The organism is Mesorhizobium helmanticense (genome assembly GCF_003034915.1).
Classification (GTDB): domain Bacteria; phylum Pseudomonadota; class Alphaproteobacteria; order Rhizobiales; family Rhizobiaceae; genus Mesorhizobium; species Mesorhizobium helmanticense.
Genome location: NZ_PZJX01000041.1, coordinates 1 through 55,000, shown reverse-complemented (window position 1 = coordinate 55,000; position 55,000 = coordinate 1). Strand labels below are relative to the sequence as shown.

The 55,000-nt window shown below is 62.5% G+C and carries 45 protein-coding genes, 1 tRNA gene, 2 rRNA genes and 1 pseudogene; 24 read left to right on the top strand and 25 right to left on the bottom strand.

Features of this window, described 5'->3' with window-relative positions; all coding sequences use genetic code 11:
* Positions 1-4 precede the first annotated feature (4 nt).
* From C9427_RS22600 to C9427_RS22590, 3 genes are all read left to right on the top strand, one after another.
* Positions 5-2,802 (top strand): 23S ribosomal RNA (locus tag C9427_RS22600).
* A 99-nt stretch (positions 2,803-2,901) separates the two neighbouring features.
* Positions 2,902-3,016 (top strand): 5S ribosomal RNA (rrf, locus tag C9427_RS22595).
* Positions 3,017-3,147: 131 nt separating this feature from the next.
* A tRNA-Met gene (locus C9427_RS22590) sits at positions 3,148-3,224 on the top strand.
* Between the two features lie 365 nt (positions 3,225-3,589).
* Here the strand turns inward: C9427_RS22590 and C9427_RS35435 are convergent.
* Together C9427_RS35435 and C9427_RS22580 are read right to left on the bottom strand one after the other, a co-directional pair.
* On the bottom strand, positions 3,590-3,784 hold the full coding sequence (locus C9427_RS35435; protein ID WP_167434446.1) for an SEC-C metal-binding domain-containing protein: 195 nt from the start codon (positions 3,782-3,784) through the stop codon (positions 3,590-3,592).
* Positions 3,785-3,921: 137 nt separating this feature from the next.
* A complete protein-coding gene (locus C9427_RS22580; protein WP_107651309.1) occupies positions 3,922-4,545 on the bottom strand; it encodes an MBL fold metallo-hydrolase in 624 nt (207 codons plus the stop codon).
* 241 nt (positions 4,546-4,786) lie between these two features.
* Here C9427_RS22580 and C9427_RS34860 point away from each other — a divergent pair, with 241 nt between their 5' ends.
* The 3 genes and pseudogenes from C9427_RS34860 to C9427_RS22570 form a co-directional block, all read left to right on the top strand.
* Positions 4,787-4,885, top strand: a complete 99-nt coding sequence (locus C9427_RS34860; protein ID WP_245437146.1) for a hypothetical protein — start codon at positions 4,787-4,789, stop codon at positions 4,883-4,885.
* Positions 4,886-4,888: 3 nt separating this feature from the next.
* Positions 4,889-5,068, top strand: coding sequence for a hypothetical protein (locus tag C9427_RS34855; RefSeq protein WP_245437141.1), 180 nt, complete (start codon positions 4,889-4,891; stop codon positions 5,066-5,068).
* Positions 5,069-5,311: 243 nt separating this feature from the next.
* A pseudogene (locus tag C9427_RS22570) lies at positions 5,312-5,578 on the top strand (RidA family protein); the annotation flags it as partial.
* 158 nt (positions 5,579-5,736) lie between these two features.
* On the opposite strand, the gene C9427_RS22565 reads toward C9427_RS22570, so the two are convergent.
* From C9427_RS22565 to C9427_RS22525, 9 genes are all read right to left on the bottom strand, one after another.
* On the bottom strand, positions 5,737-7,857 hold the full coding sequence (locus C9427_RS22565) for a putative bifunctional diguanylate cyclase/phosphodiesterase (protein WP_107651308.1): 2,121 nt from the start codon (positions 7,855-7,857) through the stop codon (positions 5,737-5,739).
* 500 nt (positions 7,858-8,357) lie between these two features.
* Positions 8,358-9,320, bottom strand: a complete 963-nt coding sequence (locus C9427_RS22560; protein ID WP_097575950.1) for a sugar-binding transcriptional regulator — start codon at positions 9,318-9,320, stop codon at positions 8,358-8,360.
* 56 nt (positions 9,321-9,376) lie between these two features.
* Positions 9,377-10,096, bottom strand: a complete 720-nt coding sequence (locus tag C9427_RS22555) for an amidohydrolase family protein (protein ID WP_107651307.1) — start codon at positions 10,094-10,096, stop codon at positions 9,377-9,379.
* A gap of 11 nt (positions 10,097-10,107) precedes the next feature.
* On the bottom strand, positions 10,108-11,094 hold the full coding sequence (locus C9427_RS22550) for an ABC transporter permease (protein ID WP_107651306.1): 987 nt from the start codon (positions 11,092-11,094) through the stop codon (positions 10,108-10,110).
* Between the two features lie 12 nt (positions 11,095-11,106).
* Positions 11,107-13,638 (bottom strand): ATP-binding cassette domain-containing protein, encoded by a 2,532-nt coding sequence (locus tag C9427_RS22545; protein WP_167434445.1) that lies wholly within the window; start codon positions 13,636-13,638, stop codon positions 11,107-11,109.
* Between the two features lie 60 nt (positions 13,639-13,698).
* A complete protein-coding gene (locus tag C9427_RS22540) occupies positions 13,699-14,748 on the bottom strand; it encodes a substrate-binding domain-containing protein (protein ID WP_167434444.1) in 1,050 nt (349 codons plus the stop codon).
* Positions 14,749-15,100: 352 nt separating this feature from the next.
* Entirely contained in the window at positions 15,101-15,922 is an 822-nt protein-coding gene (locus tag C9427_RS22535) for a DeoR/GlpR family DNA-binding transcription regulator (protein ID WP_107651303.1), read from the bottom strand.
* A gap of 62 nt (positions 15,923-15,984) precedes the next feature.
* Complete coding sequence (locus C9427_RS22530; RefSeq protein ID WP_107651339.1) at positions 15,985-16,758, bottom strand: SDR family NAD(P)-dependent oxidoreductase; 774 nt, start codon at positions 16,756-16,758, stop codon at positions 15,985-15,987.
* Positions 16,759-16,769: 11 nt separating this feature from the next.
* On the bottom strand, positions 16,770-18,038 hold the full coding sequence (locus C9427_RS22525; RefSeq protein ID WP_107651302.1) for an ADP-dependent glucokinase/phosphofructokinase: 1,269 nt from the start codon (positions 18,036-18,038) through the stop codon (positions 16,770-16,772).
* Between the two features lie 407 nt (positions 18,039-18,445).
* On the opposite strand from C9427_RS22525, the gene C9427_RS22520 reads away from it, so the two are divergent.
* From C9427_RS22520 to C9427_RS22495, 6 genes are all read left to right on the top strand, one after another.
* The gene (locus C9427_RS22520) at positions 18,446-19,462 is read left to right on the top strand and encodes a hypothetical protein (protein ID WP_107651301.1); all 1,017 of its coding nucleotides are present in this window, start codon (positions 18,446-18,448) and stop codon (positions 19,460-19,462) included.
* 117 nt (positions 19,463-19,579) lie between these two features.
* Positions 19,580-20,866 carry an ABC transporter substrate-binding protein gene (locus tag C9427_RS22515; RefSeq protein ID WP_097577424.1) on the top strand — a complete coding sequence of 429 codons (1,287 nt, stop codon included), beginning with the start codon at positions 19,580-19,582 and terminating at the stop codon, positions 20,864-20,866.
* 64 nt (positions 20,867-20,930) lie between these two features.
* Positions 20,931-21,869, top strand: coding sequence for a carbohydrate ABC transporter permease (locus C9427_RS22510; protein ID WP_245437138.1), 939 nt, complete (start codon positions 20,931-20,933; stop codon positions 21,867-21,869).
* Complete coding sequence (locus C9427_RS22505) at positions 21,866-22,699, top strand: carbohydrate ABC transporter permease (protein WP_107651300.1); 834 nt, start codon at positions 21,866-21,868, stop codon at positions 22,697-22,699. Before C9427_RS22510 ends, C9427_RS22505 begins: the two co-directional genes overlap by 4 nt.
* Before the next feature lie 4 nt (positions 22,700-22,703).
* Entirely contained in the window at positions 22,704-23,834 is a 1,131-nt protein-coding gene (locus C9427_RS22500) for an ABC transporter ATP-binding protein (RefSeq protein ID WP_107651299.1), read from the top strand.
* A 29-nt stretch (positions 23,835-23,863) separates the two neighbouring features.
* Positions 23,864-24,592: an SDR family oxidoreductase gene (locus tag C9427_RS22495; protein WP_107651298.1), complete on the top strand. Its 729-nt coding sequence runs from the start codon at positions 23,864-23,866 to the stop codon at positions 24,590-24,592.
* Positions 24,593-24,656: 64 nt separating this feature from the next.
* On the opposite strand, the gene C9427_RS22490 is transcribed toward C9427_RS22495, so the two are convergent.
* The 6 genes from C9427_RS22490 to C9427_RS22465 all read right to left on the bottom strand — a co-directional run bounded on the left by C9427_RS22490 (position 24,657) and on the right by C9427_RS22465 (position 31,380).
* Positions 24,657-25,550 carry a sugar phosphate isomerase/epimerase family protein gene (locus tag C9427_RS22490; RefSeq protein WP_107651297.1) on the bottom strand — a complete coding sequence of 298 codons (894 nt, stop codon included), beginning with the start codon at positions 25,548-25,550 and terminating at the stop codon, positions 24,657-24,659.
* A gap of 113 nt (positions 25,551-25,663) precedes the next feature.
* A complete protein-coding gene (locus C9427_RS22485; RefSeq protein WP_107651296.1) occupies positions 25,664-26,602 on the bottom strand; it encodes an ABC transporter substrate-binding protein in 939 nt (312 codons plus the stop codon).
* An 80-nt stretch (positions 26,603-26,682) separates the two neighbouring features.
* On the bottom strand, positions 26,683-27,684 hold the full coding sequence (locus C9427_RS22480) for an ABC transporter permease subunit (RefSeq protein ID WP_107651295.1): 1,002 nt from the start codon (positions 27,682-27,684) through the stop codon (positions 26,683-26,685).
* Positions 27,681-29,225, bottom strand: a complete 1,545-nt coding sequence (locus C9427_RS22475) for a sugar ABC transporter ATP-binding protein (protein ID WP_107651294.1) — start codon at positions 29,223-29,225, stop codon at positions 27,681-27,683. The genes C9427_RS22480 and C9427_RS22475 overlap by 4 nt, the downstream gene beginning before the upstream one ends.
* Positions 29,222-30,601, bottom strand: coding sequence for an FGGY-family carbohydrate kinase (locus tag C9427_RS22470; protein WP_107651293.1), 1,380 nt, complete (start codon positions 30,599-30,601; stop codon positions 29,222-29,224). The genes C9427_RS22475 and C9427_RS22470 overlap by 4 nt, the downstream gene beginning before the upstream one ends.
* Positions 30,598-31,380, bottom strand: coding sequence for a DeoR/GlpR family DNA-binding transcription regulator (locus C9427_RS22465; protein ID WP_107651292.1), 783 nt, complete (start codon positions 31,378-31,380; stop codon positions 30,598-30,600). The genes C9427_RS22470 and C9427_RS22465 overlap by 4 nt, the downstream gene beginning before the upstream one ends.
* A gap of 200 nt (positions 31,381-31,580) precedes the next feature.
* On the opposite strand from C9427_RS22465, the gene C9427_RS22460 reads away from it, so the two are divergent.
* The 4 genes from C9427_RS22460 (at position 31,581) to C9427_RS22445 (ending at position 35,535) form a co-directional block, all read left to right on the top strand.
* Complete coding sequence (locus C9427_RS22460; protein WP_107651291.1) at positions 31,581-32,636, top strand: class II aldolase/adducin family protein; 1,056 nt, start codon at positions 31,581-31,583, stop codon at positions 32,634-32,636.
* Between the two features lie 144 nt (positions 32,637-32,780).
* Positions 32,781-33,998: an FGGY-family carbohydrate kinase gene (locus C9427_RS22455; RefSeq protein ID WP_245437145.1), complete on the top strand. Its 1,218-nt coding sequence runs from the start codon at positions 32,781-32,783 to the stop codon at positions 33,996-33,998.
* Positions 33,995-34,840, top strand: a complete 846-nt coding sequence (locus tag C9427_RS22450) for a TIGR01459 family HAD-type hydrolase (RefSeq protein WP_107651290.1) — start codon at positions 33,995-33,997, stop codon at positions 34,838-34,840. The genes C9427_RS22455 and C9427_RS22450 overlap by 4 nt, the downstream gene beginning before the upstream one ends.
* A 53-nt stretch (positions 34,841-34,893) precedes the next feature.
* Positions 34,894-35,535 (top strand): ThuA domain-containing protein, encoded by a 642-nt coding sequence (locus tag C9427_RS22445; protein WP_107651336.1) that lies wholly within the window; start codon positions 34,894-34,896, stop codon positions 35,533-35,535.
* A gap of 33 nt (positions 35,536-35,568) precedes the next feature.
* On the opposite strand, the gene C9427_RS22440 is transcribed toward C9427_RS22445, so the two are convergent.
* The gene (locus C9427_RS22440; RefSeq protein WP_107651289.1) at positions 35,569-38,235 is read right to left on the bottom strand and encodes a winged helix-turn-helix domain-containing protein; all 2,667 of its coding nucleotides are present in this window, start codon (positions 38,233-38,235) and stop codon (positions 35,569-35,571) included.
* Positions 38,236-38,381: 146 nt separating this feature from the next.
* On the opposite strand from C9427_RS22440, the gene C9427_RS22435 reads away from it, so the two are divergent.
* The 7 genes from C9427_RS22435 (at position 38,382) to ggt (ending at position 46,683) form a co-directional block, all read left to right on the top strand.
* On the top strand, positions 38,382-39,803 hold the full coding sequence (locus C9427_RS22435) for an amidase (RefSeq protein ID WP_107651288.1): 1,422 nt from the start codon (positions 38,382-38,384) through the stop codon (positions 39,801-39,803).
* Between the two features lie 32 nt (positions 39,804-39,835).
* A complete protein-coding gene (locus C9427_RS22430) occupies positions 39,836-41,395 on the top strand; it encodes an ABC transporter substrate-binding protein (RefSeq protein WP_107651335.1) in 1,560 nt (519 codons plus the stop codon).
* A 72-nt stretch (positions 41,396-41,467) separates the two neighbouring features.
* Positions 41,468-42,391: an ABC transporter permease gene (locus C9427_RS22425; protein ID WP_107651287.1), complete on the top strand. Its 924-nt coding sequence runs from the start codon at positions 41,468-41,470 to the stop codon at positions 42,389-42,391.
* Positions 42,388-43,242 (top strand): ABC transporter permease, encoded by an 855-nt coding sequence (locus tag C9427_RS22420; protein ID WP_245437137.1) that lies wholly within the window; start codon positions 42,388-42,390, stop codon positions 43,240-43,242. Before C9427_RS22425 ends, C9427_RS22420 begins: the two co-directional genes overlap by 4 nt.
* Complete coding sequence (locus tag C9427_RS22415; RefSeq protein ID WP_107651286.1) at positions 43,239-44,084, top strand: ABC transporter ATP-binding protein; 846 nt, start codon at positions 43,239-43,241, stop codon at positions 44,082-44,084. The genes C9427_RS22420 and C9427_RS22415 overlap by 4 nt, the downstream gene beginning before the upstream one ends.
* Positions 44,081-44,962, top strand: coding sequence for an ATP-binding cassette domain-containing protein (locus C9427_RS22410; RefSeq protein WP_107651285.1), 882 nt, complete (start codon positions 44,081-44,083; stop codon positions 44,960-44,962). Before C9427_RS22415 ends, C9427_RS22410 begins: the two co-directional genes overlap by 4 nt.
* Positions 44,963-45,096: 134 nt before the next feature.
* A complete protein-coding gene (gene ggt, locus C9427_RS22405; protein ID WP_107651284.1) occupies positions 45,097-46,683 on the top strand; it encodes a gamma-glutamyltransferase in 1,587 nt (528 codons plus the stop codon).
* Between the two features lie 155 nt (positions 46,684-46,838).
* Here ggt and C9427_RS22400 read toward each other — a convergent pair whose 3' ends face one another.
* The 5 genes from C9427_RS22400 to C9427_RS22375 all read right to left on the bottom strand — a co-directional run bounded on the left by C9427_RS22400 (position 46,839) and on the right by C9427_RS22375 (position 52,318).
* Entirely contained in the window at positions 46,839-47,621 is a 783-nt protein-coding gene (locus C9427_RS22400) for an ATP-binding cassette domain-containing protein (protein ID WP_107651283.1), read from the bottom strand.
* Entirely contained in the window at positions 47,618-48,637 is a 1,020-nt protein-coding gene (locus C9427_RS22395; RefSeq protein WP_167434443.1) for an ABC transporter ATP-binding protein, read from the bottom strand. The genes C9427_RS22400 and C9427_RS22395 overlap by 4 nt, the downstream gene beginning before the upstream one ends.
* Positions 48,634-49,464 (bottom strand): ABC transporter permease, encoded by an 831-nt coding sequence (locus C9427_RS22390; protein WP_107651282.1) that lies wholly within the window; start codon positions 49,462-49,464, stop codon positions 48,634-48,636. The genes C9427_RS22395 and C9427_RS22390 overlap by 4 nt, the downstream gene beginning before the upstream one ends.
* The gene (locus C9427_RS22385; RefSeq protein ID WP_107651281.1) at positions 49,461-50,447 is read right to left on the bottom strand and encodes an ABC transporter permease; all 987 of its coding nucleotides are present in this window, start codon (positions 50,445-50,447) and stop codon (positions 49,461-49,463) included. The genes C9427_RS22390 and C9427_RS22385 overlap by 4 nt, the downstream gene beginning before the upstream one ends.
* 260 nt (positions 50,448-50,707) lie before the next feature.
* Positions 50,708-52,318 (bottom strand): ABC transporter substrate-binding protein, encoded by a 1,611-nt coding sequence (locus C9427_RS22375; protein WP_107651280.1) that lies wholly within the window; start codon positions 52,316-52,318, stop codon positions 50,708-50,710.
* A 383-nt stretch (positions 52,319-52,701) separates the two neighbouring features.
* On the opposite strand from C9427_RS22375, the gene C9427_RS22370 reads away from it, so the two are divergent.
* Positions 52,702-53,892 carry a M24 family metallopeptidase gene (locus C9427_RS22370; protein ID WP_107651279.1) on the top strand — a complete coding sequence of 397 codons (1,191 nt, stop codon included), beginning with the start codon at positions 52,702-52,704 and terminating at the stop codon, positions 53,890-53,892.
* A 325-nt stretch (positions 53,893-54,217) separates the two neighbouring features.
* Here the strand turns inward: C9427_RS22370 and C9427_RS22360 are convergent, their stop codons facing one another.
* Both C9427_RS22360 and C9427_RS22355 read right to left on the bottom strand, forming a co-directional pair.
* Positions 54,218-54,463, bottom strand: a complete 246-nt coding sequence (locus C9427_RS22360; protein ID WP_107651277.1) for a hypothetical protein — start codon at positions 54,461-54,463, stop codon at positions 54,218-54,220.
* Between the two features lie 86 nt (positions 54,464-54,549).
* On the bottom strand, positions 54,550-55,000 hold a 451-nt coding region (locus tag C9427_RS22355; protein ID WP_146172580.1), incomplete at its 5' end, for a Crp/Fnr family transcriptional regulator.

Here is a 55,000-nt window from a genome sequence, read left to right as displayed (position 1 = left end):
GAACGATCAAGTGTCTTAAGGGCAATTGGTGGATGCCTTGGCATGCACAGGCGATGAAGGACGTGATACGCTGCGATAAGCTACGGGGAGGTGCGAATACCCTTTGATCCGTAGATTTCCGAATGGGGAAACCCACCTAAGGTACTTGGAAAATCACAGCAGCAGGGCAACTTGCTGCTGTGGTTTCCAAGTATCGATAATAGGTAACTTATCCTGAATACATAGGGATAAAGTGGCGAACGCGGGGAACTGAAACATCTAAGTACCCGTAGGAAAGGACATCAACCGAGACTCCGGAAGTAGTGGCGAGCGAACCCGGACCAGGCCAGTGGCGATGATGAGACAAGCGGAACCTTCTGGAAAGTAGGGCCATAGTGGGTGACAGCCCCGTACGCGTAATGCAAATCATCGTCCTCGAGTAAGGCGGGACACGTGAAATCCTGTCTGAAATTGGGGGGACCACCCTCCAAGCCTAAGTACTCGTGCATGACCGATAGCGAACTAGTACCGTGAGGGAAAGGTGAAAAGCACCCCGACAAGGGGAGTGAAAGAGTACCTGAAACCGATTGCCTACAAACAGTGGGAGCCCGCAAGGGTGACCACGTACCTTTTGTATAATGGGTCAGCGACTTAGTGTGACGAGCAAGCTTAAACCGATAGGTGTAGGCGCAGCGAAAGCGAGTCTGAATAGGGCATTCAGTTCGTCGCATTAGACCCGAAACCGAGTGATCTAGCCATGAGCAGGTTGAAGGTAAGGTAACACTTACTGGAGGACCGAACCCATAACTGTTGCAATAGTTCGGGATGACTTGTGGCTAGGGGTGAAAGGCCAATCAAACTCGGAAATAGCTGGTTCTCCGCGAAATCTATTTAGGTAGAGCGTCGACCGAATACCCCAGGGGGTAGAGCACTGGATGGGCTAGGGGTCCTCACCGGATTACCAAACCTAACCAAACTCCGAATACCTGGGAGTACTAGTCGGCAGACACACGGCGGGTGCTAACGTCCGTCGTGAAAAGGGAAACAACCCTGACCTACAGCTAAGGTCCCCAAGTTATGGCTAAGTGGGAAAGGATGTGAGGATCCCAAAACAACCAGGATGTTGGCTTAGAAGCAGCCATCATTTAAAGAAAGCGTAACAGCTCACTGGTCTAAATAAGGGTCTTTGCGCCGAAAATGTAACGGGGCTAAAGCCATACACCGAAGCTTAGGGTTCGTAGCAATACGAGCGGTAGCGGAGCGTTCTGTAAGCTGATGAAGCCATACCCGTGAGGGGTGGTGGAGGTATCAGAAGTGCGAATGCTGACATGAGTAACGTAAGGGGAGTGAGAGACTCCCCCGCCGAAAGACCAAGGGTTCCTGCTTAAAGCTAATCTGAGCAGGGTTAGCCGGCCCCTAAGACGAGGCGGAAACGCGTAGTCGATGGGAACCACGTTAATATTCGTGGGCTTGGAGGTAGTGACGGATCATTGAGGTAGTCCAATCTTATCGGATTGAACGGGCTGCTGCGTGGTTCCAGGAAATAGCTCCTCCTTATAAACCGTACCCGAAACCGACACTGGTGGTCTGGTAGAGTATACCAAGGCGCTTGAGAGAACTATGCTGAAGGAACTCGGCAAATTGCACGCGTAACTTCGGAAGAAGCGTGACCCTTTTCTGCGCAAGCAGAGGAGGGTGGCACAGACCAGGGGGTAGCGACTGTTTATCAAAAACACAGGGCTCTGCGAAGTCGCAAGACGACGTATAGGGTCTGACGCCTGCCCGGTGCTGGAAGGTTAAGAGGAGGGGTGCAAGCTCTGAATCGAAGCCCCAGTAAACGGCGGCCGTAACTATAACGGTCCTAAGGTAGCGAAATTCCTTGTCGGGTAAGTTCCGACCTGCACGAATGGCGTAACGACTTCCCCGCTGTCTCCAGCATAGACTCAGTGAAATTGAATTCCCCGTGAAGATGCGGGGTTCCTGCGGTTAGACGGAAAGACCCCGTGCACCTTTACTATAGCTTTACATTGGCATTCGTAGTGGCATGTGTAGGATAGGTGGTAGGCTTTGAAACCTGGGCGCCAGCTCAGGTGGAGCCACCCTTGAAATACCACCCTTATTACTATGGATGTCTAACCGCGGCCCGTTATCCGGGTCCGGGACAATGTATGGTGGGTAGTTTGACTGGGGCGGTCGCCTCCTAAAGAGTAACGGAGGCGCGCGATGGTGGGCTCAGAACGGTCGGAAATCGTTCGCTGAGTGCAATGGCATAAGCCTGCCTGACTGCGAGACTGACAAGTCGAGCAGAGACGAAAGTCGGTCATAGTGATCCGGTGGTCCCGCGTGGAAGGGCCATCGCTCAACGGATAAAAGGTACGCCGGGGATAACAGGCTGATGACCCCCAAGAGTCCATATCGACGGGGTTGTTTGGCACCTCGATGTCGACTCATCGCATCCTGGGGCTGGAGCAGGTCCCAAGGGTATGGCTGTTCGCCATTTAAAGCGGTACGTGAGTTGGGTTCAGAACGTCGTGAGACAGTTCGGTCCCTATCTGCCGTGGGTGTAGGAATATTGAAAGGATCTGTCCCTAGTACGAGAGGACCGGGATGGACGGATCTCTGGTGGACCTGTTGTGGCGCCAGCCGCATAGCAGGGTAGCTATATCCGGACGGGATAACCGCTGAAGGCATCTAAGCGGGAAACCCACCTTAAAACGAGTATTCCCTGAGAACCGTGGAAGACGACCACGTTGATAGGCCGGGTGTGGAAGAGCGGCAACGCTTGAAGCTTACCGGTACTAATAGTTCGATCGGCTTGATCGTTCTCATTCCTTATGCCCATTTCTGGCGACAATCCTTGGATTGCGCCGAGATGGATGGCACAAATAGACAGCTTCTCGATATAAACATGCGTTTTGCCGACCTGGTGGTTATGGCGGAGCGGCTGCACCCGATCCCATTCCGAACTCGGCCGTGAAACGCTCCAGCGCTGATGGTACTTCGTCTCAAGACGCGGGAGAGTAGGTCGCTGCCAGGTCTGCCAAACGCATGTTTAGAAAATCTTCTCCTCACGATAAGGCCCGCCAACGGGATTTCGGGCCGCGCAAGCGGCCCTTTCATTTGGCCAAGGCTTGAATCTGGTAAGTTTCGGCTTACTTCTAAGGTTGACGCGGGGTGGAGCAGCCCGGTAGCTCGTCAGGCTCATAACCTGAAGGTCACAGGTTCAAATCCTGTCCCCGCAACCAATTCTATCATAAATCAATAACCGTCCCGGTCTAACTGGGGCGGTTTTTGCGTTTTAAGGGCTATTCGACGTTCAGGATGGCTGAGGTACCGCCCGACCATCCCCGGGGCCTCGGCGTGATCGCGGCTCGATACTCTGGGTGGGTCGCGAGCAACAGGTTCGGGCGGGGTATGTCGATCGCCTAAGCCGCGTGACATAAACTGAACATCGCCCGCATTGTGTGCCTGTCTATGGATCCTCAAGTTGGCCCAAGGCTGCCGCTCGGCAATGCGCCTCATGCCGGACATCAGGATCAGATTTCTCACGCTAAGAAGCGGACACTTCGGCCGGGTTGGCGTTGCGCCTCCGAGAATCGCAATCATCTGATCAATCGAATGCTCGAGTACATACGGGAACTTGTCGCAGCTGCCGAACGCGATCGTCATGGCAATTCCGCAGGTTCTTACCGCTGCCGCATGGACACGGCCAGTGACCCTTTACTTTACCTTGGCCCAAGGCCAGCAGAAATGATTGATCAGATATCGGAAGAACGGCGATTCCGAAGAACCTCTGGCACTGCATCTTAGGTCTTAGTACCAGAGGGGCAGCCTGCAGATTTCTACACATTGAAGCGGCCCGGCGGCGGCAACCTTCTCCAACCGTCAGCGCGGCGCGAGCGTGGTCAAATTGAGCGTCTTTTAACGGGGAAGGCAGCTAACCTAGGTGGTGAGACGTTGCCATGGTTGATGCTCATGTGTGAGCCAAACTACTTCAGGATCCAAGGCGTGTACGCGCAACTGGCCCTCGGAACTGGGTTCGTCGAGCTCACCGAGCCAGACCGCCACGTCGCCACCAACAACAATCGGTCGCCCGGCGGTTTCAATGACGACGACCTGCATCCCGTCCGAATGCCCGGGTGCCGGAACGAGGCGGATTCCAGGAAGCAATTCGTACTCGCCATCGACTGGCACATATCGGACGCCTAGTGAATCGACCCATTCGCGAATGGTGTAGTCATCCTTGTTACGGGCGTCCTCAAGCTCTCGCCGCTGCACATAAATGGGCTTACCGGCAAAGAGATGATTGTTGCCGCAATGATCGAAGTGCAGGTGTGTGTTGATGACAATGTCGATGCTGGCAAAGTCGAAGTTCTGCTGGGTCAACGGATAGAGACGAGGTTCCATATCCGCGACTGCCGGATGCGCCTCTCGTATGCCGGTGTCGACCAAGATACGTGCGTCCGGATGATCGATGACATGCACGTTAACCGGCATGCGCACGCCATCGGCAAGCAGATCTGCGACTAGGTAAGGCGTTACGGTTACAGAGGGATAAGTGATCATTTGTGCTCCGTTACGAATCTTAGGCTTGCGTGCTTCCTAGGACGAACGAGGATTGGTTTCGCCGACAGTCGAGCGACAAATTTTTTTCGGATCTTTGGGAGCCGCGCACGGTCTGCCGGAGCACAGTCTGCGCTTGGCCGTAAGCCGGCAGTCGAAAGCGTGTTCAACCCGACGCTGCTCCATCTCGCCGACCGCGTTGCGTCGCCTGCGCGCGAAATCTCTCGCTGGTAGCACGGTCACGGTGAGAGTCCGGTTCGCAGACATTCGGGCCGTCACCAGATCGACGACGATGGATGCGCCGATTTCAGCCACGATGATGCTCGCTGAGATCGCCGAGTAACTGGTGCGCGCCGCACTTGCCGGCTATGCCGGAGAGCGGACAATCACGCTATTGGCGTTGTCGGTTTCGCATCTGAAAAAGCAGCCGGAGATCCAACGCGATCTGCCGTTCGGCCTCCCAACGAAAACCGCAGACCTGGTGCCGGAAAAGGCGTTGCCCGCTGAACCTCTGGTCGCCTCATAGACGCTATTCCCGACCGTTATGGACGTGACGCGATGGGCTGTGCGGCTACGTCGCTTGATGGCCCGCGATCGGTCCAGACGGATTCCGCAAGCTTGCGGAAAAGGACCTGTAGCGGACTAAGGGTAATTCTCGATCGAGCACGATTCACAGGCTATCCCTGTTTGATCCAGTCGTGCCGAAAGCGGTCGCGGATGAAACTGTTGAAATAACTGCCCTTGGAAAACTTAGACTGGTAATGATCCGTCGACTGGGCAACTCGTGAAGGGTCCGGTTCAGGCCCAGGTCGCACAATGCCTTCGCAACATCTCCGCTATTCTGGAGGCTGCGGGTAGCAGTTTGGAAAAGGCGGTCAGTGCAACGCTGATTGTAGCTGACGAGGAAGACTTCGCGGGTGCCAATGAGGAGTGGCTTAAGTGGTTTCCCAGCGACCCACCCGCCCGACAGGGGGCGAAGATGCCGGCCCGCATTCCGGATATGAAAGTCTCGATAGCAATGATCGCCCAGGCGTGAGTCCTCTTCGCGCCCTCCTTCCAGCCGTCAGGCAACCAAGAAAAGCTGCTAGTCTTCTAAGCTGGGGGCAAGGTCACGCCGTCTCGCCGCGGCCATGGCGTGCAACGATCTGCTCTCGACTGTAAAGGCAGGTGCGGGCTTCTAGCGCTCCGAACCTGTCAGGCGACCAGCAGCTTTGCTTTACCGCGGGATTTGCAAACGAATTGTGAGGCCTCTATGGCGGGCATTGCTTTGCCGAAATGGTAACCCTGACCGATCTCGCAGCCGGCCTTGTTCAAGCGATCCAGGATTTCGGAATCTTCAATCCCTTCGGCGGTGGTGGGGAGGGCGAGGCTCTTAGCCAAGCCAAGGATGCCGTACACGATCTTTGCGCTTTCAGGATTGTCCTTCATTGATTGGATGAAGCTGCGATCAATCTTGATCTTGTCGAGCTTAAGTTCGCGCAGGTGATAGAGGCTGGAGTAGCCAGTGCCGAAATCGTCGAGCGCGATCTTGATACCGACATTCTGTAGCGACTGAAGAATCGTCTTCGCCGTCTCCAGGTCCGCAACGAGAGCGTTCTCCGTGATTTCAATCTCAAGCCGATTCGGTGTGAAGCCTTGTTCAGAAAGCACGGCAAGCAGACGTATCGGGAAAAGCAGATCTGACAGTTCACGCGGAGAGACGTTGAGTGAGAGCCTGAGATCGGCCGGCCACTCCTTCGCATCGATGCAAGCTCGCCGCAGCATGGCAAGACTGAATTCCGACATCAGCCCGAGGCGCTCGATGATGGGGATGAACACATCGGGCGCGATCATGCCCTTTTCCGGATGATGCCATCGAGCGAGGATTTCAAATCCGAGCAAGCGTCCGTCGGATAGCTCGATCAACGGCTGATAGTGCGGCTCGATCTCATTGGCCGCCACGGCACGCTGGATATCGGCCTCCAACGCTGCCAGCGCCTTCAGTTCCGTGTCCATGCTCTCTTCATAGAAGCGGAAGGTTCCGCGGCCTGCCTGCTTCGCGCGATACATGGCGATGTCGGCCGCATGCATGAGCGCGTCCCCATTCATTCCGTCCGCAGGACAGAGCGCGATTCCGACACTCGCGCCGACCTCAACAATCCTTGCGGCAATAGTGATCGGCGCCGAGATCGCCGAAATGATGCGCTCCGCCAAGGCGATGGGCGTCTTGGTTAGGTCTCGCCCGTCGACGTCAAGCTCGCAGATAATTGCAAACTCATCCCCGCCGATGCGAGCAAGCGTGTCATTCTTGCGCACAACCGCTTTCAGGCGGGTGGTGATTTCGCCCAGCACGAAGTCGCCGGCACTGTGCCCATGAATATCGTTGACGGGCTTGAACCGGTCCAGATCAATCAACAGCACGGCAAAGGATGCATCGCCGCGTTCGACGCGGCTGAGGGCCTTGTTGAGTTCATCCGACAACACGCGCCGGTTTGCCAAGCCGGTAAGCGCATCGTAGCGAGCCAGTGTCTCGGCAAGTGCTTGGGATTCCTCCAGCGCTACGGCGTTGTTTCGGAAAACCTCAAAGGCCAGAGCCATGCTGCCGATCTCATCGTGCCGGTCGACTTGCGGGATGACGACATCGCGATTTCCGGCGGCAAGTTCGGACAAGGCCTTGGTGATTGAGGCAAGCGGCCGGGAGATCCCGGCGTGAATGACCCAGGTCACCCAGCTCGCCAGGACGAGGGCACATGCTACGACGATCGCGAAGATCGTGCCCGAGGTATCGACGATATTGTCGGCGCGCGCGCCGGCTTCGGCTGCCCCTGCGGCATTGATTGTACTGAGGGTGTCCACGGTGTCATCAACGATCTCATAGAGAGCATGTGCGCGGAGTTGAAAGGCCGGCGACATTGCGAGCCTAGGGTCATGAGATAGTGCTGCCCATGCGCGATGTTCGGCCGCCCATGTGCTCCACTCACGATCGAAGATTGCCAGGAGGCCTAGTTCCTCCTGGGTCTTGTCCAAAAGGCCATAGGCTGTCCTTTGATAGCCAATCGACACAATGTATCCGTCGGCAGCGGCCAATGCGCGGTCGGTCTGGTCTTGGTCCGTCGCGAGTGCCAGGCGCGTTTCCGCCAGACGGGTCTCGGAGAGGAGATCCGCCATTTCTCCAAGAAGCCGGGTGCCCACGACCCACTTGCGGTCAAGCGTCTCCGTCAGGCGATCGAGTGCCAGCATTTGAACAAGCGCGTACGAACTGACACCTATCAGAATTGCGACCGAAAGCAGATAATACGAAATCAAACGAGCGCGAACGGATGATAAATTGAACATAGAAGGCTCCGTTTATTATTATTTTTGAGCTGCCGCATCAGTAAACGGTTGATAAGATGAATGGTTGTGAACAGTCCGCTCTAATGGTTACGCAGATGTTACTGGCAGTCAAATCGCCGTGGATTTGCGATCGTATCTGGGTTGTCGATTTCTTCCATGCGATCGAACAAGGTGATGAACGGCTCTGCGAAGCAGGTGGTCCGATGGCACGTGACGTTCGATGCTGAACTCGTTGAATAGCGCTTCCTGTACCACGATCCGTCGCCCGTCATCGGCTCAACTGAATCAGTGCTTAAGACCGGGTCAGGCTACACTGTTTCACCACAATCGGCGCTGAGCGGTCCGTTTCGGCCGACCCGACGGAGCGCATTGCGCCTCATTCCTGCGTTGCGGCTGTTGGAGGCGTGAGCAGAAGTTGCCCCGGCGCCTCCGGTGACGAAGGGATCCGCACACTTAGCCTGACGGTTAGCGATCACTCCAAGCTCTGGCGTGCTTGCAATTCAATCCATGGACAGCACAAGTCTCGCTGTGTTCTCATCCGTTATCAGCGAATTTGCCAGTCGGCCCTTGAGGGCGGCGCGTATCGCCGGCGCCCGATAGACGCCGGAGGCCACAATGGTGGTGGGCCGATCCGCCGGTTGCGTCCTGACGAAGGAGGTCAGTCGGTCGTGATAGGCCGCGTCGACGATTTCACCGTCGGCCGATATGGCGCAGCCGAGCAGTTCGCCGACCCCGCCGGCGTCCATCGCCTGGGCGGTTTCGGCCGCAGTAATGAAGCCGTCGCGATAGAGCGTTGCCTGGGGTCCCCAAAAGCCTATGCCCATGATGAGCAAGGTGGCCTCTTCCACGAGCGAGCGCAGGACACCATAGCCCGGCTGGGCCTGCAGCACCTCCCGCTCCTCGATCGTATTGGTGACGACAGGCACGGGGAGCGGATAGCACTGGGCATTGAGGCGTTCGGCCAATCGCGTGACGACATCGTAATGCGTCGCACGGCCGTCGCGCGTCAGGTTACCCATCAGCGAGACACAATGATGCTGGGGCCTGTCCATGGGCGGCAGGCGGCGTGAGACTTCGCGCATCGCGCCGCCACTCCCCATGCCGATGGTCAGGGGAGCCTTCTGCTGGATGATGTTCTCCAGATAGAAGGTGGCCTGCGTGGCGACGGAAGGAATATCCTCGCTGCTGCCGCTCTCGCTCAGGCACACGTCGCAATAGATCAGCTCGAAACGATCCCTTAGCCGGTCGGCCAGTTCGATCGACTCCGCCAGGGGATGTATGAGTTGAAACCGGATCAGCCGCTCGGAGTTGGCGAGCGCGATCAATCGCTGCACGATCTGGCGGGAAATGTTGAGCTCGGTCGCAATCTGCTCCTGCGTCCGGCTTTTGAAATAGTAGAGCCAGGCCGCGCGCGCGGCGAGATCCAGCCGGCGCTCTCCAGCCGGATCCGAACGCTCGATCATCGTCGTCAAGAAAACACCTTCGAAATCATGTCAGCCTACCTCATGCAAGCCTGGCGTCAGAGCTTGAGCAGACGAGCGATATTTCCGCCAACAATCGATGCGTAGCCCTCTCGGTCCTGTGTCGAGCGCTCCATCTTCTTGAACTCGAACTCGTAGTCCACGAATGGAGAATCCGTCCCCCAAATGACTTTGTGGGGACCTAGTCTCTTGACTGCTGTCTGGATCTCGAAAATCGGCGCTCTGGACGTCTCCAGATAAAGATTCTCGAACTGGCTGGCAAAGGAAATAGCCTGATCAACGGCCCAGAAGAAGCCCATATGGGCCATCATCAGCGGTACGCGGGGGAAACGGGCCGCCATCATCGCGAACTCCGGCGGGCTATTGAAAAGGTCGCTTGCGCCATGAACGATGATTGGAAATCCCAGTTCGTCCGCGACCTTGAACAGCGGGTCGACCAGCTCGGGATCGGCGAGGTGAAATCCGTTTATGGTGGGATGAAGCTTCAGCCCCTTGAAACCCCACTGCGTAATGCAATGGCGCACAGTGTCGGCCGCGTCGCGTTCCCAGGGGTTGACCGCGCAATAGGGGATCAGCCGGTCCGGGAACTGGTCATAGGCGTCCTTGACGAAATCATTGGTGAAGTTGCCCTCCACGAACGGAAATACGACCGCCTTGTCGACACCGGCGGCGTCAAGCTTGGCGACCAGTTCCGCACCGGTCTGGCGGGCGCCTGGACGGTCGCCGAGATGGTTGTGGGCGTCGATGATGAGGCTCATGATGATCTCCCTTATTGATTGCGCTTCAGGGCGCCGATGGCCATGGCCAGCAGGATGAACCCGCCATTGAGGGCATAGCGGTAGGGCGCGCCGAGGCCGAGCAAGGTCAGGCCGTTGCCGAGAAAGGTGATGAACAGACCGCCCAGCAGCGTGCCCCAGATGGTTATCTCGGCGCGCCGCGACAGGAGGGTGCCGAGATAGACAGCGGCGAAGGCGTCGAGCAGGTAGGGCTCGGCGCCTCGGGGCACGGCAATGCTGGTGCGCGCAACAAGCGCCACTCCGGCGATGCTGGACAGCAGGCCGGCAAGGACGAAGCCGCCCGCGAACACCGCGCGGACATTGACGCCGGCAAGGTAGGCCGCGCGCGAATTGCCTCCGACCGCCCTGGCGCGGCGCGCGAATGTCGTCAGGTTGGTGACGATCATCATCAGGACGAACACCACGAGGCCAAGCATGACCAGCGCCGACACCGGCCCGATCGAGCCTTGGCCGATGAACAGGAAATCGCGGGTAAGCCCCCTTGGCAGCGTGAACAGGATCTGGGGCTCGGCCCCGTTGGTCATCAGCAGTTCGCCGGAGCGGATCACGAACATCATCCCCAGTGTGGAGATGATCGCGGGTATGCCGGCATAGGCCGTCAGCAGTCCGTTGATGAGGCCTGCGATCAGTCCGAACGCGATCGGAACGAGAATGACGATCCAAAGCGGCTCCCTGTGCAGCATGAGCACTGCGGCGAGCAGCCCGGCGCCGTCGGCGATCTGCGCGATCGACAGATCAACCCCGCGCATCGCCATGACGACGGCGAGACCAAACGACATGATGATGAGGATAACGCTCTGGTGCAGGACGTTGCCGATATTGGCAGCGCTCAGGAAGGAAGGCTTCAGCACCGCAAAGATCAGCAGGACCGCGAGCATGCCGATGACCGGCCCATAGGCGCGAAGCTGATCGAGCAGGAAGGCGTCGGGGGAGCGTTTCGCGGCAGCGATGGATTGCATGGGAGCCGACCTCTAGAAAATCAGGATCTGCCCGATGGAGCGCTTGCGCATCAGGCCGAGCGAAATGGAAAGCACAAGCACAATCCCCTGAATCCCGGGCAGCGCCTGGCTCGATACGCCGATCAGGATCAGGCCGTTGGACAGGGAGGCCAGGAAGATCGCGGCCACGACGGTGCCGATCACGTTGAGTTCGCCGGCGCGCGAAATGGTGCTGCCGAGAAAGGTCGCGGCGAGCGCGCTGATCAGGAAGTCGATCCCGGTGGCGAGCGCCGATGCACCATAGCTGTAGGAGGCCAGGAACACGCCAGCCAGGCCCAGCACCAGCCCGCCGAGCGCGCAAGAAGCGAATGCGTATTGTTTCAGCCCGACCCCGCGCAGCGCCGCCGCCGCCGCGTTCTGGCCCACCGCATACATGCGCAGTCCGAGCCGCGTTTCCTTGAGAATGACGTGCAGGACGAAGGTGAAGGCGACGAGAAGGATAAAGACGAAAGGAACGGGCCCGACATAGCCTTGTCCCAGAAAGAAGAAGCCCGGCGCATCGCTGAGCGTGAGCGCCTGGCCGCCATTGTAAAGCAGCGTCGCTCCCATGATGACGAACATCATGCCCAGCGTGGCGACGAAAGCGGGAATGCGAAGGAACAGGATCAGGCCGGCATTGATGACGCCGATCAGAAGGCCCAGGGAACCGCCAAGGCCGATGGCCGCGGCTGAACCGAACCCGCCGATCAGCGTGCCGGCCGCGACATTGGCGGCGAACTGGCTGGCCGCGCCGGCAGACATATCGAAGCCGCCGGCAATCAGAACCACCGTCAGGCCGAGCGCGATAAAGGCCAGAACGCTTCCCTGCTTCAGCACATCGAAGATATTTCCCAGGCCGACGAACTGCGGGGCAAGGACGGCGATGACCGCGACCGTCAGAAGCATTCCGGCAATCGTGCTCCAGCGCGAGAACATGGTGTCGAGGGCGGTCTGCATCGGCGATCTGGCCGACTGCGCTGTAGCCACTTCGGCCGTTTCCGGGGCCGCGCTGCCCGAGGCCCAGTAAAGCAAGGCCTCCGGCGTTGCTTGCGCCTGATCGTCGATCACCTTGTTGATGCGCCCCCTGCGCATCACCACGGTCCGGTCGCACATGGCCGATATCTCCTCGAAATCCGAAGAGATGAAAATCACCGCGGCGCCGGAACGCGCCAATTCCACCATCTGCCGGTAGATCTCGATCTTGGAGCCGACATCCACGCCGGTCGTGGGCTCGTCGAACAGGAAGACCCGGGAGTCGCCCGTCAGCCAGCGGCCGACGACCACCTTCTGCTGGTTGCCGCCCGAGAGGTTTCGTGCGAGCGTCTTTATGGATGGCGGCTGGATGGCGAGACGGTCGACAAGCTCGCGCGCGGCTCCCGCTTCCAGGCGAGGATTGAGCAGCCCGAACTTCGCCCAGCGCGCGATGTTGGAAAGCGTGAGGTTCTCGCGAACCGGCAGGTCGGCGATAAGGCCTTCCTGCCGGCGATCTTCCGGGATCAGCGCGAAACCTTGCTCATTGGCGATGCGTGGATCGGCGGGATTGGACGGGCGGCCGTCAATGCTGACGGTGCCTGCGTCGCGCTTGAGCGCCCCCATGAGCGTAAGCGCCAGTTCCGAGCGTCCCGCGCCGACAAGGCCCGCTATGCCGAGGATTTCGCCGCGGCGAACCGTGAGGTCGACACCCCGCAGCGCCGAACCCTGCGCCAGGCCGCGGACTTCAAGCAATGGCGAACCGATCGGCACTTTCTCCTTGGGATAGAGCTGCGAGACCTCGCGGCCGACGATCATTTTGACAATGTCGCCGCGCGAGACCCCGGCGGCGGGCGTCGTCGCAACCAGCCTGCCGTCGCGCAGCACGGAAATCCGGTCGACGAGGCCCAGCACCTCATCGAGATAGTGGGAAATGTAGATGATGGTGACACCCTGCGCCCGCAGCGAGCGGATGATCTCAAACAGGTGTTCGGCTTCCTTGTCGCTGAGCGAGGCCGTCGGCTCGTCCAGTATGAGGGCCGTCGGATTGCGCAGCAGCGCGGCAGCGATCGCCACCTGGGCTCTCTGCGCCACGGACAGGTCGCGAACGAGCGCGTTGGGGGAGAACTCGGCCTGGACGCGGTCGAGCGCCTCCTGCACGCGCAGGCGCATGGTCTTGCGGTCGAGAAGGCCACCCAGTCGCACGATCTCAATGCCGAGAAGCGCGTTGCTCACCACATCGAACTGGGCGATGAGCTGCTGATCCTGATGAACGATGGCTATGCCCTTGGCTTCCGCCTCGCGGACGTCGCGCAGACGGACTTCCTTGCCATCGATGAAGATCTGTCCGGCGTCCGCCTGGTAGACCCCGGTCAGTATCTTGACCAGCGTCGACTTGCCGGCCCCGTTCTGGCCGAGGAGAGCGTGGATTTCGCCTTGTGCTATCGACAGGGACACATCGTCGAGGGCAACGACGCCCGGAAAAGACTTCCTTATCGAACGACATTCCACGGCCGGCCGAACAGCCGGCGCGGAGAGCGTTTCCGGACTTACCATGGACATTCCAACGACCTTTAAGAAAGTGCTGGAGCGGGGCTTCCGCTCCAGCGATGCGCATCACGGGAGGACGGGCCGTACGACGATGAGGTCGCTGTCTTGAGGCCAACGGCCTTCCACGTCTTTCTTGGCGATGGCGAGGTCATCCCAGACCGAGGGCCCCCAGCGCTTTTCCGCCGCGGCGGCGCCGTTGGCGTGGGTTGCGACATAGACCTCGGTAAAGATGGCGCTTGGAAAATCCTTCTTGCCGCCGATTGCGGAAACAAGAGCCTCGGCCGCGAGCCGACCGATCGCCGGCACATCCTGCACGATGGTCGCCACGAAGGGACTTCCTTCGTCGAGCAGCATCTGGAAACCGATCCGGTCGCCATCGATGGAGGCTATCTTGATCTCATCGCGTCCGGAGCGTCTGACAGCTTCGACCGCGCCCGACACCAGAAGGTCATAAGCACCCCAGACGCCAGCAATGCTGCCCTTTTCGGGATTGGCGGTCAGCAAATCCTCCATCTGCGTCTGCACCTTGGCGGCGCTGTGCTCGGTCGGCACCCACTGCACCTTGACGTTTGGATAGTCGGCGACGACGGCCTCGAAGACGCGCTTGCGTGTCTCGAGAAGCGGCGCGCCAGGCACCCAGAAGGCAACGACATTGCCCTTGTAGTCGATGCTGGAAAGAAGCGATCGCGCCAGCATTGCGGCCATCAGGGCCTCGTCGCCACCGACGTCGGCGATCGCGCCCTCCGTCTTGGAGCCGATCGATGTCGTGATCACCGGAATTCCGGCGGCATTCGCCTTGGCGACGACCGGCGCAAGCTGCTTTGGATCACCCAGCTGCACGATGATGCCGGCGACGCCGGAATTGACCAGACTCTCGATATTCTCGTTGTGTTTGCGCGGATCTGTCCCGCCATCGGTCACCACAACTTCGGCGCCAGCCGCCTTGAGCACGGCGGTGGCGCCCGCGATGATGTCACGGTTGTAGTCGTTGGTGATCTCACGCGCAGCGATCCCGATCTTCTTTCCAGACAGCGCCTGGGCATAAGCCGGTCCCGCCGCAATCGCGGTGGCCAACGCCAGCAGCACGGCGGCTGCCAGCCCCCTGAGCAATTTCATGGCATTCCTCCCTTCGGTCCTCTCCCGGCGGTGCGCAAGCACACCTCCACATACCGAGCATTTGCTCGACATGAGAATAATTGCGCGGCACTTTCGTAAAGTCAACGGCAAAGTGAGACGTATGCTTCGGGCGTTTGATCGACAGTCAGGCAATTATTTGAATTGCCATCCGACAGGACCAATGACGAGAGGGTATCCGGCGCTAAAGCTGATCCAAGCATGAAGATAAGCCGCCCGGCGGGGCCAGAAAAATCAAGTCCTACCCCTCTCAAGCCAATTCTTCTTAAATTTCAGCCGGTTGGGTTCAGCCGGTTTTTGCGTTTGACGCCCGGCGCGAGCCGCCCGGATTTCGCTATGCCGCCGATATCGACGCCCTTGTGGAGGCAACGGTCACCAGGCACTCCTCCGATCGCAGCAGGCCCAGCGCCTCCTTGGAAGCGCTGTCGTCGGTGATGACTTCGTCAATCTCGGAGATATCGCAGAGCGTGCAGAAGCCAGGCGCCGTAAACTTCGAACCGTCCACAAGCAGGATTGTTCGCCTGGCCGACGCAATCATGGCCCGTTTGAGGGATGCAACCTCGAGCGCCGTCTCGGTGAGAAGGGTGCCGGTTACCGCTGAAGCGCCGGTCATGCAAAGGTCGGCGTGGAGCGTCCTGATGAAGCTTTCACCCGGCTCGCCGGCAAGATGGCGATAGCCCGGCCGGACAGTGCCGCCGGGCAGGATGATGCGCCAGGATTTGATGTCAGCGGCAAAGTCGGCGATCTGCAGGCTGTTGGTCACCACGGTCAGAGGCAGATCGCGCTCGGCAGCCGCGCGAACCGCCTCCATGACCGTCGAGGAACTGTCGAAGATGACACTGTCTCGCGCGCTGAGGCGCAGGGCAGCCTCGCGGCCGATCGCCACCTTTTCCGCGTGCTGGAGTTCGGCGTTGACCGTCATCTCCCTTTCGAAGGTGGCCCGCATCGGCTGAAGCAGGTGCGCACCGCCATGGGTGCGTTCCAGGTAGCCCTTTTCCACGAGATCCTCGAGGTCGCGCCGAACGGTCGATTGAGAACCGCCGATCGTGTCGGCCAGCTCCTGGATGCTGGCCGCCCCATTGATCCGGAGATGCTCCAAGATCAGAGCCCGCCGTTTGGCCGGAACGATGTCGACGCGCTTACTCGGAGACTCCATGCATCACCCGGTTGGTAGCTGGCTATGATGCCGGCCGGTTTCCGATCAATTTCGGTCAATCTCTACCAAATCGTATATCCACAATCCACCACGACCACCGAGCCGGTCATCGCACTGGAAGCACTGGAGGCAAGAAAGAGGATGGGTGCTGCAATCTCGTCCGCCCGCGCCACGCGCTTCATCGGCGTCATGTCCATCCAGACCGGCATGAGTTTGTCGTCGGTGAAGCCGTCGCGGGACATGACAGTGTCCACATAGGTCGGAGCCACACAGTTGACGCGCACGCCCCGCTCCGCCCATTCGCCGGCAAGCGAGCGTGTCAGGTGATGAACGGCCGCCTTGGCCGCATTGTAGTGCGCCTGACGCTGCGGCTTGTTCGAAATTAGGCCGGACATGGAGCCGAGCGTGACGATGGAGCCGCGGCCGCGTTCCAGCATCGGCCTGGCGAATTCCCGGCATGACCAGTAGGCGCCGTTGAGATCGACATCGACCACCTTCAGCCAGACCTCATCCGCCATCTCCTCGCCACCTGTATCGGGCCAAGCGATGCCGGCGTTGGCGATCAGGATATCGACGGCCTGATAACGCTCGTTGGCCGATCGGGCGGCCGCGGCGACTGCCTTGGAATCGGTAACGTCGAGTACGACAGCTTCGACCGTGTAGCCTTTCTCGGTCAATTCCCGCCGGCCGGCTTCGAGCACGTCTGGGTTCATGTCGGAAATGATCACCCGCGCGCCGGCTTCGGCGAGCGCCTCGGCCGTCGCCAGGCCGATGCCGCGTCCTCCACCGGTGATGAATGCCGTTTGTCCATCCAGGCGGAATCGTTCGAGATACATCGGATATTCCTTCATGCTTGCTTGAGTGCGATGCGCGTGTCGGCCCGGCTATGCCGGCCAAGCATCAGCAGGCAACCGGCCGTGAAACTGTCGCCGAGACCAAGTGTGGTGGCGGGCTTTTCGACGTAAGGCGAAGCGCATGCGACGAAGGCCCAGCGCCCTTTGCGCACCGGCATTTCGAATGGCACGGTGTGGAACTGAACCTCGGGCGCCGTGGTAATGATCTCGGCTGGTGCGCCCGTAGCGGCGCGTGAGCTGGCGATGGCGCAGCCAGTCATCAAGGCAAGTTCCTCCTCGCGCGGATCGTTGATCGTGATGGCCGCGGCCCAGGTGTCGGCGTGAACGCAGACGCGTTCAAGATCCAGGCGTTCCGCGAGCGCCATCATCGCCTGCCGGGGTGATTGGGCCGAAGGGTCCATGGCGAGAAGCTCGGAATGGCTCATGCCGAGAGAGGTGATTGTGCCTTTTGCCTGGGCGAGCAATTCTTCCACGGCGGCCAGCGAGGCGTAACCGGCAAGCTCGAAATGAATGGTCTTGAGCCCCGCCGCTTTCCAGGCCCGGCTGAGTTCGAAGACATGCCGGCTGGCCGTGCCGACATTCTCCACCGCCTCGTCATTGAGGCCGGAAAGCAAGCCGGTGGCAGCCGATGACGCCAGTTGCCGGGACAGTGCCTCGAAATCTGCATCGCGCTGGATGCCCCGGTCGCAGAAGCGGACGATGACGCGTGATGAGCGCGGAGGCACCAGCGTGCCGATCGGCTGGCCTGCCGTGTATTCGAAGATAAATATTTCGGGAATGTGCGGTCCGGCCGGCTTGATCGCGTCGACCGTCTTCATCACACCGCCTTCGGCGAGCAGAACACCGCTCGGGATTTGCCGCAGCATCTGCTCGTGGCGATCCTCGAGTGCGATCAGCGCGGGCACGCCCAGCCGCGAGAGAACCCAGGCGGCCTGCGGACCGGTTCCGCCGAGCGCGTAGCGCGGCTCGAGCCGCTCGCGCAGCCAGGCCGGACCTTGCGGCCATTCAAAACGGACCTCGCCGCCGATACCGCGCGCGGCGCGTGAGAGCAGAAGCGATGCAAGTTCCCCGGCCGGGCTTGCTGTGGGCGCATCCAGCAAAGGTTGAATGTCGCGCATGTCGACCCTGGCATCCACGCAGGCGCTTATGCCGCACAGAACCAATCCGGACCGGGACAGGGCGCTCGCGCTCAACGGACCCGATCGCGGGTCCGTCAGGGCGGCATAGCGATCGGCCCATGATCCAGTGAAAATCTCTTGCATGGCCGCGTAAATCCTCCCTACCCGGCAATGATGTCAATTGCTACCATTATCTTCCAAATCGTCAATGCGGTTTTGCGGAAGCCCGCCAAAAATATCCATATCTGGCGAATTCCGGAACCGGCCATAGCCATGAGGTCGAAAATCCCTATTCCCTGCTTCGCGTATGGAAGGGGTATCTGACGGCGTCGATTTTATAGCATAAGCTGTTGTTAATACTACTAATTTTCAATCCATATGCAAAAAGTTCTGCTCATTGATGCCTCTGAACAGGTGTCGACTGGTAAAATTTCGAGAGAGTTAGATAGCTATTGACAGATTATGAAAAGAATCGGCATATGGCTGCAGGTCTTTGGCGGCGAGAGGACGCGCGCCGCGGCCCGAGCCGTCCAGAATTTTGAGGAACACCGATGCTCACGAGACTCGATAGAAAACTGGCGAACATCCGGGCGGGCAACTACAAGCCCACCGACTTCATCATCGCCGATGCCAAGGACAGCGATGTCGGAGCGGGCGTGACCGCGACCGGGTTCGACTATTCGGCAAGACCGCCGCGCCGCCGCAGCCGCCAGGAATTCATCGCGCAGATCGAGGCGATCATCAGGCAGGACATCGTCGACATCATGCTGGTGTCGCAGTCGAATCTCGAACTGCTGGACGAACGTGCCGCCTTTCTCGGCAGCGAGGTGAAGCCGGCGATCCGCGCCAATCTCGAAACCATGTGCTGGGGGGCGGTCCGGCATGGCGTCTATACGCAGACGCCATCCATTCCCTTTCGCGATGCCAATCTCGCCCGCCTCGTTGCCAACTATCCGACGAGCGGCACGAATCTCGGCCTGTACTCGGTCTCCTTCAGCAACAATATCGAGCTCGATATCCGCACGTTGAACGCCTTTGCCGAATTCCGGGCAGAGGCTGCCAGCCACAATTTCAAATATTTCTACGAGGTCTTCAATCCAAGCGTCGACATCGGGCTCAGCCGCGAGGAGATCGGCGAGTTCGTCAACGACAATATCATCAAGTCGCTGGCAAGCGTGCCGCGCGCCGATCGGCCGCTCTTCCTCAAAACCCCGTACAACGGACCGAAGGCGCTGGAAGAGCTCGTCAATTTCGATTCCGAACTCATTGTCGGCGTGCTCGGCGGCGGCGCCGGAACAACGCGCGACACGTTCGAGCTCGTCGCTCAATCCGAGCGCTACGGCGCGCGGCTGGCCCTCTTCGGGCGCAAGATCAACCTCGCCGAGGCGCCGCTTCAGCTGATCATTCTGATGCGAGCGGTCGCAGACGGGGAGATGGGGCCGGAAGAGGCTGTCCGCGCCTATCACGGTGAACTGCAGAAATTGGGCCTTGCCCCCAACCGGTCGCTGGCGGACGACCGGGCCATTACGGAGGACGTCTTGAAGGTCGCGGCCGCCAAGGCCGCCTGACCACTGACAGGGAGACGCCATTTCGTCTCCTTCGGAACGTGGCCCCAGAGGGGTTACGACGCCCGCGAGTAAGAGGCCGCGTGGCGCGCATGCTTGGAGAAAAAAGGGAGGAACATAATGAGGAAAATGCTGTTTCTTGCGACGACCATCCTTACGGCGGCTCTTGCCGCCGGTTCGGCCTGGGCCGACGAGAAGGAAGTGACGGTCTGGTCCTGGTTCATCCAGAGCACGATGGACAAGTCGATCGCGGCTTTCGAGAAGGCCCATCCGGACATCAAGGTCAAATACACCTACTACAACTATTCTCCTGAATACATCACGGCGCTGAAGGCGGCGGCGGCTTCAGGCAGTCTGCCTGACGTCATCGGCCTGCAGCCGGGATCGCTGACACAGCAGTACCGGGACAATCTGGAGGCGGTGAATGAGCGCGCCGAGAAGGAATGGGGCGCGGACTGGGCGCAGAAGATCTTCCCGGTCAATCGCAAGCAGATGCAGATGGGCAATCCGGCGGGAGACAAGAACTACTACATCGTCCCGCAGGAATCGCAGGTCCTCTGCATCTGGTACAACCGCAAGATCTTCGAAAAGCTCAATATTGCCGCGCCGAAGACCTATGACGAACTCAAGGCGGCGGCCAAGGCGCTGACCGACGGCGGCTATATCCCGATGTTCCAGGGAGCGGCCGACGGCTGGCAGAACGAGAACGTGTTTCTGATGCTCGCCAACCAGTTCTCGCCCGGCATCGTCGACAAGGCACAGGCCGGCGAGACGCCATGGACCGCGCCTGAACTGGTCGAGGCCATGAAGGCCTGGAAGGGCCTCTTCGACGACGGCATCTTCCAGCAGGGCGCGCTTGGCGCCCATGCCTATCCGACGGGCGCCCAGCTCTTCGCGCAGGGCAAGGTCGGCATGATGGCGCTCGGCTCGTGGTGGATGCAGGAAAGCAAGTTCCCGCCGCCGCTTTCGGAGTATGTTCAGAACATGGAAGGCTTCGACTTCTTCTACATGCCGCCGGTCAAACAAGGCAATCCGGCGAGCCCGCCGGTCGGTGGCATCGACATCGGCTACGGGCTGACAAAGAACGGCGGCAAGAACCCGGCTGCATGGACCTTCCTGGCGGAGCTGACCAATGGCGCCGGCCTGCAGGAAGCTCTGAACGACCTCAACGATCTGCCGGCCTTCGAAGGCCATTCACCGAAGGGCGATATCACCGACCACGTGAAGGAGATGTCGGCCCGCTTCATGACCGACCTGCCAAAGGCCGAAAACCAGAGGTTTGCCTCGCCGGCCGTCGCCGAGGCTCTGGACAACGCCCTTGCCGCTGTCGCGGCCGGCAGCACCGAGCCGGAGGCAGCACTTGCGACCGTGCAGGCGGCGACCGAAAAGGCGCTCGCCGCTCAATGAACCGCAGCGGCCGGCCGGGCGCCTGCCAGCGCCCGGTCCCCGTTGATCTGACAGGGTGAGCATTATGCGCGCAGAAGCCGTGCGAGCCGGACCCGCGACGGCGATCGAACGGCGGCCGGCATCGAGAACCTCGACGCTTTATCTCTTCGCTCTGCCGGCGACGCTTCTGTTCGTCGTCTTCGTTGCCTATCCGATCCTCTGGGTGGCCGGACAGAGCCTCTACATTCGTTCGGGCAGCGGCGTATCTTCCTTCGCCGGCCTCGCGAACTATGTGACGGTTCTCGGTGATCCGACTTTCTGGATCGTGGTGCGCAACATGCTTTTGTGGGGCGTGATCACAATCCCGGTACAGATGCTTATCGGTGGGCTGCTTGCCTATTTCATCGAGCGGCACACCCATGCGCTGCGCGGTTTCTTCCGCACCATGTTCTTTCTGCCGGTCGTCACCTCGGTTTCGGTCATCAGCCTGGTCTGGGTGCAGATCTATGCGCCTTACTACGGCATCGCCCAGGAATATCTGAAGCATGTCGGGTTCGTCATGATGACCTCGCCGATCGGCGACCCGAAGATGGCGATCTATGCGCTCATCCTCGTCAACATCTGGCAGTGGACCGGCTTTTCGATGCTCATGTACATCGCCGGCATCGCAAACCTGCCGAGCGAGGTGCTGGACGCGGCGCGCGTCGACGGGGCGAGGGGCTGGCGGCTTGCAGTATACGTCATCGTGCCAATGCTGGCGCCGGCGACCAAGTCGCTGCTGCTGCTGGGCGTCATCGGCACGTTGCAGACCTTCCCGATCGTCCATCTGATGACCGGCGGCGGCCCGAACCGCGCCAGCGAGGTGTTCGGCACATTCATCTTCAAGCAGAGCTTCGTGCTCGGCGACACCGGCAGCGGTGCGGCCCTTTCCGTCATCGTGCTCGTCGTCGCGCTGGTCCTTTCGCTGCTCCAGATCGTGACACTCGGCGCCCGCCTGACGCCGGCCGGAAAGGAGCGCGCGTGACCCCGCTTGCCCGCTCCCGTCTTCGCAGCACCGTGATCCACCTGGTTCTCTTCATCGTGCTCGGCTTCTGGATGATCCCGCAGGTCTACATGCTGTCGATCGGTCTCAGGACGCCGGCCCAGGCCTTCGATGCGGCGCTCTTCACCTGGCCGGTCACCTTCGACAACTTCGTCACGGTCATCCGTGACAATCCGCTTGGCGGCATCTTCCTCAACAGCCTCATTGTGACGGTCGCGACGGTGGCGATCGTGGTGGCCGTCGCCTCGCTCTTCGCCTTCGCCTGCGCCATCCTGCGGCTCAAGGGCTCGCTCTTCCTCTACACGACGCTGCTGACGACCCTCATGGTGCCGCTCGCCTCCATGGTGCTGCCGCTTGCCATCCTGCTCAAGAATTTTGGCTGGGTGAACACTTATATCGGCCTGATCCTGCCCTATGCGGCGCTTGGCGTGCCTTTTGCCATGGTCATCCTCAAATCCTTCCTGGAAGATGCGCCGCGCGAGCTTTTCGAAGCGGCGCGCGTCGATGGCTGCAATGCCTGGCAGACCTATTGGCACGTGGCGCTGCCGCTGGTCAGGCCAGCCCTTGTCTTCGTCACGATCTGGCAGTTCATCGTCACCTGGAACGAATTCTTCCTTGCCCTCATCGTGCTCACCAAAGCCGAGATGAAGACACTCACCATCGTGCCGATGCAGTATTCGGGCCTCTACATGGCCAATCCCGGCGCGCTGTTTGCGGTGCTCACGCTGATCGCGCTTCCCCTCATACTCCTCTATGTGCTGGTCCAGCGCGCCTTCGTGCGCGGGCTGCTCGCCGGCGCGGTGAAAGGCTAGATCCATGGCGACGCTTTCGATCGACAAGATCACCAAGGCTTTCGGCAGCGTGACGGTCATTCCCGAACTGTCGCTCACCATTCCTGACGGCGAATTCTGCGTGCTTGTGGGACCGTCGGGTTGCGGCAAGTCCACGCTGCTGAGGATCATCGCCGGCCTGGAGCCGGTCAATTCAGGACGTATCCTGGTGGATGGCGTCGACATGAGCGAGGCCGAGCCGCCGGAACGCGGTGTGGCCATGGTTTTCCAGTCCTACGCGCTCTATCCGCATATGGATGTCGGCCGCAACATCGGCTTCGGCCTCGAGATCGCCCGCACCCCTTCGGCCGAGATCGCCGAGCGGGTGCGCCGCGCCGCCGACAAGCTGCGCCTGTCGTCCTATCTGCGGCGCAAGCCGCGCGAACTCTCCGGCGGTCAGCGGCAGCGCGTGGCGATTGGCCGGGCCATAACCCGCAAGCCAAAGCTCTTCCTGCTCGACGAGCCGCTTTCCAATCTCGATGCGGCGCTGCGTGTCGGCATGCGCGTCGAGATCGCGCGCCTCAAAGCCGAACTCGCATCGACGATGATCTACGTCACCCATGACCAGGTTGAGGCGATGACGCTTGCCGACCGCATCGTCGTGATGGATGGCGGGCGGATCGAGCAGGTAGGCACGCCGCTCGAACTCTACCACCGGCCCGCCAACCTGTTCGTCGCTGGCTTCATCGGTTCACCCGCCATGAATTTCCTCAATGGCCGGGTTGCCTCCGTTCAGGACAAGCAAGCGACGGTCCGTCTGGCGTTAGGCCCCATGCTTGATATCCCCATCTCCAGGCCGCTCGAACCGGGCGATGACGTCGTCCTTGGCGTTCGGCCGGAACATATTCTCCTCTCGGCAGAGGAGCACGCGGATGCACATGTCGTGGAGGCTGGCGTGGTCGAATTGTTGGGCAGCGACACCTTCATTCATGTGCGGAACGGCGAAGAGAACCTCGTTATCCGCGACAGCAGCGGGCGGGTGGCGCGCGCCGGCGATCGCCTCGCGATCTCCTTGCCGCCTGCCGCCTGCCATCTCTTCGACAAGACCGGCCACAGAATCTCCGAAAATGCACCCACGCGCTGGGAACCCATACCCGCAAAGGCGCGGATCAACTGACGGCAGCCAAGGAATACAAGGAGGAAAATATGACGGATTTCCAGGGGCGACCCATTCTGGTCACCGGCGGCAGTGGCGGAATCGGGGGCGCCGTCGTTCGCCATCTAGTGGCGGCCAATGCTGATGTCATCGCCGCCGGCCGTTCGCGCCAGGCACTCGATGCGATCGCAGGCGAGACCGGCTGCCGCACCCTGAGCTTCGATCTCGCCTCGGAGGAGGAAATCCGCAACGCTCTCGAAGGGCTCGACCTCTGGGGCGTCGTCAACTGCGGCGGCTTCGGCGGCGAAATCGCAACGCCCATGGATACCGACATCGCCATCTTCGACAAGGTCATCACCATCAATGCGCGCGGCGCACTGCTCGTCACCAAATACGCCACGCAGTCGATGGTCCGGCTCAAGAAGGGCGGTGCGATCGTCAACGTGTCGAGCCAGGCCGCGCTCGTTGCCCTGGAAGGGCATATTTCCTACGGATCGTCGAAGGCGGCGCTGGAAAACATCACGCGCGTTTCAGCCCTCGAGCTCGGCAAATACGGGATACGTGTCAACAGCGTCAACCCGACGGTGGTGATGACGCCGATCTCTTCCGGGCATTGGAGCCAGCCGCATGTCGCGGAGCCATTCCTGAAGCAGATGCCGCTCGGCCGCTGGGCCACCGAGGATGAAGTCGCAGCGCCGATTGTTTTCCTGCTCAGCGATGGGGCGTCGATGATTACCGGCGTCTCGTTGCCGATAGATGGCGGCTATACCTGTCGTTAAAGCGCGTCGCGTTTGAACGGATCCATGCCATGCGCTTTGATGCATGTCGCTCGTGCCGATAGACCTATGGCCGGTGGCCTGACGAGACAAGCTCGGCCTTGAGCCGCGCTGTCTCCAACCCGATCGCGATGAAGCGGCGCGCATGGCGGGCCAGCTGCATATTGTCGGTCCACAGATTGCGCCAGATCGCGGTCTTCTTCGACAGGTTCTCGTCGACGATCTCGGACGAGAAGGATTCGAAGCTGAGGTCGTCATGATAGCCGATCGCGGTGAGCGCATCGAAGATCGCGGCAAAGTCGATGTTGCCGGTGCCGAGGAAACCGCGATGGCTCTCGCCGATGTGGACGTAGCCGATCTTCCTTGCCGCATGGCGGATGGCCAATCCGACATCGGCCTCCTCGATGTTCATGTGGAAAGTGTCGAGATGCAGGAAGATGTTGTCGGAGCCGGTGTCCTCGATGAAGGCGAGCCCTTGGGCTGCGGTGTTGAGCAGATTGCTTTCGAAGCGGTTGACGATCTCGAGGTTGAGCGTGACGCCGGCGGCCTTGGCCGTCTCCGCCACCTTTGCAAGCGTCGAGGCGCTGCGGTTCCATTGGTCGCGCGTCGGCGCCTCGCTCTGCAATCCGTGGCTGGTCGAGAGGATGCCGGCGACCTTGCTGCCGCCGAGATCGCGGGTCAGCGCGATCGTACGTTTCAGGATTTCGACGCCGTGTGCGGCAATCGTCTTGTCGGCGCTGGAAATGTCGCCATCGGCCGGCAGCCCGATGCTGATCGCCACGCCGAGATCGAGATCGGCGATGCGCTTGGCCAGCCTGCCGATATCGACATTGGCCGGGTCGAGATAGGAGAATTCGATCAGGTCGAAGCCGGCCTCCCTGGTGTTGGCCAGCGTGCGTTCAAGATCGCCCTGCGCCGAGCTCGCCGACCAGACGAAGGAATGGATGCCAATGCGCGACATGATCGTCTCCGGTTGCGCGGGAGCACCGGACCCAAAGCGGGAACCGTTTTTGCAAATCCGCTGCTAAAAAAAGGGTGCGGCCGGTCATCCCGGCCGCACCAGGCCTGGGAGGTTTAGCGGGCCGCGGTCCAGCCCTTGTAGTCCTTCAGGTTCTCGGCCGTGATCAGCTTGGGGTCGAGCAAGACGGTGGGCTCGGCCGGCTTCTTACCGGCAAGCAGGTCAGCCGCCATCGTCAGCGACTGGCCGGCCATCACATAGGGATCCTGAGAGGCAGACGCCTTGATCATCGAGGTGCCGGAAGAGAGCTCCTTCTCGATGTCCGGCGCGCCGTCGACCGCGGTGAAGATGAACTCGGAGCGGTTGAGCTGCTTGGCCGCAAGCTGGGCGCCGATCGCCGTCGGATCGTTGATGGCAAAGACCGCGTCGATCTTGTCGAATCGGGTGAGCAGCGACTGGAACACCTTCAGGCCGCCATCGCGCGAGCCTTCGGCGTTCTGGTCGTCGGACAGGATCTTGATGTCGGGATGCTTTGCCAGCACGTTCTTGCAGCCCTGCACCCGCTCGAGAATCGACGACGACGCCGGGCCGTTCAGGATCACATAGTCGCCCTTGCCGCCAGTGTGGTCGACCAGATACTGGCAAGCCTCTTCGCCGGCCTTGACGTTGTTGGTCATCACGGTGACGTCGGCGCCCGGCGCCGAAACGTCAAAGGCGGCAACCACGATACCAGCCGCTTGCGCCTTCTTCACCGCCGGCGCGATTGCCTTGGCGTCGACGGCGTTGAGCATGATCACGTCGACGCCGGCGGCGATGAAGGAATCGACCTGCGAGACCTGCTTGTTGAGGTCGTAGTCGGCCGACACCGACGTCACCTCGACATTCGGGTTGATCTTCTTGGCCGCATCCTCGATGCCCTTGATGGTGGCGACGAAGAAGGGGTTGCCGAGCAGGCCGACGGAGATGCCGACCTTGTTCAGGTCCTTGGCCGATGCCGGCGCGATGGCGACAGCCGCGAATGCGGCGCCGCAGAGCAGTTTAGCGATGGTCTTCATTGCTTTCCTCCTGATGCCCCGCGCCTCTCACGGTGCGTTACACATGAAACCGGGTCGTTGACGCCGGCGACTAAGGTCAATCACGTTCTTGCTCCTGCCTGGAGCCTGTAGCGGTCGAGGGCGACCGCCACGATGATGACCAATCCCTTGATGATGTACTGCCAGATGTCGGAAACGCCGGCCAAGATGAGCCCGTTGGAGAGCACCGCGATGATCAGGCCGCCGATCAGCGTGCCCCAGATCGAGCCGACGCCGCCGACGAAGCTGGTGCCGCCGAGAATGACCGCGGCGATGGCGTCGAGCTCATAAGACTGCCCGAGCTGCAGCCCGTTGGCGGCATAGAGCCTGGCCGCCGACATGGCGCCGCCGAGCCCGGCCAGCAGGCCGGAAACGCCGTAGACGAAGAGCAGCACCAGCGGCACCTTGATGCCGGTGAGGCGGGCGGCCTCGGCATTGCCGCCGACGGCATAAATCCAGGTGCCGAGCACGGTGCGCTTGAGCACCAGCCAGGACAGCACCACGACCGCGAGCGCGATGATGACCAGCCAGGGAATGCCGAACAGCGAACCGTTGCCGATGAAATCGAACGGCAGGTCCGAATTGAACACGGTCGTGTCCTGGCCGAGCAGGCGGGCGACGCCGCGCACGGCGGTCAGCGATCCCAGCGTGACGATGAAGGGCGGCAGCTTGATGTAGGCGACGAGCAGCCCGTTGATGAGGCCGAAGCCGAGGCCGACCAGAATGGCGGCCGGAACGCCGAGCATGCCCCAGTCCGGCACCAGCGAAACGATCACCGCCACCATCGCCGAGGCGGCCAGGATGGCGCCGACGGACAGGTCGATGCCGCCAGTCAGAATGACGAAGGTCATGCCGGCCGCGAGCACGATGTTGATCGACGATTGCTGCGTGACGATGAGCAGATTGGTTTCGGTCAGAAAACGCGGATTCAGGAACTGGAAGCCGGCCGCCAGCAGGACCAGCACCGGCAACATGCCCAGCGCGGCGAAGGCGGTGCGCAACCGCCGGCTCCTGGCGACGGTTTGGTCGCTTGTGCTCATTGTTCCGGTCGCCCTGTCGGTCATCCCTTGGCCGCTCCCGTTGCAAGTTCCATGATCTTTTCCTGGCTGAGCGGCTCGCCTTCGGATGCCGTCACCTCGCCCGATATGGCGCCGTCGCGCATCACCAGCACGCGGTCGGCGACGCCGATCACCTCCGGCAGTTCGCTGGAGATCATCAGGATGGCGATGCCCCTGTTGGCGAGATTGTCGATCAGCCGGTAGATTTCCGATTTCGCCCCGACATCGACGCCACGGGTCGGCTCATCGAGGATGAGGACCCGCGGCTCGGTCTCGAGCAGGCGGGCAAGCAGCACTTTCTGCTGGTTGCCGCCCGACAGCGAACCGGCATTGGCCGCAACCGAACTGGTACGGATGGAGAGGTCGGAAACGGATTTGGCGGCACGCTTTTCGGCCGCCGTGAAGTCGCGGAATCCGCCGGCCCGCGCATCCCTCGCGAGCACGCCCATGCTGATGTTGTCGGAGATCGACATGTCGAGGAACAGGCCAAGCTCCTTGCGGTCCTCGGTGAGATAGGCGATGCCGGCATCGAGCGCCTCGCGCGGCGAGCCGATGGTTACAGGCTTGCCGTCGAGTTCCAGCGTGCCTGACGTATGCCGATCTGCACCGAAGATCAGCCGGGCAAGCTCGGTGCGACCGGAGCCGACAAGGCCTGCCAGCGCCAGCACTTCACCCTTGTGCAAATCGAAGGAGCAGTCCTTCAGGAGCTTGCCGTCCGACATGCCGCGCACCGAAAGTGCCACCGCGCGCTTTGCGTCCGGCGGTCGGTGATCCTTCTTGTAGAAAGCGGACAGATCGCGGCCGACCATCATCGAAACGAGTCGCGAGGCGTTCAGGTCGGCGCGATCGAGCGTGCCGACATAGCCGCTGTCGCGCAGCACGCTGACGCGGTCGGCGAGCTGGTAGACTTCCTCCATGCGGTGGCTGATATAGATGATGGCGATGCCTTGCGACTTCAGCGTTGCGATGACCTCGAACAGCCGGTCGGTCTCGCGCGAGGTCAGCGACGTGGTCGGCTCGTCCATGACGATGATGCGCGCATTGGTCGACAGCGCGCGGGCGATCTCGACCAGCTGGCGCTCGCCCAGCGACAGGCTGGAGACAAGGGCGCGCGCCGAGAAGGAGACGCCAAGCCGTGTGATGATTTCCTTGGCGCGCCGGTTGCACTGGTCGCGGTCGACGACGCCGAAACGCCGCGGCTCATTGCCAAGGAAGATGTTCTGCGCCACCGTCAGATTGGGCGCCAGCGACAGTTCCTGATAGATCACCGCAATGCCCTGGGCGCGGGCCTTGACCGGATTGCCGGTCACGCTAGGCGCGCCGTCGATCAGGATCTCGCCGCCGGGGTCAGGCCGGTAGGCGCCGGACAGCACTTTCATCAGGGTCGATTTGCCGGCCCCGTTCTCGCCCATCAGCGCATGCAGTTCGCCGGCATGAACGGTGAGCGAAACGTCCTGCAAGGCGCGGATGGCGCCGAAGGTCTTCGAGATATGCCGCATTTCCAGCACCGGCTGGCGCGCTGTCTCGATGCTGGCGGCTACGGTCATCGCGCACCTCCAACGGCTGCGCCAGCCATGCCGCGATCGGCGGCCAGACCGCGCCAGCGATCGCGGTAGCCGACGAGACCGGCGAAGTTCGAGGCGCGAACAGCCTCCGGCGCCTCGGCGGCAAATTCGCGTCCGACACTCTCAAAAGCGAGAGCCGCCGCCCCGGTGGCGCTGCCTTCCAGCGTCGCCCCTTGCATGAAGGCCTGGCCGGGACGCAGCTCAGCCAGCAGGGAAGCGAGCAGGCCGCCAGTATTCAGCCCGCCATCGACGATCACGGTGTTGTTCGAATGGATCAGGTCGAGGCAGAGGTCGATCATCAGCGCCACGTAGAGCAGCGCCACGGCCGAGCGTTCCCCAGCGCTGGGCGTGCGCCCCATCAGTTCGCCGGAGTGGTGAGGCATCGGCCCGCCCGGGGCGAAGCTCGGCAGGGCCATGATGCCGGCGTCGATCACCTGCTGCACCGAGGAGCGGTCGATCGCGCCCTGCCAGTCGCCGCTGATCGTTGCGAACTCGCGCCCACCCATGAAGCGGATGGTCGGCACCGGGCCGCCATCGACGTCGACATTGACGAGCATGTCGCGGTCGCGATCGAGCACATCGAGCGGGCAGTCCGGATTGAGCACGACGACCCAGGTGCCGGTCGAGACGACAGTGACCGGGCCAAGCTGCTGCCTGCGGTAGGCATGGAGCGCGGCATTCGAGTCGTGGACGCCATTGTGGATGGCAATCGGCCGCGCCGCGCCGCCGGGGCGCTGCTCGCCGATGACGGCGCCGGCTCGCTCGAAGGCAGGCATCCGTCCGCGCCAGCCCTCGGCGTCGACCAACGAGGAAAAGTCGCGCTTGCGCGGCGCCCACAGATGCGAGTGACAGCCGAGATAGGACACTTCCGAGACCGCGCGGCCACCGAAACGCCAGCTCCAGTATTGCGGATAGCCGAGGATTGATTTCGCCGTCGTGAAGGCGCCGGGTTCCACCGCCTGCAGCCACAGCATGTGGCGGCTATAGTTGAAGCCGAGCGGCAATTTCGGCGAGAAGGTCTCGGCAAAATCCGGAATGCGGCGATCGATCCCGGCGGCGATTTCCGCAGGCGGCTCCTGCTCGTAGTCGAGGATCGGATGCGTCAGGCTGATATCGTCGACCAGGGCAAAGGTGCAGCCATGGCCCGACACCATCAAACCCTCCACACCGTGGTCATCGATCGCATCGCTGACGGCGCGAACCGCCCAATCATAAAGCGCCGGCTCGTCGAGCACGCTGAAGCCACCCTTGCGCATCCAGTTCGGCCTGGTCCGGCGTTCGTCGAGGATGCGTCCGTCCTGGGCGAAGACGAACAGCTTCGAATTGGTCTTGCCGAAGTCGAGCACGGCCATCTTCACTGGATGGCCCCCGAGGTTGAGGCGATCCGCACCGTCACGCCGGCGTCCTCCAGCATACGGGCGTCGGCGTCGGCGAGGCCGTCATCGGTGACCAGCGTGCCGATGCGCGCCAGCGGCAGCGCCACATTGCGCGCATGGATCGACAGTTTGCGGCTGTCGGCCAGCACCACGATCTGGTCGGCGCACAGGCTGAGGTCGACGATCGAGCGGACCAGCAGCGGATGCGATTCCAGCACGCCTTCCTGGCCAAGGCCTTGCGCGCCAAGAAAGAACTTCGACGCATAGAAGGGCACGGCCTGGGTGAGCGAATGGATGATGCCGGGCTCGCGGTGCAACTCGCCGCCGGCAACCGTCAGGCTGCAATGGCCGTGGTCGCTCAAATAAGCCACGAGCGGCATCGAGTTGGTGTAGAGCCGGATGTTGCGGTCGGCGAGCTTGACGCCGAGGTGAAAGCAGGTCGAGCCGCCATGCACGATGACCGCGTCGCCGTCGCGCACCATGGTTGCAGCAACAGCGGCGATCTGCCGCTTGGCTTCGACCGCGAGGTCGCGGTTCTCGTCATAGGGCCGGGCGTAAGCGACACCTGCCTGCGACGCGCCATCGAGCGCGGAGATGCCGCCATAGACCTTCCGCGCTTCGCCGGCCTCGTCGATCCTGTCGATATCGCGCCTGACCGTCGCTGCCGACACGCCGAGCCGCTCCTGCAGCTCGCGCACCGAGGCGAAAGGCCGATCCCGCAAGAGCTCGACGATCTGACGCTGGCGGCCGGAGTCGCTCAACCGTTTTCCTCCTGAATGCCGTTCTGTGGCGGCTTTGATGCAACTTACTCAACATTGATCAGATTGCAAGCCAGTTTGATGATGTTGGATCACTATTGACGTAACTCACTCGCATCTGCGATACCAGCACCAATAATTGTCCCGGCGACGGGACAGGCAAGCTGCGGGACACGTGGCCGGACTGTTGGAGGAAATGCGCGATGGCGACGCAAGCCGATACGCTGGCGGATGCACGGGAACTGGCCGCTTTGCGGACGCTTTCAGCCAGCATCGGGCGCGATCCGCATTTGACCCAGGCCGCCGGCGGCAACACCTCGCTGAAGGCTGGCGACACGCTCTGGATCAAGGCGTCCGGCACCTGGTTGAGGGATGCGCTGGCCGAGGACATCATGGTGCCGGTGGCGATCCCTCCGCTGCTCAGCGCCGTCCGACAGCGCGACCCGGCCGCCGACCGGCCGCAGGGTTTCGCCATCGAGGCGCTCAATCCGCGCGGGTTGCGCCCCTCGATCGAGACAACGGTGCATGCGTTGATGCCGCAGCGTGTCGTTCTGCATGTCCACTGCGTCGACACCATTTCGCTCGCCGTGCAGGCCGATGGCGAGGCCGAGGCCGCCAGGCGTCTCGACGGCCTTGAATGGGCCTATATCCCCTATCGCCGGCCGGGCCTGCCGCTGGCCCAGGGCATTGCCGAGCGCCTTCGGCCAGGCGTCGATGTGCTGATCCTTGGCAATCACGGACTGGTCGTGGCGGCCGAGACCGTCGCCGAAGCGCAAGAGCTGCTGCGCCGCGTCACGCAGCTTCTGGCACGGTCGCCGCGCAACGTGGCGGAACCGGATATTGCGGCATTGACGGCACTCGCCGGAAACAGTGGTTACAGATTGCCGGCCGACATCGAGGCACATGCCGTAGCGATCGATCCCGAGAGCTGCCGCATGGCATCGGGCGGCAGCCTTTATCCGGACCACGTCATATTTCTCGGCATAGGTTCCATCGTGGCAAGGTCCGGCGAGGATGTGGCCGGTATCATCGAACGGCTGGGCACGGCGCCGGCGGCGATCCTGTTTCCCGGCCTTGGCGTGCTGATGCGCGGCGACGCCAGCGCCGGCGCCAATGCCATGCAGCGCTGCCTGGCCGACGTGACCGCGCGGGTCGACGCCACGGCGAGGCTGAACTACCTTACCGATGCCGAGAATGACGAACTGATCAACTGGGATGCCGAGCAGTATCGCCAGAAACTCAATGCCGCCGGCAGTTAAATCATGATCCCGAACCAAAGGTCAGCGCGGCAAGAAAAGTCAGCGCAGCAAGACTTGGAAACCGGTTCGGGCAAGATCATCGCCAGGCAAGAAGCGCTTGCCATCGGCATCGACATCGGCACGTCGGGCGCACGCGCCGTTGCCATGCGGCCGGATTTTTCCATTGCCGCGCATTCCGCTGTCTCGCTCGAACGATTTGGGCCGAACGGCCGCGACCCCGGCGTGTGGTGGGAGGCGGTTGGGGCGACGCTGGCGGAGCTGCTCAAATCTATCGATCGCGGGGCGGTGCGTTCGATCGCCGTCGACGGTACGTCGGGCACGCTGCTGCCGGTCGACAGTGCCGGGCGGCCGCTGGCCGAACCGCTGATGTACAACGACAAGGTCGCCGCCGACGCCATCCTCGCCGCGGTTGCCCGCGCAGCGCCGGCAACGAGTGCGGCACTTGGGGCGACGTCCGGTCTTGCCAAGGCGCTGTCTTTCCAGCGCTTGCCCGGCGTCGCTGCCGTGCTGCACCAGGCCGACTGGATCGCGGGACAATTCTCCGGCCGCTTCGATGTCAGCGACGAAAACAACGCGCTGAAAACCGGCTACGACGTCGAGACCCGCTGTTGGCCGGACTGGATCGCGGCCACCGGCATGCGCATGGGATTGCTGCCTGGCGTTGTCAGGCCGGGCGATGTCGTCGGCACGATCGCGGCGCGCGCCGCCGAGCTGTTCGGCCTGCCGCGCGATGTGGTTGTCGTCGCCGGCACGACGGATGGATGCGCTTCGTTCCTGGCGACGGGTGCGGCGACAGTCGGCGACGGCGTTACTGCGCTGGGATCTTCGCTGACCATCAAGATCCTGTCCGACCGGCCGATCTCGGCGCCGCGGTTCGGCATCTACAGCCATCGGCTCGGCGATGCCTATCTGGCGGGCGGTGCGTCGAATTCCGGCGGCAAGGTGCTCGCCCAGCATTTTTCGCTTGCGCGCATCATCGAACTCAGCGCGGTTATCGACCCGATGACCGAGACCGGCCTCGACTACTATCCGCTTCCCGCGACGGGCGAACGCTTTCCGATCGCCGATCCGGCGCTGCCGCCACGGCTTGTTCCGCGGCCGGTGGACGACGCGGACCACCTGAAGGCAATGCTGGAGGGGATCGCCGCGATCGAGGCGCTCGGCTATAGCAGGCTTGCCGAACTCGGCGCGCCTCGGCTGACATCGGTCAGGAGCGTCGGCGGCGGCGCGGCAAATCCCGCCTGGACCGCGATCCGCCAACGCAAGCTCGGCGTCCCCTTCCTGCCGGCGCTTTCCGACGAGGCCGCCGCCGGCACCGCGCGGCTGGCGCTGATGGGTGCAGGCACAGCGGAGCTGCTGTGAAAACGGTTGAGCATCTCGACGGGATCGGAGCACTGGCCTCGCGGTACGACGTCTTCCTGCTCGACCAGTTCGGTGTGCTGCATGACGGCACCAGCCCCTATCCGGGCGCGGTGGAAGCATTGTCGGCGCTGAAGCGCGCGCACAAGACCGTCGTGCTGATCTCGAATTCCGGCAAGCGGGCCGAGCCCAACGAGCATCGCCTGCTGAAGCTCGGTTTCGAAGCGGGGAGTTGGGACCACTTCGTCTCTTCCGGCGAAGTGGCGTGGCGGTCCTTCCACGACATGGTGGCACATGGAAGCCTGCGCCCGGGCACGAAATGCCTGCTGATCAGCCGCGATGACGACCGCTCGGCGATCGAGGGCCTGCCGTTCGAACCGGCCAAGAGTGGCGACGATGCCGAACTGGTGCTGATTTCCGCCAGCGAGGGCGACCGTTACGACCTCGATCACTATCGCCGACTTCTCACGCCGGCAGCGGCGCGGCGGGTGCCGTGCTTCTGCACCAATCCCGACAAGATCATGCTGACGGCCGTGGGGCCGCGTTTCGGCGCCGGCCGGCTGGCGGATCTCTACGAGAGCCTCGGCGGCGGCGTCACCCGCATCGGCAAACCCTATCTTCCGATTTTCACCGCCGCCCTGGCGCTGGCGGGCGATCCCGATCGCAGCACGGTGGTATGTGTCGGTGATAGCGTTGAACACGATATCGCCGGCGGGCTTGGCGCCGGCGTGGCGACGGCGCTGGTCTTGTCCGGAATATTGGCGGACACTACCGACCTTGCCGGACTTTTCGACGGGCTGGACGCCTACCCGGATTACACCATCGATCTGTTCAGATTCCGCTGACCGAGCCCGGCAATTTCCGAGGTAAACGACATAGCCAATTGAAGGAGCGGAAGATGCGGCAAGCGCTGATCGTATGGGGCGGCTGGGATGGACACGAGCCGGAACAAGGCGCGCGCGCCGTCAAGGCGATGCTCGAGGAGGAAGGGTTCGAGGTTCGCGTCGAAACCACGACCGAGGTTTTCGCCGACCCCGCGATCGTCGATCTGAGCCTGATCGTGCCGATCTACACGATGTCCAAGCTGGCGAAGAACGAAGAGCTCAACCTGACGAAGGCAGTCGAGAGCGGTGTCGGTCTTGGCGGCTATCACGGCGGCATGGGCGATGCGTTTCGTGAAGCCACGGACTATCAGTTCATGTGCGGCGGCCAGTGGGTCGCCCATCCCGGCAACATCATCGACTACAAGGTCGACATCGCCAGGCGCGACGATCCCATCATGCACGGCATCGACGATTTTTCGTATCGCTCGGAGCAGTATTACATGCATGTGGATCCGTCGAATGAAGTGCTGGCGACCACGACTTTCTCCGGTGAGCACGCACCCTGGATAGACGGTGTCGTGATGCCGGTGGTCTGGAAGCGCCGGCATGGCAAGGGAAGGGTTTTCTACTCGTCGCTCGGGCATGCCGCCAAGGAGTTCGAGGTGCCACAGATGCAGACGATATTTCGTCGCGGCCTGGTCTGGGCGGCACGTTGATGCGACTGCCTCGCTATGGTTTGAACACAGCCTTCAGGCCAGAATTTTCAGCACCGCCTGGGTGCGGTTCTTGACCTGCAGCTTCTCGAAAATGTTCTTGGCGTGGGATTTCACGGTGTTGAGATTGATATGGAGCCTCGTGCCGATCTCGCGGTTCGACAGGCCTTGCCGCATCAGTTCGAGCACGTCGTATTCCCTGGGCGTCAGCAGGAGAGGCTCGGATTGCTGGCGCACGGTGCGGGACGTAGCCGAGGCGGTTCCTTTCTGGCCGGCGCGATCGGGAATAGCCGGCTGCCAGTAGACGAGATCGGCCAGGCTTTGCTGCAATCCCGCCCTTCTTGCCTGCGCGGCCAGCACCACGCGGCGATCCTCGGCAGGTGAAATCCCGGACTGTTCCTGGAACTTGACCTGCAACAGCTCCATGAGGATGGCGCAAGCTTGCCGGTTCTGGGCACGGGCCTGGGCACTGCCTTCGGCGAGCCGCGCAACCGCCTCGGCTGTCTGACCGCGCGCGGCTAATGCCCGTGCGTCGACGATCAGATGGCTCTCCCATATCTGCCATATCGAGGCGGGAAAGCGGGCGCGCGCCTCGTCGAGCTGCGTGCCGAACCGCTCCATCTCGCGGATGCCGTCGGCGCTGCGTCCCTGGCGGAACGCCCGGTCGGCGCGTTCCAGCGCCAGCTGGAACTCCAGCCTGAAATCCTCAGCCTCATAGGCGCGGCGGCTGGCGCGTACGAACAGGGCGTCCGCCGCCTCGACCCGGCCGGTGGCGTCGTAGAGACGCGACAGGCCAATGGTCGCGATCAGGACCCGCTCGCAAAGGCCGAAGACATCGACGGTCTTTTCCGGCGGCATCGCCCGCATCCAGAGTTTTTCGGCGCGCTCGAAATCGCCCTTCTCATAGGCGATCATGCCGAGCAGCGCCGAGGGCAGGGCGACCATGTAGGATTGCTCGGAAAAATAGCTTTCGCCGTTGGCCAGCGCGTCGATGAGCACGGGCTCGGCTTCGCCGGGCAGTCCGCGCGCCATGTAGGCCATCGCCGCTATGCAGCGTGAGTGGATGCCGCCCCAATGGCAGGCGATATCGTCATAGACGCCGCTGGCCTTCCAGGTCAGCCGTTCGGCCGCCTCCAGTGCGCCTTCATGAAAGGCCAGATAGCTGTGGATCGAATCGAGGTCGACCTGTCCGAAGGCCAGATGATCGAGTTCGCGCTCGCCGATGGCGTCGATATGCGACCGGCAAGCGGCGAGATCGCCGCCGTAGGCGCCGATCAGCGCCCGCATCAGATGCAGGCGGCCGCTAAGGTCGAGACCGGTTTCGCGCAGGATCGCCGCGCATTCACCGTCGGGATTGGCCGCGCTGAGCTCGATAGTGGCGAGCGTCTGCTCGGCCTGGGGAAAACGGCGACCGTTGATGTGGCGCCAGACGAGCAGGAACATCAGCAGCGGCCGCGCTTCGCGCGCCTCGCGCGGCAATTGCTGCATCCAGCGGAAATACAGCTCGAAGCGTCCATGGCTGAGATAGTCATAGACGCAGTAACGCTCGATCAGTTCGGCCGCCCATTTCGACTGGTGGGCGAGGAAAGCATGCCGCACCGCCTCGACCGGGCTGCCCGAGCCGATGAACCAGTCCGCGGCCTTGCGGTGCAGTTCGTCGATCCGCGCATCGCCCTTGGCGAGCAGTCGCGTGTAGAGGAATTCCTGGAACAGATGATGATATCTGTACCAGCGCTGCTGCCCCGGCAATGCGACGATGAAGAGCTGCGCTTCCTCAAGATGTTCGAGAATGCCAGCCGAATCCGTGCGCCCGGTCAGCATGTCGCACAATTCGCCGCTGAGCGTCTCGAGGATGCAGGTTTCGACCAGGAAATCGATGATGTGTTCGGGCAATCCGGAAAGGACCTCTTCCAGGAAATAGTCGGCAAAGGCGCGATGGCTTCCGGGCGGCGCCGACGCCATCATGTTGCGGTCGCCATCGCGGCCCAGTACGAGCGAAGCCAGCCTCAGCCCCGCCGCCCAGCCCTCCGTATGCTGACGCATCATGCGGCTTTCGTCGGGCGAGAGTTCGACGCCGCGCGCGGCGCGGAAGAAGTCGGCCGTTTCGTCGGCGCTGAACTGAAGCTGGTCGACGCTGATCTCGATCATCTCGCCATGCGCGCGGTAGCGGCCGAGCGCCAGCGAGGGCCGGGTGCGGCTCGCCAGCACGATGCCGAACTGCGGAAACTCGGCGTCCAGCAGCGCGATAATGGTGGCGGATGCATCATTCTCATCGGCAAGGTGATAGTCGTCGATGAAAAGGACGACTGGTCCCTGCGCCGTCGCCTCCTCGACAAGTCCGAGAAGCCGCGCCACCGCCTCGTCCCGATTCATGGGAAGGCCGCGCGCGCTCTGCCCCTTGGCGGCTCCGCTCATCACCAGCGTCAGATAGTCGGCAAGGCCGAGCGGGTCCCTCTCGTCATCACTGACCGAATACCACGCGGTCGTGGTACCCTCGTTTTTCAGCGCGCTGTACCATTGCGACAGAAGCGTGGTCTTGCCCGAACCGGCCGGCGCATGGACCAGTGTCAGCCGGTAGCGGGTGAGAAGGCCGGCGATCCTGTTCAGACGCGGGCGGCCGACGACATCGAGCGGAATGCGCGGCGGGATGATGCGCCGGTTGGCGAGAAAGGGGCGGGCGGATAAGCGCAGGTCCGACTTCATGGCGCCTTGTCTGGTTTTTCTCGATACCCCTATATCACCCTTACGGGTGAGTTGAACTTATTCTTCAATCCCACCCTTCGGCATCATGCCGGCAGACCGGACGCCGGCTAGGTTGTTGCATCCTGGCTGCCATGGAACCATGTCCCGTGAAACTGAATGAATATTCGAAACTCGACGCAACCGGGCTGGCTGCCCTGGTGGCCGAAGGCACTGTAACGCCAAGCGAGCTTCTCGAAACGGCGCTCGATGCCGTCAGTGCCGTCAATGGTCCTCTCAACGCGGTGGTTGCGACTTTCGCAGACGAGGCCTTGCAGCGCATCGAGGCCGGCCTGCCCAAAGGGCCATTCACCGGCGTCCCTTTCATGCTCAAGGATCTCACCGCTCATTATGGCGGGCAGCCGACCGGATCGGGCTGGCCGCCGCGCCTTGGCTACAAGGCCGCGCGCGACAGCGAGCTCGTCCGTCGATTCAAGCAGGCCGGTCTGGTCATCTTCGCCAAGACCGCCGTTCCCGAACTCGCCATGGACTGGACGACCCGCTCGACCGCGCATGGCGTCACGTCGAACCCATGGAACCTAGGCCATACGGCGGGAACGTCGAGCGGCGGCACGGCAGCGGCGGTCGCGTCCCGCATGGTCCCCATGGGGCATGGGAATGATGGTGGCGGCTCGATCCGCGTGCCGGCTTCCTGCTGCGCCTGTTTCGGGCTGAAGCCGACGCGCGGCCGCAATCCGGTCGCCCCCGCCGGCGATACATGGCAGGGAATGCTGGTGGAGCATGCTCTCACCCGTTCGGTGCGCGACAGCGCCGCCTTGCTCGACGCCACGGCGGGGATCTATCCCGGTCAGTTCTTCAACAACCCGCCCGGCGCCAACTTCGCGGCCGAGGTCGGCCGCGATCCAGGGCGGCTCAGAATAGCGGTCTCGACCAAGGCGCCTTATGGGGCGCCCACTCACTCCGATTGCAAGAAGGCGGTCGCCGAGACGGTCAAGCTGCTCGAAAGCCTCGGCCATGTCTGCGAAGAACGCGACGTCGTGCTGCCCGCTAACGGGTGGGAGGCCTTCGAGACCTTCATTCTCGCCGAATACGCCGCCGATATGCGAGCCGAGGAGAGTGTACTCGGCCGCAAGCTGACACAAGCGGATTTCCCGACGATGCTGTGGGAGATGATCGAGGCCGGCAATCGCATTTCGGCCGTGGACCTCAACATGGCCGTTGCCGGTTTGCACAAGGTGGCCGAAGCGGTAACGTCGGTGTTTTCCGATTACGATGTCTTCTTGTCGCCGGCGCTGGCGCAGCCCCCCTTGCCGCACGACGCTTTCCCGGTTTCCGCCGATATGCGCAGCCATTACGAGTTCTATCTGTCCTGGATGCCCTTCACCCACGTCTTCAACGTCAACGGCTCGCCAGCCGCCTCCTTGCCGCTGCATTGGAACGAGGCGGGGTTGCCGATCGGCATCCAGTTGGCGACGGCACCCGCCGGCGAAGCGCTGCTCCTCAGCCTGGCGGGCCAGTTGGAACAGGCGCGGCCATGGGCGGGCAAACGTCCGCAAATATGCATCGACTAAACAAGAAAAGGGGAACCATGATGAGTGCGAAGATGATCTTGCGAACCACGCTTTCAAGACAGGCGATCCGGCGATCGCTGGCAGCCGCCCTTGTGGCGGCGACAGCAATCGTGGCGCTACCGGCCGCGGCCGCGAACCTCACGGTGGCGCGGTCGGTCGACGCCGACAGCCTCGATCCGCAAAAGACCGGCACCACCCAGTCGCTACAGATCACCAATTTGATCTTCGATACACTTCTGACGATGGATAAGGACGGATCGGTGCATCCTGGCCTCGCCGATAAATGGACCGTCTCCGACGACGGCAAGACCTATGCCTTCACCATCCGCGACGGCGTGAAGTGCCACGACGGCAGCAATTTCGATGCGGCCGCCGTCAAGTTCAACGTCGACCGCGCCGTCGATCCGGCCACCGTCAATCCCAATGCCTCCGCATGGGGGCCGGTCAGTGGAACGACGGTCGACGGCAATGTGGTCACGGTCAAGCTTTCGGAGCCCTATGGTCCGTTTACCTCGTTCCTGACCAACATCCAGTCCAGCCTGGTCTGCCCGTCCTCGGTCTCCGGCGCCGAATTCAAGCCGATCGGTACCGGACCGTTCAAATTCGTGGGCTGGACGCGCAATGACAGCATCCAGCTCGAGGCCAATGGCGAATACAAGAACGTCAATCCGCTGATCCAGAATCCGGGCAAGCCCTATATCGACAAGCTGACGCTGAAGGTGATTCCTGAGGCTGTCGCTCGCATGGCGGCGCTGCGGTCGGGCGAAGTCGACATGGCCGAGCCGTCGCTCGAGGAGGCCGGCGACCTGAAGTCCGATGCCGGCTTCAAGGTCTATGCGGCCGACCTTTCCGGCCAGCAGATGGTCGCTGCCTTCACCTGGAAGATCAAGCCGCTCGACAATCCCGACATACGCAAGGCCATCGGCATGGCGATGAACCGGGACGCCTATGCCAACATTGCCTTCGAGGGGCTGGTCGGCACAGGCAATTGCCCGGTGGCCCCCAATCTCTTCGCCACCGACGAGGCCCTGTGTGCGAGCTGGGGCGTGAAATACGATCCGGAGGCGGCGAAGGCGCTGATGGTAAAGGCCGGCTACGGGCCCGACCACCTGCTGAAGGTGAAGCTTCTGGTGCACAAGCTGCCGGGCTGGGATCAGATGCACCAGATCATGCAGCAGGATCTCGCCGCGATCGGCGTCGATGCCGAGATCGAGACCCGCGAGGTGGCGGCGTTCTTCGACTACATGAAGGGCGTGAACGAAAAGACCGATGGCGAACCGGCCGTGTGGACGATGGGCATGTCGGGCGTCGATCCGGACTATCTCTACTTCCTGTGGAAGCGGCCCGGCTTCGTCAATATGGGCCTCAATGCCGACCTCGACGCGATGCTGGAACAACAGCGCCAGCTCTCCGGCGATGCGCGGGCGGCCAAGATCCATGACATCGAGAAATATCTCATGGAAAATGCCTATGCGATCCCGCTGCTGTCGCCGGGCTGGGGCTGGCTGATGGCGTCGAGCGCCAAGATTGACGGCTTCAAGATGGGCTATATGGTGTCGCTTCTGTTCAACGACGTCAAAGTCGCTGAGTGACGATTCCCAGGCCTTTCCGCCCAGGCAAGGGCGGAAAGGCCATAACGACCCAGGGGTGGATATCGCCACGACATGATCAGGCTGATCGCGAAACGATTGACGGCCGCCTTCGCCACGGTGCTGGCCGTCATCCTGTTGTCGGGCGTGCTCGTGCATGTGGTGCCGGGAGATCCGGTGACGGCGATGATGGCGCAGTCCGTCACCGCGACCCCTGAAGCCATGGACGAGATGCGGTCCCGTCTCGGCCTCGACCTGCCGGTGTGGATGCAGGTCGGCCGCTATGCGCTCAATGCGCTCTCGGGCGATCTCGGCACGACCATTCGCGGCAACGAGCCGGTCGTGCGCCTGCTTCTCGAACGTCTGCCGAATACCTTCATGCTGGCGGTCGCGGGCCTCGGCATCGCCCTTCTTCTTGGCATTCCGCTCGGCTTCGTCGCTGCCGTCAACCGCGGCACGGCCGCGGACGCCGCCGTGATGATCGTCGCCGTGCTCGGTGTGTCGATTCCCGGCTTCTGGCTCGGCCTGGTGCTGATCCAGGTCTTTTCGCTGCATCTGCGATGGCTGCCGGTCGCTGGAACGGACTTTCGCAATCTCATCCTGCCTGCGCTGACGCTGGGTCTCACCTATTGCGCGCTGGTCGCCCGCATGACGCGGTCGGCGCTGGTCGAGATCCTCGCCGAGGACTATATCCGCACCGCTCGCGCCCGCGGCCTGCGCGAACATCAGGTGCTGATCGTGCATGCGCTGCGGCCGGCATTGATCAGCATCGTCACCGTCGTCGGCCTGGTTTTCGCCTATCTGATGGGCGGACAGGTCATCGTCGAGAACGTGTTCTCCTGGAACGGCATCGGCCGCCTTGCCGTGCAGGCGATGCTGCAGCGCGACTACCCGATGATCCAGGGCTTCATCGTCATATTCGCCACATCGGTGGTTGTCGTCTCGATGAGCCTCGACATCCTTTACGGCTTCCTCGATCCCAGAATGAGGCAGCGGTGAGCGCTGTCCTGGAGACGAAGAGAAAGCGGCTGGGCTGGCGTGTTCCCTGGAACGTCGCGCTGGGGCTTGGCCTTGCGGGCATCGTGCTCGCGGCGGCGCTGCTTTCCGCCTGGATCGCCCCCTTCGATCCGACGCGGATGGCGGTTGGTCCGCGCCTTGCCGGACCAAGCGCAAAGTTCCTGTTCGGCACCGACGAGTTCGGCCGCGATCTCTTCAGCCGCGTGCTCACTGGCGCGCGCCTGTCGCTCGGCATCGGCTTTTGCGCCGTGGTGAGTGGCCTTGCCGTCGGCGGCCTCGTCGGCCTTGTCGCCGCTTTCGCCGGCAGGCTGGCCGAGGCGGTGCTGCTGCGCGTCATCGACGTGCTTTATTCCTTTCCCGATACGCTGATCGCGCTGGCGCTTGTCGCCTTTCTCGGCCCGGGCATCGTCAACGCGACGATCGCCATCGCCATCAGCCTGGTCCCGTTCTATGCCCGCGTCGCCTATGGGCTGGCGGCGGCGGAGCGGGCCAAGCCCTATATCGAGGCCGCAAGACTTGCCGGCATCAACTCCGGACGGCTGGTGCGGGTGCATGTGATGCCAAATATCGGCCAAAGCCTGATCGTCATGGCGACGCTCGGCTTTTCCTCGGCGATCCTGTCGGCCGCCGGGCTATCCTTCTTGGGGCTTGGCGTGCAGCCGCCGTCGCCGGAATGGGGCGCCATCCTGGCTTCCGGCCGCAACTACATCACCAAGGCGCCATGGATCCTGATCTTTCCCGGCCTGGCGATCTGCCTCACCGTGCTGTCGTTCAATCTGATCGGCGACAGCCTGCGCGACCTGGCCGATCCGCGCCGCAAGAGGACGTCATGACGGCCTTCCTCGAGGTGAAGAACCTCAGCGTCCGCTTCGAGACGAAGGACGGACCGTTCCTGGCTGTGGACGACGTCAGCTTCGAGCTGGCGCGCGGCGAGATCTTGGCGCTGGTCGGGGAATCCGGCAGCGGCAAGAGCATGACGTCGCTGGCGATGATGCGGCTTTTGCCGGAAACCGCGACCGCCTCGGGCGATATCCGGATCGATGGCGCGGATGTGCTGGCGCTCGGTCGCCGCGCCATGGAGGATGTGCGCGGCGCGCGGGTTGGCATGATCTTCCAGGAACCGATGACATCGCTCAATCCGGTGCTGACGATTGCCCGCCAGATGACGGAAGGGCTGGTTCGCCATCGCCGCATCTCGCAAAGCGAGGCCACTATCCGGGCGCTTGCCGCGCTCGCCGATGTCGGGATAGCAGAACCGGACCGTGTGATGCGGCAATACCCGCATCAGCTTTCGGGCGGCATGCGTCAGCGGGTCATGATCGCGGCGGCACTGACGCTCGATCCCGGCGCGCTGATCGCTGATGAGCCGACAACCGCGCTCGATGTCACCGTGCAGGCCCAGGTGCTCGATCTTTTGGTGGACCTGAAGAACCGGCTCGGCTCTGGCATCCTGCTCATCACCCACGATATCGGCGTGGTCGCGGAAACCGCCGATCGTGTTGCCGTGATGCGGGCGGGCCGGATCGTCGAGATGGGCAATGTCGAGGCCGTGCTTTCGGCGCCGCGGCACTCCTACACCAAAGGGCTTCTCGCCTCGCATCTGACGCTCGACCGGGTCATGACCAAACGCGGGTCCCGCCCGCCCCGCCTTACAGAAAAGGCCGGCGCGGTATGAACGATGCTCCGGTCATGGTCCTGGACACGATCCGGCGTGTATTCACCTCGGGCGGACGGCTGGTCAATGCGGTGAACGGCGTGTCGCTGACGCTGTCGCGCGGCGAAACGCTTGGCGTCGTCGGCGAAAGCGGCTCGGGCAAAACGACCCTCGGGCGGATCGCCGTCGGCCTCGATCGTCCGAGTTCCGGCCGCATCTCAATCATGGGCACGGATGTCACCGACGTTTCGCCCGGGCTGCAGCGCCGGCATTTCCGCCCCTGCCAGATGATCTTCCAGGATCCCTATTCCTCGCTCAATCCGCGGCTGACCGTGGCGCGGCAGATCGGCGAGGCGCTCTACGCGCAGGGTATCGATGACTGGCGGGCCATCCGTGCGCGTGTCGCCCAATTGTTCGACCAGGTCGGCCTGAGGCCGGACCAGCTCGACCGCTATCCGCATGAGTTTTCAGGCGGCCAGCGCCAGCGCATCGCCATCGCCCGGGCGCTCGCGCCAAGGCCGGCGGTGGTGGTGGCCGACGAGCCGGTGTCGGCGCTGGATGTCACGATCCAGGCGCAGATCCTGGATCTTCTCGTCGACATCCAGGAGAGCGAAGGGCTATCTTATCTGTTCATTTCGCACGACATCGCCGTCGTCGCCCATATGAGCGAGAGGATCGCCGTCATGCATCGCGGCAGGGTCGTCGAGTTCGGCCCGACCGGCGAGATCGTCGCCGATCCGCAGCATCCGTATACGAAAAGCCTGCTTGACGCCGTCCCGCGCCTGGGGCGAAGGCGCAATGGCAAACGCAGCCAGCCGGAGCTGTTTCCCAGTCATACGGACGATGATCTTTTCGCCATGGTATCGGCCGAGCATGGCGTGCTCGGCACGGGATCTTGAAGGGGCGAATGCTCCGGAGTTTTGGCACGCTCTGATGCGCCGGGTAGGGCGAGCAAGGAAGGTCTGGTACTTCCCTCCGAGCGACTTAGTCTAGCGCTGGTCCAAATCTGCTCTATTGGAGGCTATGATCCCGCATGCGTGATTTTCAATTCCCCGGACGGTCGCCGGTTCGCGCGACGCAAGCCATGGCCGCGACATCGCACCCGCTGGCGACGCTGGCGGCCGTCGACATGCTGCGGTCGGGCGGCAACGCAATGGACGCGGCGGTTTGCGCGGCGGCGGTGCAGGCAGTCGTCGAGCCGCAATCGACCGGCATCGGTGGTGATTGCTTCGTCCTCTATTGCCCCAACGGCCAGAGCGAAGTCGTGGCCTTCAATGGCTCGGGCCGCGCGCCGGCCGCGGCGCAGGCAGAATGGTATCTGGACAGGGGGTATGAGGAACTGCCGGGGTTCGGCCCGCACGCGGTCACCGTGCCGGGCGCCATCGACGCCTGGTGCCGGCTGCTTGGGGATCATGGCAGGAAGGGCATCGACGCCGCGCTCGCGCCTGCCATTCGCTATGCCGAACAGGGTTATGTCGTGCATGACCGCGTGGCCTTCGACTGGGCCGACAGCGCCGCCTTGCTCGCAGACGACGAACATGCGGCGCGGATCTTCCTATCGGATGGAAAGGCACCGAAGGCTGGCGACCTGCACCGGCAGCCGCAACTGGCCGAGACGTTGCGCATTGTCTCCAACCGCGGCCGCGGCGGCTTCTATGAAGGCGAGGTCGCCGACGATCTGGTGTCGCGGCTCAGCGCGCTCGGGGGACTGCATACGCTTGAGGATTTCGCGGCGACGACGGGCGACTATGTCAAGCCCGTCGGCACATCTTACCGTGGCTACGACGTCCATCAGATGCCGCCGAACAATCAGGGCCTGACGGCGCTCATCATGCTGAATGTGCTGTCGGGCTTTTCGCTCGGCTCCCTGGAACCGAACGGTGCCGAAAGGCTTCACCTTGAGATCGAGGCGGGGCGGCTCGCCTATCAGGACCGCGACGATTTCATCGGCGACCAGAACCACGTCCATGTGCCGGTTGAGGAGTTGCTGTCGAGATCCCATGCGGACCGGCTGCGCGCCGCTATCGACCCGGAGCGTGCGATGACGCATCTGCCTCGCTTGGAGTTGCAGCCGAGCGATACCGTCTATATCTCCGTGGTCGACCGCGACCGCAACGCGGTCTCCTTCATCAACTCGACCTTTCATTCGTTCGGCAGCGGGGTGGTCGGCCCCAGGACCGGGGTCGTCCTGCAGAACCGCGGCAGCAGCTTCCGTCTGACGGCAGGCCACCCAAATCGCATCGCGCCGGGGAAACGTCCCATGCACACCATCATGCCGGGCATGGTGACGGCCAAGGGAAGAGCAGTCATGCCGTTCGGGGTGATGGGCGGCGGCTATCAGCCGTTCGGCCATGTCCACCTGCTCACCAACATGATCGATTTCGGCATGGATCCGCAGGAGGCGCTGGATGCGCCGAGGGTGTTTTATAAACAGGACGCTGTGGAGGCCGAGCGTGGCATCCCGGCTCGCACTCTCGGCGGCCTGCGCGAACGAGGCCACCATGTCTCGATCGCCGCCGAGCCGCATGGCGGCGGCCAATTGGTGCTGATCGATTGGGACAAGGGCACGCTTACCGGCGCGTCCGATCCCCGCAAGGACGGTTGCGCGCTGGGGTACTGACGGCGACATGCATTAGCCGGCGTCCCTGTTCGTCAGGGCGATGTGGCAGCAGCCAGAGCCGTGATCCGGCGTCCAGGTGACGTTGTCGAAGCGTATGCCGGTCGCCTCGAACAGGCCGCGGGTCTGTTATGATGCGTCCTGGCTTGTCGTCGGGGTCATGGTCCGGTTCGGTCGAGTTTTGGCGCCGCCACCACCAGCGCCTTCCCGATGGCCGATTGCGGCGCGTCGATTACCGTGCGGGCATCGCCGCTCTCGGCGATCGTGCCGGCGTCAAGGATGACGAGGCGATGGGCGATGGCACGGACCACGCCGAGATCATGCGAAATGAACAGATAGGCGATCCGTTCCTCACGCTGCAGATCGAGCAGCAGCCTGAGGATCTGTCCGCGTACCGACACGTCGAGCGCCGACACGGCTTCGTCGAGCACGATCAGCGACGGTTTCGTGGCGATGGCGCGGGCAATCGCGACGCGTTGGCGCTGGCCGCCGGAGATTTCGTGGATGGCTCGCGGCGCAAGATCAGGGCTAAGGCCAACGCGCTCCAATAGGGCGGCGATGCGGCGCGGGCGCTCCGACCGGGACGCGATGCCATGGATGCGCAAGGGATCGTCGAGCACACGCGCCACGGTGGCACGGGGGTTGAAAGCGGCGAGCGGATCCTGGAACACCATTTGCAGGCGCGCGCGCCGGGCACGCAAGGTGGCGCCACCGAGGGCGAGAAAATCCTCGCCCTTGAACTGGATATCGCCGGCGTCGGGTTGGACCAGTCTGAGCACCAGCCGTGCGATCGTGGACTTGCCGCTGCCCGATGGTCCGGCCAGCGCCAGCGTTTCTCCGGGTTCGATGTGGAAGGAAACATTATCGACGGCGGCGATGGTCTTGCCGCCGCGACGGTATCGTTTGGTGAGGCCGGAAACGCTCAGCAAAGGACTGCTCATGCCGAAGGTCCGGCCTGCCGCGAAAGCGGTTCGGCGTCGAGGCCGAGATGGGCGTCGAGCAGTGAGCGTGTGTATGCGTGGCGCGGGGCGCTGACGATCTGCCTGGCCGCACCGATCTCGACCAGTCCGCCATGCCGGAATACGGCGATGCGCTCGGCAAGCGCGGCAGCCAGCGCGATGTCGTGGCTGATGAACAGCAGCGTCATGCCGTCCTCGGCCACGAGTTGCCGGATCAATGCAACGATCTCGGCCTGCACGATGGTGTCCAGCGCGCTGGTTGCCTCGTCGGCGATGAGTAGTTTAGGGCCGGCCGCTATCGCGGCGGCGATCGCCACGCGCTGTTTCTGGCCGCCGGAAAGCTGATGCGGAAAGGCGCGCAAGGCGGCGTCCGGATCGGGCAAGCGAACGCGCTCGATCAGGGTTTTTGCCTTGGCATAGGCTTGCGGCCAATTGAGGCCGAGATGGGTGTGGGCAACTTCAGCGATCTGCTTGCCGACCGTCATGACCGGATCGAGGCTTGCCGAGGGATCCTGGAAGACGAAGCCGATGTCGCGGCCACCGAGCGGGGTGTGGTCCGGTTTGGCGGTGGATTTTTGAGCTTTGCGTTCCATGAGGCCCCCCTCTGTCCTGCCGGACATCTCCCCCTCAAGGAGGGAGATTGGCAGTTTCGCTGTTGGGTCCTCTCCTGCAACCTTGGAGATTGGCGAAGGCGGAGATGAGAGCGCAATCTCCCCCCTTGAGGGGGAGATGTCCGGCAGGACAGAGGGGGGTGCCTTGGCACCCAAGGTTGGCGGCGGTCGCAAGAACCAGTCGATGCTGCCATCGATCCTGGCGGAAGCTGGCAACAGCCTGGCAATCGCCAGCGCCAGCGTGCTCTTGCCAGAGCCGCTCTCGCCGATGACAGCGAGGCGCTCCCCGACAGCGATATCCAGGCTAATGTCTTTCAGCGCCGCCACCTCGCTGCCGTCGCGGCGATAGATCACAGTCAGATCGCGGATCGAAAGCAGCGCCGTCACGACAGGCTCCGTCTCACCGCCGTCGTTTCGATGACACCTTCGCCGGCGAGATAGACGCCAAGCACGGTCAGCACGAGCGCGACGCCCGGAATGATCGACAGGAAGGGCGCTGTGCGCAAAACGGCGCGGCCTTCGGCGATCATGCCGCCCCAGGTGACGCGATTGGGGTCGCCAAGGCCAAGAAAGGAAAGAGCGGCTTCGGTGAGGATGGCGGCGGCGACGATGACCGAGGACAATGCCAGCACCGGCGGCAAGGCGTTGGGCAGAATTTCGCGAAAGGCGATCTCCAGCGGGTGCATGCCGATGACGCGGGCGCCGGCGACGAAATCGCGCTCGCGGATCGACAGCACTTCGGCTCTCGCCACTCGCGCTGGCCCGGTCCAGGCGCCAAGCGCGATCGCCACGACGACGACGCCGAGCGAAGGCCCGACGGCGCTGACGAAGGCCAGCGCCAGGAGGAAGCTCGGCACAGTCTGGAAGGCATCGGTGATGCGCATCAGCACGTCGTCGACGAGGCCGCCGGCAAAGCCTGCCAGCGTGCCGACTATCGCGCCGACGGCAAGAGCGGCGGCCGCCGCCGCCAGTCCGACAGCCAGCGACGTGCGGGCGCCGTGAAACAACTCGGCCAGCACGTCGCGACCGAGCCGGTCAGTGCCGAGCGGCAGCGACCAGTCCTGGAAAGGCGGCAGCAGCGCCGGCCCGGCAATGGCCTGCGGATCGCCGGGAAAGATCAAGGGTGCGGCGAGCGCCATGGCGAACAGCACCGCCAGAATGGCCGTGCCGGCGAGTGCTTCCGGCATACGAAGAAAGCGGCGAAGCGGGCTCACGCGCCGGCCTCGCTAGCGCCGACGCGCGGATCAAGCAAGGCGTAGGCGATGTCGACGAGAAGGTTGATGAGGATGACGAGCACAGCGCTGACCAGGATGATGCCAAGCAACAGCGGCGTGTCGCGCGCCGCCACCGCCTCCTGCGCCAGCCGACCAAGACCGGGCACGGCAAAGACGCTTTCGATGACGACGCTGCCGCCCAGCATCTGCGCCGATTGCAGGCCGAGCATGGTGACAAGCGGCAGCAGTGCGTTGCGGGCGACATGGGTGAGCACGATGCGGCGGCGGGAAATGCCCCTGGCGCGGGCGGCGAGGACAAAATCCTGCCGCCAGGCTTCGGCCATGCCGGCGCGCATCATGCGCAAGTACAGCGCCAGATAGATGAAGCCGAGCGCGGAGACCGGCAGGACGAGATGGGTAGCAATGTCGGTGGCACGGGCAAGGCCGGTCTTGGTCGAGGCGATACTCTCGATGCCGCCGATCGGCAGCCAGCGCAGGTCGACGGCGAAGATGACGATCAGCACCAGCCCGAGCCAGAAGCCAGGGACCGCATAGAGCGCCAGGGAGCCGACCGACAGGAAACGATCGCGAAAGCTGCCGGGCCTGGCGCCGGCGTAGATACCAAGTGCCGAGCCGAGACCGAAGGAGAACGCGGTGGCGCTGCCCATCAGGATAAGCGTTGTCGGCAAGCGCTCGAGGATGACGTCGCGGATCGGCCTGGAAAAAGTCACCGACTGGCCGAGGTCGAGATGCAGCAGCGCCCAGAGATAGTTGGCCAGCCGCGTCAGTTCCGATTGGTCGAGACCCCAGCGATGGCGCAGCAGTTCGATCATGCCGGCATCGCCGCCGGTCGAGACGATATAGGCGTCGACTGCATCGCCGGGGGCGAGTTCCAGCAAAAGGAAGGTGCCGATGACGACGATCAGCAGCACGAAGACGCTGCCGACGAGACGGCGGCGGAGGAGGATGAGGGCGCGGTTCATGGGGATGACTTGACGTGGTGCCCGTCAAGAGAGGTGCTGCGCCAAGGCACCCCCCTCTGTCCTGCCGGACATCTCCCCCTCAAGGGGGGAGATTGGCTTGCTTGGATGCCGGCTCTCCCCTCAGCGATGTCCGCGATTGACGCGACGGCATGTGACGGCCAATCTCCCCCCTTGAGGGGGAGATGTCCGGCAGGACAGAGGGGGGTATCGTCGAGCACGGACATTACCAACTTCACCTATTGGCGAAGGTCAATCTCAATTCAATTCGCCAAATACGTGTCCGCCCAGTTCGACACCGCCCAGCGCGGATTGTTGGCGATATTCTCGACCGTCTCGCGGGCGACGCTGATGAAACTCCATTCGGCGACGTTGATCAGCGGCAGGTCGGCGGCGACTTGTTTCTGGAACTCCTTGTAGAGTTCGGTGCGGGCCGATGTGTCGAGCGTTTCGGAGGCCCTGGCGATGAGGGCGTCGAGATCGGCGTTCTTGTAACCGCCCTGGTTGGAGAAAGGCACGCCGTCCGGAATGCCGCTCTGCACCAGAATTGTGGTCGAGATCGCCGGATCGCCGCGAAACACCGGCGGGCCGACGGCAAGGTCGAAGGCATGGTCGGTGTAGACGGCCTTGATATGCGCGGGCGAGTCGTTGTTGACCAGTTCGGCGTCGATGCCGATGGCGGCGAGCGCCTGGCGCAGATAGTCGCCGAACTGCCTGGTCTCGTTGAAATAGGGAGCCGGCAAAAGTTTCAGCGAAAAGCGCTTGCCGTCGTCGCCTCTGATGTAGCCGGCCTCGTCGAGCAGGGCATTGGCCTTGGCGACGTCGAAAGCGTAGGTCGGCACGTCGGCGGTGTAGAACTGCGGATCGTTCTTCGGCACCGGACCAGTGGCGGTGGCGGCATAGCCGAGGAAGATCGTCTTGACGACGAAATCCTTGTCGATGGCGTGCGCGATCGCCTGGCGCACCTTGAGGTCGGCGAGTTCCTTGCGACGATGGTTGATCTCGACGACGAGCTGATAGGTCAGCCCCTCGTAGCCCTTGGTGATCACCTTGAGGCCCGGCACCTTGGAGATGCGATCGAGGTCGGCCAGTGGCACGGCGGAGAAAGCAGCGAGATGGATCTCCTCGGCCTCCAGGGCGCTAGCGGCCGAGGTGCGGTCGGGCAGTACCTGGTAGATGATCTCGTCGAGATAGGGCTCATCCTTGCCCCAATAGTCGGTGTTCTTCTGCAGCCGGTAGTACTGGCCGGCCTTGTATTCGCCGAACTTGAACGGGCCGGTGCCAACCGGCGCATTGTTGGCCGGGTTGTCCTCGATCTTGCCCGTCTCATAGATGTGCTTCGGCACGACGCTGCTCAACGCCGGCAAGGCATTGCGGATCAGCTGGAACGGCGTCGGCTTGGCGAATTTGAACACGGCGGTGAGATCATCTGGCGTCTCGACGGCATCCAGATCCTTGAACACGGTGCGGCCCAGATTCTGCAGCGGCTTCCAGATCTGCAGCGCCGAGAAGGCGACATCGGCCGATGTGAACGGCTTGCCGTCATGCCATTTGACGCCTTCGCGCAATTTGAACGTCGCCGACAGGCCGTCGGCAGTTCCTTCCCAGCTGAGCGCAAGGCGCGGCGCCAGCCCGTCCTTGCCGTCGAAAGAGGCTTCGGCCAGCGTTTCGACGATCTTGCTCGAAATGAAGAAGACGCCGTTGGAGGCGACGATCGCCGGATTGAGATTGCGCGGCTCGGAATCGGCGGCAACCACCAGCCGGCCGCCCCTTCTCGGCGTCTGCGCCCAGCCGATACCGGGCATGGCGGTGGAGGCCAGAAGCATTGCCGAACCGGCAAGCATGGTGCGTCTGGAAATCGTGAAGTCTGACATGATCGAACTCCGTCCTCGCCGTGATCCGGCCGGTGCGCCAATACCCTCGGATACTCGCGAGCCCGCCAGCATCCTGCAACAGCGATTATGGGCTTTGTCCGGGGTTTCGCCAGAGACGGATTTGGCGCATCTTCATGTGGCTTTGAAAATTCTGTCCGCTGGACCAGTTATGGCGAAGCGCTTCTATTCGACCTTATCTGGTAGGACCAGATCAGGTCGATGCCACGACGTGCGGGCGACAAAGCGTGCTAGCGTAGCCGTTCGGCCTATTTCTGGCTGGACCAGACCCAGAAAAATAGTGCAGATGTGATCGACAGCGAGCGTATCGGGATCGAAACAGCCGGCGATCCCACCGGCCGGCCAAGGAATTCAGGGAGAGAGAAATGAACATCGCCCCGGGCAAGAATGCCGTCAGCGCCATTCCGTTCGACCATGCCAGGGTCGACCGGTTGATGGAGGAGGCCGGCATCGATGTGCTGCTCGCCACCTCCAAGCACAATACGCAGTACCTGCTTGGCGGCTACAAGTTCATCTTCTTCGCCGCCATGGATGCGATCGGCCACAGCCGTTATCTGCCCGTGGTCGTGTACGAGAAGGGCGGGCCGGACCATGCCGCTTATATCGGCAACCGCATGGAAGGCGGCGAGCACCAGAACCACCCGTTCTGGACACCGACGCTGCATGCCGCCTGCTGGGGCACGCTCGATGCCGCCAATCTCGCCGTCGAGCACCTGAAGACGATCGGCAGGGGCGGTGCCCGCATCGGCATCGAGCCGGCTTTTCTGCCCTCGGACGCGTATATGCTGATCCGCAAGGCGCTGCCGGACGCCAAACTGATCGATGCGACCGACATGCTCGAGCGCATGCGCGCCATCAAGACGGATGCCGAGTTGGAGAAGCTGCGCATCGCCTCCGAACTGATCACCGATTCCATGCTGGCGACTATCCAATGGGCGCGCGAAGGCACTACCAAGACCGAGATCATCGAACAGCTCAGGCGCGAGGAGACCAATCGCGGCGCGCATTTCGAATATTGTCTTTTGACGCTTGGCTCCAGCCACAACCGCGCCGCCTCGCCGCAGACGTGGAAGAAGGGCGAGGTGCTGTCGATCGATTCCGGCGGCAATTATCACGGCTATATCGGCGATCTCTGCCGGATGGGCATTCTGGGCGAGCCGGACGCCGAACTGGAGGATCTGCTGGCCGAGGTCGAGACGGTGCAGCAAGCGGCCTTCTCCAAGGTCAAGGCAGGCACGCTGGGCGGCGACATTATCTCTCACGCGGAGGGCGTGCTGAAGAGATCCAAGGTCGCGTCCTATACCGATTTCTTCGCCCACGGCATGGGGCTGATCACGCATGAGGCGCCGTTCCTGATGACCAACCACCCGGTGACCTACGAAGGCACCTATGCCGAACAGCCGTTGGAGAAAAACATGGTGCTGTCGGTCGAGACAACGATGCTTCATCCGACGCGCGGCTTCATCAAGCTGGAGGACACGGTTGCGGTCACCGACACCGGCTATGTGATGTTCGGCGACCGGGGCCGGGGATGGAACAGGGGCGGGGTGGCTTAGCGCGCGTTTTTGCGGCCAGAACCCAGTAACTCTGGAAGAGTTCGATCCCCTTGGAAGACGGCGCGAAACCGTCGGTGCCTCGATAGACCTCAGGGCTCGGTTGCGTCGAAATCGATTGCAAATCCCGCGCCAATCGCGCTTCGCGCAATGAGATCGCCAAGTTCCCAATCCGTGAGTTCGCAAAGCGGAAACGCTCTTCTCACGGCGTGGCTAACCTCGGATATCGAAACGCTCGGGTGGTCGACATTGTCGATCAGGTAGCGAACGATCGCAAGGCGAACGTCCGACAAGGTAGGCGTCTGCGCGAGCGCGGGCATCTCCGGCCTTACGAATGGAGCCGTGGTTCTGCGCCCGCGGCCGCCGTCACGTCGAAAGCGACGGGCACGCCGTGAATGACGCATGCCGCCGCCAGCATCTCCTCCAACTCGCGGTCGGTTGCGATGCAAGCCGGCATGAGTGTTCGGATGGCGCGGATTGCCTGTGCGATGGAGAGAAAGTGTGCCTTGCCTCTGGAGAGAACATAGGCTTCGGCGGCTCTTTCAACCGTGACTGTGTGAAAGGTACTGGCCATCGAGAATTTCCTCCCTGAAATTCTGACCAAACATGATTTACGGCCAACACGCGGCGGCCTTCAAGATTATGTCTGAAAGCGGACAATCAGGCGGAGGCCAAACCAAAATAGCGCTGCTCCTCCTCGCCGTAAGCGCCATGGGTCAGCTTTATCATCCCGGCGCGGTCGACAATGGTGATCTCGCCGCGCCTGGCGTGAACCAGCCCCCTGTATTCAAGCATTTGCAAGGCTGTGGTAACGCCGGGACGCCGAGCACCAAGCATGGTCGCCAGGAATTCATGCGTCAGGTAGATCTTGTTGCCTTCACCGCGATCGTGGACCATCAGCAACCAGCGGGCCAGCCGTTCCTCGATTTTCGAATGGCCGTTGATCAGTGCAGTCCGGGACGACTGGATAAGGAACGCGTGGGCATAGCGGAGCAGTGACTCGCGAAGGGACAGGCTTTTTGCAATCGCAGAGCGGAGATTTTCAGCCGGCAGGCTCCAGCCTTTGCTGGCGACCTGGATATAGGTTTCATTGGAAGACCTGTCCTGGCCG

What these genes read in the sequence shown, in the direction of transcription:
- C9427_RS35435 (WP_167434446.1), bottom strand. Translation starts at nt 3,784, where the DNA reads ATGCAGTGCCAGAGGTTCTTCGGAATCGCCGTTCTTCCGATATCTGAT.
- C9427_RS22580 (WP_107651309.1), bottom strand. Translation starts at nt 4,545, where the DNA reads ATGATCACTTATCCCTCTGTAACCGTAACGCCTTACCTAGTCGCAGAT.
- C9427_RS22565 (WP_107651308.1), bottom strand. Translation starts at nt 7,857, where the DNA reads ATGTTCAATTTATCATCCGTTCGCGCTCGTTTGATTTCGTATTATCTG.
- C9427_RS22560 (WP_097575950.1), bottom strand. Translation starts at nt 9,320, where the DNA reads ATGATCGAGCGTTCGGATCCGGCTGGAGAGCGCCGGCTGGATCTCGCC.
- C9427_RS22555 (WP_107651307.1), bottom strand. Translation starts at nt 10,096, where the DNA reads ATGAGCCTCATCATCGACGCCCACAACCATCTCGGCGACCGTCCAGGC.
- C9427_RS22550 (WP_107651306.1), bottom strand. Translation starts at nt 11,094, where the DNA reads ATGCAATCCATCGCTGCCGCGAAACGCTCCCCCGACGCCTTCCTGCTC.
- C9427_RS22545 (WP_167434445.1), bottom strand. Translation starts at nt 13,638, where the DNA reads ATGGTAAGTCCGGAAACGCTCTCCGCGCCGGCTGTTCGGCCGGCCGTG.
- C9427_RS22540 (WP_167434444.1), bottom strand. Translation starts at nt 14,748, where the DNA reads ATGAAATTGCTCAGGGGGCTGGCAGCCGCCGTGCTGCTGGCGTTGGCC.
- C9427_RS22535 (WP_107651303.1), bottom strand. Translation starts at nt 15,922, where the DNA reads ATGGAGTCTCCGAGTAAGCGCGTCGACATCGTTCCGGCCAAACGGCGG.
- C9427_RS22530 (WP_107651339.1), bottom strand. Translation starts at nt 16,758, where the DNA reads ATGTATCTCGAACGATTCCGCCTGGATGGACAAACGGCATTCATCACC.
- C9427_RS22525 (WP_107651302.1), bottom strand. Translation starts at nt 18,038, where the DNA reads ATGCAAGAGATTTTCACTGGATCATGGGCCGATCGCTATGCCGCCCTG.
- C9427_RS22520 (WP_107651301.1), top strand. Translation starts at nt 18,446, where the DNA reads ATGCTCACGAGACTCGATAGAAAACTGGCGAACATCCGGGCGGGCAAC.
- C9427_RS22515 (WP_097577424.1), top strand. Translation starts at nt 19,580, where the DNA reads ATGAGGAAAATGCTGTTTCTTGCGACGACCATCCTTACGGCGGCTCTT.
- C9427_RS22510 (WP_245437138.1), top strand. Translation starts at nt 20,931, where the DNA reads ATGCGCGCAGAAGCCGTGCGAGCCGGACCCGCGACGGCGATCGAACGG.
- C9427_RS22500 (WP_107651299.1), top strand. Translation starts at nt 22,704, where the DNA reads ATGGCGACGCTTTCGATCGACAAGATCACCAAGGCTTTCGGCAGCGTG.
- C9427_RS22495 (WP_107651298.1), top strand. Translation starts at nt 23,864, where the DNA reads ATGACGGATTTCCAGGGGCGACCCATTCTGGTCACCGGCGGCAGTGGC.
- C9427_RS22490 (WP_107651297.1), bottom strand. Translation starts at nt 25,550, where the DNA reads ATGTCGCGCATTGGCATCCATTCCTTCGTCTGGTCGGCGAGCTCGGCG.
- C9427_RS22485 (WP_107651296.1), bottom strand. Translation starts at nt 26,602, where the DNA reads ATGAAGACCATCGCTAAACTGCTCTGCGGCGCCGCATTCGCGGCTGTC.
- C9427_RS22480 (WP_107651295.1), bottom strand. Translation starts at nt 27,684, where the DNA reads ATGACCGACAGGGCGACCGGAACAATGAGCACAAGCGACCAAACCGTC.
- C9427_RS22475 (WP_107651294.1), bottom strand. Translation starts at nt 29,225, where the DNA reads ATGACCGTAGCCGCCAGCATCGAGACAGCGCGCCAGCCGGTGCTGGAA.
- C9427_RS22460 (WP_107651291.1), top strand. Translation starts at nt 31,581, where the DNA reads ATGGCGACGCAAGCCGATACGCTGGCGGATGCACGGGAACTGGCCGCT.
- C9427_RS22455 (WP_245437145.1), top strand. Translation starts at nt 32,781, where the DNA reads ATGCGGCCGGATTTTTCCATTGCCGCGCATTCCGCTGTCTCGCTCGAA.
- C9427_RS22445 (WP_107651336.1), top strand. Translation starts at nt 34,894, where the DNA reads ATGCGGCAAGCGCTGATCGTATGGGGCGGCTGGGATGGACACGAGCCG.
- C9427_RS22440 (WP_107651289.1), bottom strand. Translation starts at nt 38,235, where the DNA reads ATGAAGTCGGACCTGCGCTTATCCGCCCGCCCCTTTCTCGCCAACCGG.
- C9427_RS22430 (WP_107651335.1), top strand. Translation starts at nt 39,836, where the DNA reads ATGATCTTGCGAACCACGCTTTCAAGACAGGCGATCCGGCGATCGCTG.
- C9427_RS22425 (WP_107651287.1), top strand. Translation starts at nt 41,468, where the DNA reads ATGATCAGGCTGATCGCGAAACGATTGACGGCCGCCTTCGCCACGGTG.
- C9427_RS22415 (WP_107651286.1), top strand. Translation starts at nt 43,239, where the DNA reads ATGACGGCCTTCCTCGAGGTGAAGAACCTCAGCGTCCGCTTCGAGACG.
- C9427_RS22410 (WP_107651285.1), top strand. Translation starts at nt 44,081, where the DNA reads ATGAACGATGCTCCGGTCATGGTCCTGGACACGATCCGGCGTGTATTC.
- ggt (WP_107651284.1), top strand. Translation starts at nt 45,097, where the DNA reads ATGCGTGATTTTCAATTCCCCGGACGGTCGCCGGTTCGCGCGACGCAA.
- C9427_RS22400 (WP_107651283.1), bottom strand. Translation starts at nt 47,621, where the DNA reads ATGAGCAGTCCTTTGCTGAGCGTTTCCGGCCTCACCAAACGATACCGT.
- C9427_RS22385 (WP_107651281.1), bottom strand. Translation starts at nt 50,447, where the DNA reads ATGAACCGCGCCCTCATCCTCCTCCGCCGCCGTCTCGTCGGCAGCGTC.
- C9427_RS22375 (WP_107651280.1), bottom strand. Translation starts at nt 52,318, where the DNA reads ATGTCAGACTTCACGATTTCCAGACGCACCATGCTTGCCGGTTCGGCA.
- C9427_RS22370 (WP_107651279.1), top strand. Translation starts at nt 52,702, where the DNA reads ATGAACATCGCCCCGGGCAAGAATGCCGTCAGCGCCATTCCGTTCGAC.
- C9427_RS22360 (WP_107651277.1), bottom strand. Translation starts at nt 54,463, where the DNA reads ATGGCCAGTACCTTTCACACAGTCACGGTTGAAAGAGCCGCCGAAGCC.